Origin of the sequence: Mycobacterium malmoense (assembly GCF_019645855.1) — a bacterium.
Taxonomy (GTDB): Bacteria; Actinomycetota; Actinomycetes; order Mycobacteriales; family Mycobacteriaceae; genus Mycobacterium; species Mycobacterium malmoense.
In genome coordinates, this window is sequence record NZ_CP080999.1 from 4405371 (window position 1) to 4461709 (window position 56339).

The 56339-nt window shown below is 66.8% G+C and carries 55 protein-coding genes, 4 pseudogenes and 1 riboswitch (2 of these 60 cut by a window edge); of the genes and pseudogenes, 28 read left to right on the forward strand and 31 right to left on the reverse strand.

Features of this window, described 5'->3' with window-relative positions; all coding sequences use genetic code 11:
- Both K3U93_RS20195 and K3U93_RS20200 read left to right on the forward strand, forming a co-directional pair.
- Nucleotides 1-980 carry the 3' portion of a citrate synthase 2 gene (locus K3U93_RS20195; protein WP_083012717.1) on the forward strand. The gene continues 142 nt to the left of window position 1, outside the view, so 980 of the gene's 1122 nt are visible here — the last part of the coding sequence; its start codon lies off the left edge, out of view; its stop codon occupies nt 978-980.
- 146 nt (nt 981-1126) lie between these two features.
- Nucleotides 1127-1585, forward strand: coding sequence for a VOC family protein (locus K3U93_RS20200; protein WP_071508950.1), 459 nt, complete (start codon nt 1127-1129; stop codon nt 1583-1585).
- Here the strand turns inward: K3U93_RS20200 and K3U93_RS20205 are convergent.
- On the reverse strand, nt 1582-3270 hold the full coding sequence (locus K3U93_RS20205; protein ID WP_083012714.1) for an FAD-dependent oxidoreductase: 1689 nt from the start codon (nt 3268-3270) through the stop codon (nt 1582-1584). The two genes, K3U93_RS20200 and K3U93_RS20205, sit on opposite strands and share 4 nt — an antisense overlap.
- 21 nt (nt 3271-3291) lie before the next feature.
- Nucleotides 3292-4317 carry an AurF N-oxygenase family protein gene (locus tag K3U93_RS20210; protein WP_071508952.1) on the reverse strand — a complete coding sequence of 342 codons (1026 nt, stop codon included), beginning with the start codon at nt 4315-4317 and terminating at the stop codon, nt 3292-3294.
- 242 nt (nt 4318-4559) lie between these two features.
- Here K3U93_RS20210 and serC point away from each other — a divergent pair, with 242 nt between their 5' ends.
- Both serC and sepH read left to right on the forward strand, forming a co-directional pair.
- On the forward strand, nt 4560-5690 hold the full coding sequence (gene serC, locus K3U93_RS20215; RefSeq protein WP_083012712.1) for a phosphoserine transaminase: 1131 nt from the start codon (nt 4560-4562) through the stop codon (nt 5688-5690).
- A gap of 121 nt (nt 5691-5811) precedes the next feature.
- Complete coding sequence (gene sepH / locus K3U93_RS20220) at nt 5812-6591, forward strand: septation protein SepH (RefSeq protein WP_071508954.1); 780 nt, start codon at nt 5812-5814, stop codon at nt 6589-6591.
- Here sepH and K3U93_RS20225 read toward each other — a convergent pair.
- From K3U93_RS20225 to K3U93_RS20235, 3 genes are read right to left on the reverse strand one after another with little or no spacing between them, the layout of a single operon-like run.
- Nucleotides 6588-6866 (reverse strand): DUF2537 domain-containing protein, encoded by a 279-nt coding sequence (locus K3U93_RS20225; protein ID WP_071508955.1) that lies wholly within the window; start codon nt 6864-6866, stop codon nt 6588-6590. The genes sepH and K3U93_RS20225 overlap by 4 nt on opposite strands.
- Nucleotides 6863-7675, reverse strand: a complete 813-nt coding sequence (locus K3U93_RS20230; protein ID WP_230981489.1) for a TrmH family RNA methyltransferase — start codon at nt 7673-7675, stop codon at nt 6863-6865. Before K3U93_RS20230 ends, K3U93_RS20225 begins: the two co-directional genes overlap by 4 nt.
- Nucleotides 7676-7683: 8 nt before the next feature.
- The gene (locus tag K3U93_RS20235) at nt 7684-8115 is read right to left on the reverse strand and encodes an Rv0880 family HTH-type transcriptional regulator (RefSeq protein WP_071508957.1); all 432 of its coding nucleotides are present in this window, start codon (nt 8113-8115) and stop codon (nt 7684-7686) included.
- A gap of 155 nt (nt 8116-8270) precedes the next feature.
- Here K3U93_RS20235 and K3U93_RS20240 point away from each other — a divergent pair, with 155 nt between their 5' ends.
- Nucleotides 8271-8546, forward strand: coding sequence for a DUF2530 domain-containing protein (locus K3U93_RS20240; RefSeq protein WP_071508968.1), 276 nt, complete (start codon nt 8271-8273; stop codon nt 8544-8546).
- Nucleotides 8547-8574: 28 nt separating this feature from the next.
- Here K3U93_RS20240 and K3U93_RS20245 read toward each other — a convergent pair whose 3' ends face one another.
- Nucleotides 8575-9417, reverse strand: a complete 843-nt coding sequence (locus tag K3U93_RS20245; protein ID WP_139797218.1) for a DUF3027 domain-containing protein — start codon at nt 9415-9417, stop codon at nt 8575-8577.
- 117 nt (nt 9418-9534) lie between these two features.
- On the opposite strand from K3U93_RS20245, the gene K3U93_RS20250 reads away from it, so the two are divergent.
- Complete coding sequence (locus tag K3U93_RS20250; protein WP_139797220.1) at nt 9535-11193, forward strand: MFS transporter; 1659 nt, start codon at nt 9535-9537, stop codon at nt 11191-11193.
- Nucleotides 11190-11705, forward strand: coding sequence for a DUF2771 domain-containing protein (locus tag K3U93_RS20255; RefSeq protein ID WP_083012703.1), 516 nt, complete (start codon nt 11190-11192; stop codon nt 11703-11705). Before K3U93_RS20250 ends, K3U93_RS20255 begins: the two co-directional genes overlap by 4 nt.
- Nucleotides 11706-11722: 17 nt before the next feature.
- Here the strand turns inward: K3U93_RS20255 and K3U93_RS20260 are convergent, their stop codons facing one another.
- The 3 genes from K3U93_RS20260 to K3U93_RS20270 form a co-directional block, all read right to left on the reverse strand.
- Nucleotides 11723-12727 (reverse strand): glutathione S-transferase family protein, encoded by a 1005-nt coding sequence (locus K3U93_RS20260; protein ID WP_083012701.1) that lies wholly within the window; start codon nt 12725-12727, stop codon nt 11723-11725.
- A gap of 65 nt (nt 12728-12792) precedes the next feature.
- Nucleotides 12793-14745 carry an acyl-CoA dehydrogenase family protein gene (locus tag K3U93_RS20265; RefSeq protein ID WP_083012698.1) on the reverse strand — a complete coding sequence of 651 codons (1953 nt, stop codon included), beginning with the start codon at nt 14743-14745 and terminating at the stop codon, nt 12793-12795.
- Nucleotides 14746-14861: 116 nt separating this feature from the next.
- Nucleotides 14862-15269 (reverse strand): cold-shock protein, encoded by a 408-nt coding sequence (locus K3U93_RS20270; protein WP_071508961.1) that lies wholly within the window; start codon nt 15267-15269, stop codon nt 14862-14864.
- A gap of 155 nt (nt 15270-15424) precedes the next feature.
- On the opposite strand from K3U93_RS20270, the gene K3U93_RS20275 reads away from it, so the two are divergent.
- The 4 genes from K3U93_RS20275 (at nt 15425) to K3U93_RS20290 (ending at nt 18577) form a co-directional block, all read left to right on the forward strand.
- Nucleotides 15425-15829 (forward strand): YccF domain-containing protein, encoded by a 405-nt coding sequence (locus K3U93_RS20275; RefSeq protein WP_071508962.1) that lies wholly within the window; start codon nt 15425-15427, stop codon nt 15827-15829.
- Nucleotides 15826-16908 (forward strand): GTP 3',8-cyclase MoaA, encoded by a 1083-nt coding sequence (gene moaA, locus K3U93_RS20280; protein ID WP_071508963.1) that lies wholly within the window; start codon nt 15826-15828, stop codon nt 16906-16908. The genes K3U93_RS20275 and moaA overlap by 4 nt, the downstream gene beginning before the upstream one ends.
- Nucleotides 16901-17179, forward strand: a complete 279-nt coding sequence (locus K3U93_RS20285) for a MoaD/ThiS family protein (protein WP_071508964.1) — start codon at nt 16901-16903, stop codon at nt 17177-17179. Before moaA ends, K3U93_RS20285 begins: the two co-directional genes overlap by 8 nt.
- Nucleotides 17180-17387: 208 nt before the next feature.
- A riboswitch (cyclic di-AMP (ydaO/yuaA leader) is annotated at nt 17388-17601 on the forward strand.
- Between the two features lie 13 nt (nt 17602-17614).
- Nucleotides 17615-18577, forward strand: a complete 963-nt coding sequence (locus K3U93_RS20290; RefSeq protein ID WP_220688558.1) for a transglycosylase family protein — start codon at nt 17615-17617, stop codon at nt 18575-18577.
- 136 nt (nt 18578-18713) lie between these two features.
- Here K3U93_RS20290 and K3U93_RS20295 read toward each other — a convergent pair whose 3' ends face one another.
- Genes K3U93_RS20295 through K3U93_RS20310 form a run of 4 tightly spaced genes read right to left on the reverse strand, consistent with a single transcriptional unit; the run spans nt 18714 to nt 20352 of the window.
- Entirely contained in the window at nt 18714-19139 is a 426-nt protein-coding gene (locus K3U93_RS20295; protein WP_083011989.1) for a molybdenum cofactor biosynthesis protein MoaE, read from the reverse strand.
- Nucleotides 19136-19618 (reverse strand): MogA/MoaB family molybdenum cofactor biosynthesis protein, encoded by a 483-nt coding sequence (locus K3U93_RS20300; protein WP_083011987.1) that lies wholly within the window; start codon nt 19616-19618, stop codon nt 19136-19138. Before K3U93_RS20300 ends, K3U93_RS20295 begins: the two co-directional genes overlap by 4 nt.
- Entirely contained in the window at nt 19615-20142 is a 528-nt protein-coding gene (gene moaC, locus K3U93_RS20305) for a cyclic pyranopterin monophosphate synthase MoaC (RefSeq protein WP_071509153.1), read from the reverse strand. The genes K3U93_RS20300 and moaC overlap by 4 nt, the downstream gene beginning before the upstream one ends.
- Nucleotides 20143-20151: 9 nt before the next feature.
- Entirely contained in the window at nt 20152-20352 is a 201-nt protein-coding gene (locus tag K3U93_RS20310) for a hypothetical protein (RefSeq protein ID WP_176220054.1), read from the reverse strand.
- A 101-nt stretch (nt 20353-20453) separates the two neighbouring features.
- Here K3U93_RS20310 and K3U93_RS20315 point away from each other — a divergent pair, with 101 nt between their 5' ends.
- Together K3U93_RS20315 and K3U93_RS20320 are read left to right on the forward strand one after the other, a co-directional pair.
- On the forward strand, nt 20454-22703 hold the full coding sequence (locus K3U93_RS20315) for a helicase-associated domain-containing protein (protein ID WP_083011982.1): 2250 nt from the start codon (nt 20454-20456) through the stop codon (nt 22701-22703).
- Nucleotides 22704-22813: 110 nt separating this feature from the next.
- Entirely contained in the window at nt 22814-24463 is a 1650-nt protein-coding gene (locus K3U93_RS20320) for a DNA repair helicase XPB (protein ID WP_083011980.1), read from the forward strand.
- A 126-nt stretch (nt 24464-24589) separates the two neighbouring features.
- On the opposite strand, the gene K3U93_RS20325 is transcribed toward K3U93_RS20320, so the two are convergent.
- The 4 genes from K3U93_RS20325 to mntA form a co-directional block, all read right to left on the reverse strand.
- Complete coding sequence (locus K3U93_RS20325; RefSeq protein WP_083011977.1) at nt 24590-25735, reverse strand: thiolase family protein; 1146 nt, start codon at nt 25733-25735, stop codon at nt 24590-24592.
- A 14-nt stretch (nt 25736-25749) separates the two neighbouring features.
- The gene (locus tag K3U93_RS20330) at nt 25750-26163 is read right to left on the reverse strand and encodes a Zn-ribbon domain-containing OB-fold protein (protein ID WP_071509148.1); all 414 of its coding nucleotides are present in this window, start codon (nt 26161-26163) and stop codon (nt 25750-25752) included.
- Nucleotides 26164-26574: 411 nt separating this feature from the next.
- A complete protein-coding gene (hepT, locus tag K3U93_RS20335) occupies nt 26575-26997 on the reverse strand; it encodes a type VII toxin-antitoxin system HepT family RNase toxin (RefSeq protein WP_083011975.1) in 423 nt (140 codons plus the stop codon).
- On the reverse strand, nt 26987-27370 hold the full coding sequence (gene mntA, locus K3U93_RS20340) for a type VII toxin-antitoxin system MntA family adenylyltransferase antitoxin (RefSeq protein ID WP_083011973.1): 384 nt from the start codon (nt 27368-27370) through the stop codon (nt 26987-26989). Before mntA ends, hepT begins: the two co-directional genes overlap by 11 nt.
- 549 nt (nt 27371-27919) lie before the next feature.
- Between mntA and K3U93_RS20345 the strand changes: the two genes are divergently transcribed.
- Both K3U93_RS20345 and K3U93_RS20350 read left to right on the forward strand, forming a co-directional pair.
- Nucleotides 27920-28657 carry a TVP38/TMEM64 family protein gene (locus K3U93_RS20345; RefSeq protein ID WP_083011970.1) on the forward strand — a complete coding sequence of 246 codons (738 nt, stop codon included), beginning with the start codon at nt 27920-27922 and terminating at the stop codon, nt 28655-28657.
- Between the two features lie 249 nt (nt 28658-28906).
- Nucleotides 28907-31426: an SEC-C metal-binding domain-containing protein gene (locus K3U93_RS20350; RefSeq protein ID WP_083012008.1), complete on the forward strand. Its 2520-nt coding sequence runs from the start codon at nt 28907-28909 to the stop codon at nt 31424-31426.
- 8 nt (nt 31427-31434) lie between these two features.
- Here K3U93_RS20350 and K3U93_RS20355 read toward each other — a convergent pair whose 3' ends face one another.
- Nucleotides 31435-31716, reverse strand: coding sequence for a hypothetical protein (locus K3U93_RS20355; RefSeq protein WP_139797163.1), 282 nt, complete (start codon nt 31714-31716; stop codon nt 31435-31437).
- A gap of 283 nt (nt 31717-31999) precedes the next feature.
- Here K3U93_RS20355 and K3U93_RS20360 point away from each other — a divergent pair, with 283 nt between their 5' ends.
- Both K3U93_RS20360 and K3U93_RS20365 read left to right on the forward strand, forming a co-directional pair.
- Nucleotides 32000-32539: a DUF6883 domain-containing protein gene (locus tag K3U93_RS20360; RefSeq protein WP_139797162.1), complete on the forward strand. Its 540-nt coding sequence runs from the start codon at nt 32000-32002 to the stop codon at nt 32537-32539.
- An 11-nt stretch (nt 32540-32550) separates the two neighbouring features.
- A complete protein-coding gene (locus K3U93_RS20365) occupies nt 32551-32772 on the forward strand; it encodes a DUF4926 domain-containing protein (RefSeq protein ID WP_071508759.1) in 222 nt (73 codons plus the stop codon).
- A gap of 105 nt (nt 32773-32877) precedes the next feature.
- Here the strand turns inward: K3U93_RS20365 and K3U93_RS20370 are convergent.
- Nucleotides 32878-33122 (reverse strand): annotated as a pseudogene (locus K3U93_RS20370) (SAM-dependent methyltransferase); the annotation flags it as partial.
- Here K3U93_RS20370 and K3U93_RS25760 point away from each other — a divergent pair.
- Nucleotides 33123-33317: pseudogene (locus K3U93_RS25760) on the forward strand (hypothetical protein); the annotation flags it as partial.
- A 541-nt stretch (nt 33318-33858) separates the two neighbouring features.
- On the opposite strand, the pseudogene K3U93_RS20375 reads toward K3U93_RS25760, so the two are convergent.
- Nucleotides 33859-34323 (reverse strand): annotated as a pseudogene (locus K3U93_RS20375) (hypothetical protein); the annotation flags it as partial.
- A gap of 365 nt (nt 34324-34688) precedes the next feature.
- Between K3U93_RS20375 and K3U93_RS20380 the strand changes: the two are divergent.
- The gene (locus tag K3U93_RS20380) at nt 34689-34976 is read left to right on the forward strand and encodes a type II toxin-antitoxin system TacA family antitoxin (protein WP_176220053.1); all 288 of its coding nucleotides are present in this window, start codon (nt 34689-34691) and stop codon (nt 34974-34976) included.
- Between the two features lie 252 nt (nt 34977-35228).
- Nucleotides 35229-35549 carry a GNAT family N-acetyltransferase gene (locus K3U93_RS20385; protein ID WP_083011963.1) on the forward strand — a complete coding sequence of 107 codons (321 nt, stop codon included), beginning with the start codon at nt 35229-35231 and terminating at the stop codon, nt 35547-35549.
- Here the strand turns inward: K3U93_RS20385 and K3U93_RS20390 are convergent.
- Nucleotides 35536-35925 carry a type II toxin-antitoxin system VapC family toxin gene (locus K3U93_RS20390; protein WP_071509157.1) on the reverse strand — a complete coding sequence of 130 codons (390 nt, stop codon included), beginning with the start codon at nt 35923-35925 and terminating at the stop codon, nt 35536-35538. The two genes, K3U93_RS20385 and K3U93_RS20390, sit on opposite strands and share 14 nt — an antisense overlap.
- The gene (locus tag K3U93_RS20395) at nt 35922-36179 is read right to left on the reverse strand and encodes a type II toxin-antitoxin system Phd/YefM family antitoxin (RefSeq protein ID WP_083011961.1); all 258 of its coding nucleotides are present in this window, start codon (nt 36177-36179) and stop codon (nt 35922-35924) included. Before K3U93_RS20395 ends, K3U93_RS20390 begins: the two co-directional genes overlap by 4 nt.
- A 149-nt stretch (nt 36180-36328) precedes the next feature.
- Between K3U93_RS20395 and K3U93_RS20400 the strand changes: the two genes are divergently transcribed.
- Nucleotides 36329-37051, forward strand: a complete 723-nt coding sequence (locus tag K3U93_RS20400; RefSeq protein ID WP_139797161.1) for a hypothetical protein — start codon at nt 36329-36331, stop codon at nt 37049-37051.
- Nucleotides 37044-37823, forward strand: a complete 780-nt coding sequence (locus tag K3U93_RS20405; RefSeq protein ID WP_083011956.1) for a nucleotidyl transferase AbiEii/AbiGii toxin family protein — start codon at nt 37044-37046, stop codon at nt 37821-37823. The genes K3U93_RS20400 and K3U93_RS20405 overlap by 8 nt, the downstream gene beginning before the upstream one ends.
- Before the next feature lie 21 nt (nt 37824-37844).
- Here the strand turns inward: K3U93_RS20405 and K3U93_RS20410 are convergent.
- The 3 genes and pseudogenes from K3U93_RS20410 to K3U93_RS20420 all read right to left on the reverse strand — a co-directional run.
- Nucleotides 37845-38073 (reverse strand): annotated as a pseudogene (locus tag K3U93_RS20410) (SAM-dependent methyltransferase); the annotation flags it as partial.
- Nucleotides 38074-38416: 343 nt separating this feature from the next.
- Entirely contained in the window at nt 38417-39358 is a 942-nt protein-coding gene (locus K3U93_RS20415; RefSeq protein WP_083011953.1) for a class I SAM-dependent methyltransferase, read from the reverse strand.
- A gap of 2 nt (nt 39359-39360) precedes the next feature.
- Nucleotides 39361-40302: a class I SAM-dependent methyltransferase gene (locus K3U93_RS20420; protein WP_083012006.1), complete on the reverse strand. Its 942-nt coding sequence runs from the start codon at nt 40300-40302 to the stop codon at nt 39361-39363.
- Nucleotides 40303-40459: 157 nt separating this feature from the next.
- Here K3U93_RS20420 and K3U93_RS20425 point away from each other — a divergent pair, with 157 nt between their 5' ends.
- Nucleotides 40460-42835 carry a lysylphosphatidylglycerol synthase transmembrane domain-containing protein gene (locus K3U93_RS20425; protein WP_071509139.1) on the forward strand — a complete coding sequence of 792 codons (2376 nt, stop codon included), beginning with the start codon at nt 40460-40462 and terminating at the stop codon, nt 42833-42835.
- Here the strand turns inward: K3U93_RS20425 and K3U93_RS20430 are convergent.
- The 4 genes from K3U93_RS20430 to K3U93_RS20445 all read right to left on the reverse strand — a co-directional run bounded on the left by K3U93_RS20430 (nt 42832) and on the right by K3U93_RS20445 (nt 49518).
- Nucleotides 42832-45471, reverse strand: a complete 2640-nt coding sequence (locus K3U93_RS20430; RefSeq protein WP_083011951.1) for a GH92 family glycosyl hydrolase — start codon at nt 45469-45471, stop codon at nt 42832-42834. The two genes, K3U93_RS20425 and K3U93_RS20430, sit on opposite strands and share 4 nt — an antisense overlap.
- Before the next feature lie 298 nt (nt 45472-45769).
- Nucleotides 45770-46771 (reverse strand): AAA family ATPase, encoded by a 1002-nt coding sequence (locus tag K3U93_RS20435; RefSeq protein ID WP_083012004.1) that lies wholly within the window; start codon nt 46769-46771, stop codon nt 45770-45772.
- 236 nt (nt 46772-47007) lie between these two features.
- Nucleotides 47008-48183, reverse strand: coding sequence for a hypothetical protein (locus K3U93_RS20440; protein ID WP_083011948.1), 1176 nt, complete (start codon nt 48181-48183; stop codon nt 47008-47010).
- Between the two features lie 162 nt (nt 48184-48345).
- Nucleotides 48346-49518: a PGRS repeat-containing protein gene (locus K3U93_RS20445; protein WP_176220052.1), complete on the reverse strand. Its 1173-nt coding sequence runs from the start codon at nt 49516-49518 to the stop codon at nt 48346-48348.
- Between the two features lie 388 nt (nt 49519-49906).
- Between K3U93_RS20445 and K3U93_RS20450 the strand changes: the two genes are divergently transcribed.
- From K3U93_RS20450 to K3U93_RS20470, 5 genes are all read left to right on the forward strand, one after another.
- Nucleotides 49907-50143, forward strand: coding sequence for a hypothetical protein (locus tag K3U93_RS20450; protein WP_139797159.1), 237 nt, complete (start codon nt 49907-49909; stop codon nt 50141-50143).
- Between the two features lie 512 nt (nt 50144-50655).
- Entirely contained in the window at nt 50656-50835 is a 180-nt protein-coding gene (locus K3U93_RS25065; protein ID WP_230981702.1) for an LpqN/LpqT family lipoprotein, read from the forward strand.
- A 106-nt stretch (nt 50836-50941) separates the two neighbouring features.
- Nucleotides 50942-51427 carry a hypothetical protein gene (locus tag K3U93_RS20460; RefSeq protein WP_083011943.1) on the forward strand — a complete coding sequence of 162 codons (486 nt, stop codon included), beginning with the start codon at nt 50942-50944 and terminating at the stop codon, nt 51425-51427.
- Nucleotides 51428-51793: 366 nt separating this feature from the next.
- Nucleotides 51794-53473, forward strand: coding sequence for a PPE domain-containing protein (locus tag K3U93_RS20465; RefSeq protein ID WP_083011940.1), 1680 nt, complete (start codon nt 51794-51796; stop codon nt 53471-53473).
- 88 nt (nt 53474-53561) lie between these two features.
- Complete coding sequence (locus K3U93_RS20470; protein ID WP_254893623.1) at nt 53562-54785, forward strand: FAD-dependent oxidoreductase; 1224 nt, start codon at nt 53562-53564, stop codon at nt 54783-54785.
- Between the two features lie 36 nt (nt 54786-54821).
- Here K3U93_RS20470 and K3U93_RS20475 read toward each other — a convergent pair whose 3' ends face one another.
- Complete coding sequence (locus K3U93_RS20475; RefSeq protein ID WP_230981492.1) at nt 54822-55583, reverse strand: Mut7-C RNAse domain-containing protein; 762 nt, start codon at nt 55581-55583, stop codon at nt 54822-54824.
- Nucleotides 55574-56339 carry the 3' portion of a galactokinase gene (locus tag K3U93_RS20480; protein ID WP_083011932.1) on the reverse strand. The gene runs 326 nt beyond the window's last position, so the window shows 766 of its 1092 coding nt (coding positions 327-1092); the start codon falls outside the window, past its right edge — the gene reads right to left on this strand; its stop codon occupies nt 55574-55576. The genes K3U93_RS20475 and K3U93_RS20480 overlap by 10 nt, the downstream gene beginning before the upstream one ends.

A 56339-nucleotide genomic window follows, 5' to 3' on the forward strand; every position in this document is an offset into this window, starting at 1 on the left:
CGTTCGGTGACGTGTGGGCGCTGCTGGTCGACGGGAGGTTCGGCCACGGGCTGCCGCCCGCCGAGCCGTTCCCGCTGCCGATACACACCGGCGACGTGCGGGTCGACGTGCAGGCGGGCCTGGCGATGCTGGCACCCATCTGGGGGTACAAGCCCCTGCTCGACACCGACGACGCCACCGCCCGCAATCAGCTGGCCCGCGCATCGGTGATGGCCCTGTCCTATGTCGCACAGTCCGCGCGCGGCATCTACCAGCCGGCCGTCCCGCAGCGGATTATCGACGAATGCCCAACGGTCACAGCACGATTCATGACTCGCTGGCAGGGCGAACCGGACCCCAGGCACGTCGAGGCCATCGACGCCTACTGGGTGTCGGCCGCCGAGCACGGCATGAATGCGTCGACGTTCACCGCGCGCGTGATCGCCTCGACCGGCGCGGATGTGGCCGCCGCCCTGTCCGGTGCGATCGGGGCGATGAGCGGCCCGCTGCACGGCGGGGCTCCGGCCCGGGTGCTGCCGATGCTCGAAGAGGTCGAGCGCACCGGCGACGCCCGCGGCCTGGTCAAGGGCATCCTGGATCGCGGCGACAAGCTGATGGGATTCGGGCACCGCGTATACCGCGCGGAGGACCCGCGGGCGCGGGTGCTGCGGGCGGCCGCCGAGCGGCTGGGCGCGCCGCGCCACGAGGTCGCGGTGGCGGTCGAGCAGGCCGCGCTGGCCGAGCTGCGGGAGCGGCGTCCGGACCGGGCCATCGAGACCAACGTCGAGTTCTGGGCCGCGGTCATCTTGGACTTCGCCCGGGTGCCGGCCAACATGATGCCGGCGATGTTCACCTGCGGCCGCACCGCGGGGTGGTGCGCCCACATCCTCGAGCAGAAGCGCCTGGGCAAGCTGGTCCGCCCGTCGGCCATCTATGTGGGACCGGGCCCGCGCAGCCCGGAATCCGTCGACGGCTGGGACCGGGTCCTCACCAACGCCTGACCCCGCCTGCCGTCTGCCGCGAGCGTGCGTGTTTGCACACGACACGCCGCGCGCGGGCGTACAACTGCGCACCCTCGCGATGAGATTTCCCGCCGCGCGGAGTCAATATGGGGGTAGACCAAACCCAACGACAAGGAGACCACCTTATGGCGATCAATATCGAACCCGCGCTGTCCCCACACCTCGTGGTTGACGACGCCGCCGCGGCGATCGACTTCTACGTCAAGGCATTTGGTGCCGAGGAACTGGGGCGCGTGCCCCGTCCCGACGGCAAGCTGATCCACGCCGCGGTGCGCATCAACGGCTTCACGGTCATGCTCAACGACGACTTCCCGGAGGTGTGCGGCGGCAAGTCCATGACACCCAAGTCGCTGGGCGGCACTCCGGTGACCATTCATCTGACGGTCACCGACGTCGACGCCAAGTTCCAGCGGGCGCTGGACGCGGGCGCCACCGTGATCGCCCCGTTGCAGGACCAGTTCTGGGGCGACCGCTACGGCATGGTCGCCGACCCGTTCGGCCACCACTGGTCGCTGGGACAGCCGGTGCGTGAGGTCAGCATGGACGAGATCGAAGCCGCCATGTCCGGGCAGGCCGGCAACTAGAGATCACGCAGCCGCGCCACCACCCGGCGTCGCAGCGGCGGCGCCGGCGCGGTGGCAGCCGCCGCGAGCATGTCACCGACATCGGTGAACTTGCTGCGCGGCCGCCCGTCCTGGCCGCCGCGCGCGATCTCCGCGGCGTCGATCGCGCGCCATCCCGCGGAGTCCACGGCGTCGGGCTGGCGGGCGCGCACCAGCTTGGCCAGCGCCTCCGGCTTGGCCACCGGGCCGGTCAACCTGTCGGCGTTGAAATCGGCCACCAGGGCCTGGACGGTTTGACACGAGCAGGTCTTGTTGGTTCCGATGAACCCCGTCGGTCCGCGCTTGATCCACCCTGCGACGTAGGCGCCGGGCACCGGCCGGCCGGAGGGGTCGAGGACACGACCACCGTCGTTGGGAACCACACCCGCCGATTCGTCAAACGGAAGGTCGCGAATCCGCTTGCCGCGGTAGCCAATTGACGTCAGCACCAGGCCGGCCTCGAGCCGACGCACCTCGTCGGTGCCGGTGACCGTAAACTCCACGCCGGTGGCGCGCCGCTGACCCAGCACGCGTTCGGGCGTGAGTCGATAGGCCAGCCGGATGCGCGGGCGCCCGCCAAGCGGCGCCGAACCGTCCCCGAGCTTGCTCAAAATCTCCAGCTTGTTCCGGGTCAGCGTGTCAGAGACGGTCGCGAGGTCGGCGGACACCCGCTGGTGGTCACCGGCATCCAGCACGACCTCGGAAGTGCCTGTCAGCCCGATCAATTCGGGCAACGTGAACGCCGACTGGGCGGGCCCGCGCCGCGCGGCGATCACCACTTCACGCACCGCTGAGTGACGCAGCCCTTCCAGCGCATGATCGGAGATGTCGGTGCGGGCCAGATCATCGGGATCCGCCGTGAGCACCCGGGCCACATCGAGGGCGACATTGCCGTTGCCGATGATCACCACCCGCTCGTGGCCGAGATCGACCGGCAGATCAGCGAAGTCGGGATGTCCGTTGATCCACGCGACTAACTCCGTGGCGGTTCCGGTGCCCGGGAGGCCCATGCCGTCGATGTCCAGCCGACGGTCGTCGGGCGCACCGACCGCGTACAGCACGGCATGATGGTGGGCCAACAGCTCGGCGTGGCTCAGGTGCTTGCCGATCTCGACGTTGAGGTAGAACCGGAAGCGGCGATCACGGGCGACTCGGTCGAAGAGCTGAGTGACGCGCTTGGTGTTCTGGTGATCGGGCGCCACCCCGGCGCGCACCAACCCGTAGGGCGTCGGCAGCTTCTCAAAGACGTTGACCCGCACGCCATGCTGGGTGAGCAGTTCGTCGGCGGCATACATCGCCGCCGGCCCGGACCCGACGATGGCCACGGTCAGCGGCTGACGGCGCGCAAACACCTTGGCGGCCGGGATCACCGGGGCCAGCTTCGATGTCGGCGGCAGCTTCACACCCGCGGGTCGCTCCGGATAGAACGATGCATTGATCTCGATGAACGGCAGCTGCTTGGGCTCCAGCCGGGTATCGGGCGCGATCGCGCCGACCGGGCAGGCGCTCACACACGCGCCGCAATCCACGCAGGCCACCGGATCGATGTAGAGCATCTCCGACGTGGCAAAGCCCGGCTCGTCCGGCGTCGGGTGAATGCAATTCACCGGGCAGGCGAAAACACAGGACCCGTCGTTGCAGCACGACTGGGTAATAACGTGCGGCATAAAGGCCGAACCCGCGCAGTCCTATGCGGCCGGTACCGCGGCCAGGTGCTGGCGTTGCGGCTCGCTGCGGTAGCGCGACGGCTTGCCGTTGATCTTGCAGATCCGCCACATCAGCCGCGCGGAACGCGTTTCCATCAGGCCGGTGTCGTAGGCGAGCATCCGGACGTCGGCGAACATGTCGCTCAACCACTTTCGCGAATCCGGCGACCGGAAGAAGAGTTCCTTCTTGACCTCACGCGGGATGTCGAACTCCCGCCAGAACGCCCTGGGCGGCACCGTGATCGCCTGGCACAACACCCGCATCGTCAGCGGGTAATACAACGAGACCCAGAACCGCTGCCGCTTGGTCAAATGCGGCAACCGCCTACGCAAGAACTCGTGCGCAAACGAGATGTGGCGCGCTTCCTCGGCCACGTGAATGGCCATCACCCGCTCCATGATGGGGTGCAGCGACTTGCCTTCGCGCAGCACGTTTTTCTGCGTGTGGTCGATGGGCTCCTCGCCGGCCAGCACGCCGATGAAGAACGCGACCGGCAACGGTCCGGCCACCAGCGGAACCAACGGCGAAATCCAGCGCAGCATCCGCGGCATGCCCGGGACGTCGGTGCCGACGCGGTTGACCATCTCCTGGAACATCATGGTGTGGTTGCACTCTTCGACCGATTCGTGCAGGCAGTACCGATACTCCGGTGACCCGTTGGGCACCCAGAACGTGTAGTTCATCAGGCCGCGGATCAGGATCGACTCAAAGTGCAGCCCCACCTTGGCGACGTTCGCCTGGCGCCACATGCCGATCTTGATCTTGCGGTCCTCGGGCTGGGCCTGATACCAGGGATGACGCCCCAGCGGGTCGGTCAACGGCAAGATCCACCGGGGATCGTTCTCCGTGACCGCGAATTCCGGTGAGTCCCAGTCGATGTCGGTGTAGGGGTTGAAGTTTCGCCGCACAGACCCCTCGGACAGTGTGGCAAGCATGTTCACGTACTCGGCGTCGTCGCGCACCTCCATATTGCGGCGCCAACGCCGGACCATTCGTGTCCTGGCCATTTCAAGCCTCCCCAACGAGGTTTACATTTGAACGTGCTGTGTCTAGACAGTACCGCAGGTACCGGATATTTTCCAGAGCCCTTCGACGCGCTGTGGCCTGACCAGTGGTCACACACTGGGTGTGGTCTGACTCACACCACGCGGGCGTTGCGAGTGGCCAGCCAGGCGTTATCCGATCGCCGCAACTACCGCGGTCGGCCCGCGACGCCGCCGCGTCGGTGGCCCTCACTACGCTGGCTGATATGGCTGACCAGCTCGAGATTCCCCTTGACATTCCCAGCGACATCAAACCCCGCGACGGCCGCTTCGGGTGCGGCCCGTCGAAGGTTCGACCCGAACAATTGAAGGCGCTGACCACCACCGCGGCCGCGTTGTTCGGCACGTCGCACCGGCAGGCGCCCGTCAAGGATCTCGTCGGTCGGGTTCGGTCCGGAGTCGCCGAGCTGTTCTCCGTGCCGGACGGCTACGAGGTCATTCTGGGCAACGGCGGTGCGACGGCGTTCTGGGATGCCGCGGCGTTCGGGCTGATCGATAAGCGCTCGCTGCACCTGGCCTACGGCGAATTCAGCTCGAAGTTCACCTCCGCGGTCACCAAGAACCCGTTCGTCGGCGATCCCATCGTCATCAAGGCGGATCCCGGCAGCGCGCCGGAGCCGCAGTCCGACCCGTCGGTCGACGTGATCGCGTGGGCACACAACGAGACGTCGACCGGGGTCGCGGTGCCGGTCCGCCGGCCCGCCGGCTCGGGCGACGCCCTGGTCGTCATCGACGCGACCTCCGGCGCCGGCGGTCTACCGGTCGACATCACCGAGGCCGACGCGTACTACTTCTCGCCCCAGAAGAACTTCGCCAGCGACGGCGGGTTGTGGCTGGCCGTGATGAGCCCGGCCGCGCTGGCCCGCGTCGAGTCCGTCTCCGCGTCCGGCCGCTGGGTTCCCGACTTCTTGTCGCTGCCGATCGCGGTGGAGAACAGCCTGAAGAACCAGACGTATAACACCCCGGCGATCGGCACGCTGGCGCTGATGGCCGAACAGCTCGACTGGCTGCTGGGCAACGGCGGGCTGGACTGGGCGGTCAAGCGCACGGCGGACTCGTCGCAGCGGCTCTACTCCTGGGCGCAAGAGCGGCCCTACACCACGCCGTTCGTCGCCGACCCCGCCTTGCGGTCGCAGGTGGTCGGCACCGTCGACTTCGTCGACGACGTCGACGCTGCAACAGTCGCGAAGACCCTACGGGCTAACGGCATCGTTGACACCGAGCCGTACCGCAAACTCGGCCGCAACCAGTTGCGGGTCGGGATGTTCCCCGCGGTCGACCCCGACGACGTCAGCGCCCTCACCCGGTGCATCGACTGGGTGGTCGAGCGGCTTTAACCTGGCCGTCATTAGCCTGCAACCCGCCAGCGTGTCAGAGCGGGTTGCCGGCGTGAGCTGCACTAGAGTGCGCACCTGATGGGTCCGTTGCCGACCTGCACGGAGCCTGCGAGGAGAAGCCATGCGGGAACTCAAACTGGTTGGGCTCGACGACGACGGCAAATACATCATCTGCGAGACCGACGACTCCGCGGAGCAGTTCAAGCTGGTTGCCGACGACAAACTGGCCACCGCCGTGCGCGGCGAACCGAAGCCGCCGGAGCAACCACAGCTCGACATCGAAGTCACCAACATGCTGAGCCCCAAAGAGATTCAGGCCAAGATCCGCGCCGGCGCGTCCGTCGAGCAGTTGGCCACGGCGTCGGGCTCCGACGTCGCGCGGATCCGCCGGTTTGCCCACCCGGTGTTGCTGGAGCGTTTTCGCGCCGCCGAACTGGCAACGGCCGCGCATCCGGTGCTCGCCGACGGCCCCGCGGTGCTGACCCTGCTGGAAACCGTCAGCTCCGCGTTCGTGGCGCGCGGCCTCGAACCCGACAAACTCAGCTGGGATGCCTGGCGCAACGAAGACAATCGCTGGACCGTGCAGCTCGCCTGGAAGGTCGGCCGTTCCGACAACATCGCACATTTCTGCTTCACCCCGGGTGCCCACGGCGGAACGGTCACGGCGCTCGACGATGCGGCCAGCGAGCTGATCGACCCCAACTTCGAGCGGCCGCTGCGCCCGCTCGCGCGGGTGGCCCACCTCGACTTCGACGCGGCGGTAGCGCCCGCCTGCGGGGGAGACGCGCAGCCGGCGGTCACCGCGCCGGCCGAACGGCCGGTGCATACCCGGCGTGGCAAGCCGGTCATTCCGGCGTGGGAGGACGTGTTGCTCGGGGTGCGCTCAGGCGGGCACCGCTAGCCGGTCCCCGACACCGCCAGCGCAAGCACCGTCAGCCACGCGCCCACCACGCCCACGGCCGCGCCCAGCACAAACCAGCGCAACACCGGGGTGCGCCGCCAGCCCCATAGCGTCGGCGCCAGCCCACCCGCCGCCACGACGTTGAGGCCGACCGCCAACAGCGGATGCACGCGGATCAGCCCGAGGCTCAGCACCACCACGGCGACTCCGGTCACCGCGGCGACGAACCCGGCGACCGTCAAACCCGTTGCCCAGGGCACAGACTCGTCGCTCACGGACCGACCCTAGCCCGCTCGTAAAAAGCCAAAGCGGCCGCGGTCGCGACGTTGAGCGAGTCTGTGCCGCGCGACATCGGGATGCGCACCCGCGCGTCGCTGCGCCGCAGGGTGGCCGCCGTCAGCCCCGGGCCCTCGGCGCCAACGAGCACCGCGACCCGTTGGTGACGCGCCGCCGCCATTTCCTCCGGCAGCGGGCACGCTTCGCTGTTCGGAGTCATTGCCAGCAGCCGAAATCCGCTTCCTTTCAACAACGCAAGGTCGGAGGGCCAGTCAGTCGCTCGCGCGTACGGCACCAGCAACGCGTGGCCCATGGACACCCGGACGGCGCGGCGGTATAGCGGGTCGGCGCAGCCGCCGCCGAACACCACCGCGTCCACGCCCAGGCCCGCCGCGTTGCGAAAGATCGAACCCAGGTTCTCGTGGTCGTTGACGCCTTCGAGGACGGCGACGGTACGGGCGCCGTCGACGACCTGTGCGATGCTCGGTTCCGGCACCCTCCTGGCGGCCGCCAGCACGCCGCGATTGAGGTGGAAGCCGACCACCCGCGCCATCACGTCGGCGGACGCCCGGTAGAACGGCGCGGCGACACCGGCCAGGTCGCCCTCGAGCTCGGCCAGCCTGCGGTCGGTCCCCAGCAGGGCGTGCGGGGTGAACCGGGACGCAAGCATGCGCTGCACGACCAGCACACCCTCGGCGATCACCAGCCCTTTGCCGGTGGGCAGATCGGGACGACGGTCGACGCTGTTCAGATCGCGGAAATCGTCGAGCCGCGGATCGTCAGGATCGTTGACGTCCTGAACATCCACGCGTCCCCTCACGGGCCTTCGTCGACCAGCGCCAGCATCAGGTCGGCCGCGCTGCGCAGGATCTCGAGTTTGTCGGCGTCCAGCGTCGCGAGTCTCTTGGCCAGCCACTCCTGGCGAGCGCGACGAGCCGCCTTGACCAGCTCGGCGCCGGACTCGGACACCGAGACGAGCACCTGCCGGCCGTCGACGGGGTGCGGCGTGCGGTCTACGAGACCCATCTCGGCCAGCGAGGCGATCACCCGGGTCATCGACGGCGGCCGTACGCGCTCGCGAATCGCCAGTGCGCCGGGAGTCATCGCGCCCTCGTTGGCCAGGGTCGCTAACGCCGACAGCTGCGACAGCGTGACCGGCGAGGACGGGTTCCGAAACCGCAATTGGCGGGCCAGCCGCATGACGGCCAGCGACAAGTCGCTCGCCAGCCGCGCATCGCTGTCAGGCATGGCGCGAGGTTACACGGAACCCAAGAAACTCGGGATACGAAACGGCGAACGACAGACTTTGGTCCTTCCCATCGCTGCGGCAAATTCGGCAAAACTTCCACGGACGCCTCACGCCACACAGCGGCCCGCATCGCCGCCGGGCTATGTTGGTCGCGATGCCCGCTGAACCTGGCCAGAGCCCCGAGGCGCCGCCGCTGCCGCCCGCGCTACTCGAGGTGTGGCCCGTCGTCGTGGTCGGCTTCCTGGGCTGGCTGGTCGCCGCGGCCGTGGCGTTCGTCGTGCCAGCGCTTCAGAGTTGGCGCCCGGTGACACTGGGTGGACTGGGAACCGGGTTGCTCGGCACGGGAATCTTCGTGTGGCAGCTCGCCGCCGCCCGCCGCGGTGCGCGTGGCGCACAAGCCGGGCTCGAAACCTATCTCGACCAGCAATAGCAAACATCAAAGCCGCGGCCGAGAAGGGCTAATCCGGCGGTTCCGTCGCTTCCGGAGTCTCCGGCAGCTCGGCCTGAGGCTCAGGCATCGTCTCCATGACATCGAGCACGCCGTCGTCGTAGGGCTCGTATATCGGCGAGCCGCTGCCCGCCGGAGCAGGTGTGTCGGAATGGGCGCCGCAGCCGTATTGCTTGTCGACGACGTGGCCGTCGGCGGAGAGTTCGTTGCCGCATACCCCGAACATCGCGCCGAACGATCCGACCAGCGGCAGAAAAAATCCGCAGTCGCGGCACACGCGTTTGGTGGAGCGCGCCATCGCCGAGTCGGGACCGTAGTCGCCGGTGTGCCAGCGCTCGGCAGCCTCGGAGCGGCCCCAGGCGCCCATCACCCAGCGCCGGCCCAGCCCGATCTCGGCGGCGGTCTCGTCGACCTGGGGGTCGCCGCTGGCGGTGTAGCCGGGAACCAACCGTGGGTCGTTAGCTGCAGGAGCCAGCAGGTCTCCGGGACTCAGATCGCCCGGTCGCACGCGCCGTTCCCAGGGCACCCATTCGGGAGCAAGCAGCGCCGTCGGCCCGGGGATCAGCACCACTTCGCTGATGGTGGCGTGCTCGGCGCCGGGGTAAGCGGCGACGACGGCCGCCCACTGCCAGCCCTGGTAACCGGGCAGGTGCGCCAGGAACCGATGGGTGGCGGCGTTCGGGTCTTCGTAGCTGACGCCCAGGTAGTCCCCGACCGCCTCGGGACCGGCGAACTCTTCGACGGCGGACCTGGCCTGGTCGACCGCGCCCGTGAGCACCGCCGCCAACCCTTCGGGCCATTCGGCCACGGTCGTGGCGGCGGGTCCCACCGACCCTTCAGTGGGTCCGGTCACGCTGTCCCCTCTCTGCATTGCGCCTCCAATACTAGGTTGGCGAGCCACACCCGGTCGCCTGCCGGCATGGGAGAGAATTGGTTCGTGTCTGGACGGCGGCGTGATGATCCGGGCCGTGTGGTCCCCAACCCGGGCCGCCGGACCCGTAACGGATCGACCAATCAGCATCCGGGCATGGCCAACTACCCGGCCGACGACGCCGACTATCGCCGGGCGCGGCGCCCGCCGCCGATGCCGAGCGCCAACCGCTACCTCCCACCGCTGGGCCAGCGGCCACAAGCCGAGCGCAGTGGCGGCGCGCCGCCACGTGGTCCCGCCCCCGGCGAACGCATCACCGTCACTCGCGCCGCGGCGCAGCGAAGCCGTGAAATGGGTTCGCGGATGTACTGGATGGTGCAGCGGGCCGCCACCGCCGACGGCGCCGACAAGTCCGGTCTGACCGCGCTGACGTGGCCGGTCGTCGCGAACTTCGCGGTGGACGCCGCGATGGCCGTGGCGTTGGCCAACACGCTGTTCTTCGCCGCGGCGACCGGCGAGAGCAAGGGCCGGGTCGCGCTGTACCTGTTGATCACCATCGCGCCCTTCGCGGTGATCGCGCCGCTCATCGGCCCTGCGCTGGACCGGCTGCAGCACGGCCGCCGCGTCGCGCTCGCCACGTCGTTCGCGCTTCGCACCGCGTTGGCATTGGTGCTGATCATGAACTACGACGGCGCCACGGGGAGCTACCCGTCGATGGTGCTGTATCCGTGCGCCCTGGCCATGATGGTGTTCTCGAAGTCGTTCAGCGTGCTACGCAGCGCGGTGACACCGAGGGTGATGCCGCCGACCATCGACCTGGTGCGGGTGAACTCTCGGCTGACGGTGTTCGGCCTACTCGGCGGCACCATAGCCGGCGGCGCCATCGCCGCCGGCGTCGAGTTCACCTGCACCCACCTGTTCAAGCTGCCCGGCGCGCTGTTCGTGGTCGTCGCAATCACGATCGTGGGCGCCTTGCTCTCGATGCGGATTCCGCGCTGGGTCGAGGTGACGGCGGGCGAGGTCCCGGCCACCTTGAGCTATCGCCGGGACAGCGGCGCGCCGAAGCGAAGTTGGCCCGAAGAGGTCAAAAAGGTCGGCGGTACGCTTCGACAACCCTTGGGCCGCAACATTATTACCTCACTGTGGGGCAATTGCACCATCAAGGTGATGGTGGGCTTTTTGTTCCTGTACCCGGCGTTTGTCGCCAAGGCGCACCAAGCCAACGGCTGGGTTCAATTGGGCATGCTGGGCGTGATCGGCGCCGCGGCCGGGATCGGCAATTTCGCCGGCAATTTCACCAGCGCACGCCTGCGGCTGGGCAGGCCCGCCGTGCTGGTGGTGCGCTGCACGGTGGCGGTGTGCACGGTCGCGGTGGCGGCCTCGGTGGCGGGCAACCTGGTGGTGGCGGTGATCGCCACGCTTGTCACGTCGGGGTCCAGCGCCATTGCGAAGGCCTCGCTGGACGCCTCGTTGCAAAACGACCTGCCCGAGGAGTCGCGGGCATCGGGGTTCGGCCGCTCGGAGTCGACGCTGCAGCTGGCCTGGGTGTTGGGTGGGGCGCTGGGCGTGTTGGTGTACACCGAATTGTGGGTCGGCTTCACCGCGGTCAGCGCGCTGCTCATCCTTGGGCTGGCGCAGACCCTTGTCAGCTTCCGCGGCGACTCGTTGATCCCCGGTCTCGGAGGCAACCGCCCCGTCATGGTCGAGCAGGAGGGGTCGCGCCAGCCCGCCGGTAGGCCGGCGGTGGTGCCCGAGTGAAACCCAGAAACAAGCGGGTCGTGGTCGTGTTGCTGGCGGCCTCGGTGACGCTGCTGACCGTGGCGGCCGGGATCGGAACGTGGCTGCTCGTGCGGCGGCCCGGTCCGCAGCCACCCGAGATCAGCGCGTATTCGCACGGGCACCTGACCCGGGTGGGACCCTATCTGTACTGCAATGTGCTCAACCTCAACGACTGCCAGACGCCGCAGGCCCAGGGCGAGCTTCCGGCCAACGAGCACTATCCGGTGCAACTGTCGGTCCCCGAAGCCATTTCCCGGGCGCCCTGGCGGCTACTGCAGGTGTATGAGGACCCCGCCAACACCGCCACCACCATGTTTCGGCCGGGCACCCGGCTCGCGGTCACCATTCCGTCGGTCGACCCTCACCGCGGGCGGCTGACCGGGATAGTCGTGCAGTTGCTGACGTTGGTGATCGACGCTGGCCAACCGAACGACACCACCACGGTGCGCGCCGTGCCACACGCGGAATGGTCTGTGCGGCTTATCTTTTGACGTTCGGAATGGGAAACTCAGGCGCCGTGGCCGGCCGGTACCCGCTCGCCGCCGACCGGCGGACCGGGGGGCGTTCCTCCTCCGAAAGGCCTGCCCACCAACGCTTCCCGTCCATGTGGCGTCAACCAGCCGGTCAGGTCCGGGCCCTTGGGCACGATGCCGGTGGGGTTGATGTCGGCGTGCACGATGTAGTAGTGCTGCTTGATCTGGACGAAGTCGACGGTATCGCCGAAACCTGGTGTCTGGAATAGGTCACGCGCATATGCCCACAACACCGGCATTTCGCTGAGTTTGCTTCGATTGCATTTGAAATGGCCGTGGTAAACCGGGTCGAAGCGGGCCAGGGTGGTGAAGAGCCGTACGTCGGCCTCGGTGATGGTGTCGCCCACCAGGTATCGCTGGTTGGCGAGGCGATCGCTCACCCAATCCAGGGCGGTGAACAGCCGGTCGTAGGCCGCTTCGTAGGCCTGCTGCGTACCGGCGAAGCCGCAGCGGTACACGCCGTTGTTGATCTCCGTGTAGACCCTCTTGTTCACCTCGTCGATCTCACCCCGCAGCGGTTCGGGGTATAGCTCGGGTGCGCCGTCGCGGTGGTAGGCGGTCCACTCCGTCGAGAAGTCCAGGGTCATCTGGGCGAAATCGTTGGTGACCACCGCGCCGGTAGGTATGTCGACGATTGCCGGGACGGTGATGCCCTTGGGGTAGTCGGGGAAGCGCTTGAAGTAGGCGTCCTGCAGTCGTGGGATCTTCAGCACCGGGTCGACGCCCCCCGGGTCGAGGTCGAAGGTCCAACTGCGCTCGTCGTGGGTGGGACCGCAAAACCCAATGGACAGAACGCCTTCCAGGCCCAGCAACCGCCTAACGATGATCGCGCGGTTGGCCCACGGGCAGGCGCGGGCCACGACGAGCCGGTAACGGCCGGGCTCGACCGGATAGCCGTCGCGTCCGTCGGCGGTGATGCGGGTGGTGATGTAGTTGGTATCGCGGGTGAATTCGCCCACCCCGGCGACGTAGGTGGCCATGGCGACAATTCTGCCCCAGCACCGAACGTCGAGCTGTTGGGCCGACACGCCGGGACTTCGCGTCATCACGTCGACGTTCGGTGCAAAAGGGACACCGTCAGAAACCGCCGAGCCAGATTGGGCTCGGTCGATGCCCCTGGTTCCCAAGGCGCGATCCACGGTCCGGTGCCCTCGGACTGATCGACGATCCCATCCTCCAGCCAGGTGTAGCGGCCCTCCAGCACGTCGTGGGTCAGTCGAACGTCGGTGCTGTCGGTGTTGGTCCACAACGCGTGGAACAGGGCGTCCACCCGCAACGTCGCTTGCTCGCAAAACGTTTCGGCCAGCTCGTATGCCTGACGACCGACGTCCGGATCCGCGGCCCGCTGCCCCTCGGCCCGGACACATACGGCGGACATCGCGAAGAGCTCGGCACCGATGTCGACGATGCGCCCGAGGAATCCCTGCCGTTGCTCCAGTTTGGCCTGCCAACGCGCCATCCCGTAGAAGGTGTTGCGGGCCAGCTTGCGGGTGCAGCGTTCGACAAACCGCAGATGCGACGCCAGTGGGCCGAACTCGCTGTAGGCCCTGGGCCGCTGCCCCTCACCAAAAACCAGCTGTGGCAACCACTTTGCGTAAAATCCGCTAGCACCGGCGGCCGCGGCGGCCTTCTGCCGCAGACCGGCGTCGGGCTTCGCGAGGTCACCGGCCGCACTCAGGTGGGCATCGACCGCTTCGCGCGCGATGAGCAGCCTCATGATCTCGCTCGACCCTTCGAAGATGCGGTTGATCCGCAGGTCCCGCAACACCTGCTCGACCGGGACCGCGCGCTCCCCACGCGCGGCCAGGGACTCCGCGGTCTCATAGCCCCGCCCGCCCCGGATCTGCAGGAGCTTGTCGGCGATGAGGCAGGCCATCTCGCTGGACCACAATTTGGCCAGCGCCGCCTCGATCCGGATGTCGTTGCGGCCTTCGTCGGCCATCTGGGCGGACAGCTCCAGCACCGCATCGAGCGCATAGGTGGTGGCGGCGATGAACGAGATCTTGCGGGCCACCGCTTCGTGTTTGGCCAGCGGCTTGCCCCACTGCACGCGCTCGCCGGACCATTCGCGCGCTATCTTCAGCGCCCACTTCGACGAGCCCGTCGCGCTCGCCGGCACCGACAGCCGCCCGGCGTTCAGTGTGGTCAGCGCGATCCGAAGCCCGTCGCCTTCGCGACCGATCAGGTTTTCGGCCGGCACGCGCACGCGATGAAGCCTGGTCACGCCGTTCTCGATGCCGCGCAGACCCATGAACGTGTTGCGCCGCTCCACGGTGATCCCGGGTGAATCGGCCTCGACCACGAATGCGCTGATGCCGCCGCGGTGCCCGTCGCTCTTGGGTACCCGGGCCATGACCACCAGCAGTTCGGCGACCACCCCGTTGGTGGTCCACAGCTTCACGCCCTCGATTTCGTAGGCCTTCCCGTCGTCGACCGGTGTCGCGGTCGACGCCAGGCGCGCCGGGTCGGATCCCACGTCGAGTTCGGTGAGCAGGAATGCCGATATCGCGCCAGCTGCGCAGCGCGGCAAGAACTTTCGCTTCTGTTCGGGGGTCCCGGCGAGCTTGAGCGGTTCGGGCACGCCGATCGACTGATGGGCCGACAGCAACGCGCCGAGGCTGGGATGGACCGACGCAATCAACACCAGGGCCCTGTTGTAGGCGACCTGCGACATGCCCAGACCGCCGTATTCCGACGGTATCTTCATGCCGAAACAACCCAGTTCGGCCAAGCCCTTCACGTATTCGTCGGGAATCCGCGCATCGCGTTCGATGACGCTGCCCTCGACGGTGCCGAGAAACTCCCGCAGCTTGTCGAGGAATGCGCGGGTGCGTTCCTCGTCGGCGTCGGACGGTTTGGGAAACGGGTGTATGAGCTCCAACGGAAAACGACCGAGAAACAGTTCTTTGGCGAATGATGGTTTATCCCAACCAATTTCGCGGGATTCCTCGGCGAGGGCCCTCGCTTGTTCCTCCGTGACCTGCGCTTGCTGTGGCATCGCCACCTCCTTGCCAACGACTCGAGGCTTGAATACCCGGTTCCTTCACCACGTAACTACGGCGAGCCGTAACAAAAAAGACCCCTCGCGCCGTTCCGGCGCTCGCCGTCGTCGGGCTAGGCGTCGAGTTCCCGGGCCACCGCTTTGACCACCTCGGAGACCCGGCGAGCGGTCTTGCGGTCCGGGTAGCGACCTTTGCGCAACTCGGGCTGCACGGTGCTCTCCAGCAGCGTGATCATGTCCTCGACCATGCCGTGCAGCTCATCCGGGCTGTGCTTGTGCTCGACGGACGGCTCGCGGCGTACCTTGGCAAGGCTGGGCGGCGGATCGATCAGCTTGAGACTCAACGCCTGCGGGCCCCGTCGGCCGGAAGCCACACCGAATTCCACCCGCTGTCCCGCTTTGAGCCCCTCGACCCCGGCGGGCAACGCCGACGAGCGGACGTAGACGTCTTCGCCGTCCTCCTGCGACAGGAAGCCAAACCCCTTCTCGGCGTCGTACCACTTAACCTTGCCGGTCGGCACTGGTCTCACCTGCTTGTCTGACGGAATGAGCGACATAAGAAGCGCCCCGCCTGCGCAGGACGCGATGTGAATTGTGATCCTACTCGGATGCTTGCCTGACGAGCACCCCCCGTTGCGCCTCACTCGGTAGGCTGGCATTACCCGCTGGAGGAGAAATGCGCCTGGTCCTGAACGTCATCTGGCTCGTATTCGGCGGCCTGTGGATGGCCGTCGGATACCTGCTCGCGGCGCTCATCAGCTTCGTGCTCATCATCACCATCCCGTCCGGCTTCGCGTCGCTGCGCATCGCCTCGTACGCGTTATGGCCGTTCGGCCGGACGATCGTCGACAAGCCGACCGCGGGGACCGGCGCCCTGATCGGAAATGTCATCTGGGTGCTGCTGTTTGGGTTGTGGCTGGCGATCGGCCACTTGGTGAGCGCGGTGGCGATGGCGATCACGATCGTCGGCATTCCGCTGGCGCTGGCCAATCTCAAACTGATCCCGGTGTCCTTGATGCCGCTGGGCAAAGACATCGTTCCCGTCGGCTCGCCGACCCGATTCGCGCGGGTGCCCGCATGACGCTGACCGCATTGGGTCTACCCACGGTGCCTAGCCTCAACGGGCACCGTGCCGTCGCGGCCGGGGCACCGACCGCCGGCCCGCTGTTGGACACATACGGGCGGGTCGCCACCGATCTGCGGGTGTCACTGACCGATCGCTGCAACCTGCGGTGCAGTTATTGCATGCCGGCCGACGGTTTGGACTGGCTACCCGGAGAACAACTGCTGCGGCCCAACGAGCTGGCCAGGCTGATGCGTATCGCCGTCACCCGGCTGGGCATCACCGGCATCAGGTTCACCGGTGGCGAGCCCTTGTTGTCTCGGCACCTCGAAGAGGTGATCGCGGCGGCGGCCGGCCTGCGGCCCCGTCCCGAGATCTCGCTGACCACCAACGGTGTCGGATTGGCCCGACGGGCTGCTGGTTTAGCCCACGCAGGCCTGGACCGGGTCAACGTGTCGATGGACAGCGTTGACCGCGACCACTTCGCGGCCATCACCCGCCGGGACCGGCTTCCTGAGGTGCTGGCCGGCTTGGCGGCCGCCAAAGACGCGGGCCTGACGCCGGTCAAGGTGAACGCCGTGCTCGATCCCGCCACCGGACGCGAGGATGCCGTCGAACTGTTGCGGTTCTGCCTCGACCATGGCTATCAGTTGCGGGTCATCGAGCAGATGCCGCTGGATGCCGGGCATCAGTGGCGCCGCGGGGTGGCGCTGACCGCCGACGACGTGCTGGCCGCGCTGCGCCCGCACTTCCGGCTGCGGCCGGACCCGGCCCCCCGCGGTTCGGCCCCGGCCGAACTCTGGCTGGTCGACACCGGCCCGAACACGCCGAGCGGAAAGTTCGGCGTCATCGCGTCGGTCTCGCACGCGTTCTGCTCGACGTGCGACCGCACCCGGCTGACGGCCGACGGCCAAATCCGCAGCTGCCTGTTCTCCGCCGAGGAGACCGACCTTCGAGGCCTGCTGCGCCGCGGCGCGGACGACGACACGATCGAGGCGGCGTGGCGCGCCGCGATGTGGGCCAAGCCCGCCGGCCACGGCATCAACGACCCCGACTTCATCCAGCCCGACCGCCCGATGAGCGCAATCGGTGGCTGAACTCCCTGTCGAGCCAGACGGCATCCGGGTGACGGTGCGCTACTTCGCCGCCGCACGCGCGGCCGCGGGAACCGAATCGGAAATGGTGATGCTGCGGCCAGGCACCACGGTGGCCGAGCTGGTCGGGAGGCTCGCCGACCCCGGAAGCCGCCTCGCCGCCGTGTTGACCCGCTGCTCCTATCTGTGCGACGGAACCGCCGTTCGCGACCAGGCCACAGCGCTGCGTTCGGGCGACACCATCGACGTGCTGCCGCCCTTCGCCGGCGGCTAAAACTGTGAAATATCTCACGTAACGGAACGATAACGACGCGGACACGCTCCGGTCTCGGGCCCTGTGAACTGCACAAACCCGCGGCATTCCTGGGCTTTTGCAAGATGGCCGTGCGGGAAACGCCGGGTTTCCTTAAAACATGACGACGCCAACAGAAACCGCTAGCGTCTCCGAAGGCTCGCCAAGCTGACCGATTGGCGGTCCTCCCTCGTCTATCGCGCCGAGCTCCATCCAATAGGCGGGGGACACCGTAAGTGGATGGAGGCGGGGGACCCACCGGTCCACCGCGATCGGACTTGGGGCCGCTTGCGGCTCCTTGGGGTGAAGCCGACGTCGCGCCCACGTGAAGGACGATGCCGGCCGGGTGGCCTCTCCGACCCGAACCCGACAGCTGACCTCGTAGGCGCGTTACGAGAGAGGAATGTTCCGGCGCCTATGAGTGGACGTCATCGTAAGCCCACCACATCGAGCATCAGCGTCGCCAAGGTCGCCTTCACAGGGGTGGTGCTTGGTGGCGGCAGCATCGCCCTCGCCGGCCAGGCGGCCGCGGCCACCGACGGCGAATGGGACCAGGTAGCCCGCTGCGAGTCCGGCGGCAACTGGGGAATCAACACCGGCAACGGCTACCAGGGTGGCCTGCAGTTCAGCGCCGGCACCTGGGCCGCGCACGGCGGTGGCCAGTACGCCCCGTCGGCCCAGCTGGCCACCAGGGAACAGCAGATCGCGGTCGCCGAGCGGGTGCTGGCGACCCAGGGTCGCGGCGCTTGGCCGGTCTGCGGTCACGGGCTGTCGGGCCCGACGCCGCGCGACGTCCCTCCCCCCGCACCGGCGGGTATGGACGCGCCGCTGGATGCACCCGGGATCAACGGCGAGCCGGCACCGCTGGCCCCACCGCCCGCCGACGCGCCCCCGCCGCCTCCCCCACCTCCTGCGCCGCCCGCCGATGCGCCTCCGCCGGTGCAGCTGGCCTCCTTTGACCAACCGGCGCCACCCGCGGAGATACCGCCCGTGGAGGTACCGCCCGCACCGCCTGCCGACCTCGCACCGCCGGTACCTCCCGCCGACGCGCCGCCGCCCGCGGACGTGCCACCCGCACCCCCTGCGGACATGCCACCGGCCCCGCCCGCAGACCTGGCACCGCCAGCGGACGCACCACCCCCCGCGGACGTGGCGCCACCGGTCCCGCCCGCCGACGCGCCGCCCGCTCCCCCGGCCGATCCGGCACCGCCGGCTGACGTGCCGCCGCCTCCCGCCGATGTCAACAACGGCGCAACGGCCGAGCCGCAGCACGCTTCGAAAGTCGGCTACACCAAGCAGCTGTGGGAAGCGATCCAAGGCGCCGACATCCACGGAAACGATGCGCTGGACGCCCTTGCGCAGCCGTCCGTCATCAACTGACGCCTTTACCTAGTCGGATTGCTCGGCGCCCTTGAGGCGCTGAGACTGCAACGGCAGCGACTCCAAGTGGCCAATCCACGCGGTGGCCGCAGTTTCGGCGCCGTGACCGCAGACTCGATGCCGGCGGTCGAGGCGTTTAGGCCGAGCCCACCCATTCGTCGGTTCCGTCGTCGAAGAACTGGTGCTTCCACACCGGTAGCCGCGCCTTGATCGTGTCGACCAGCCAGGCGCAGGTGTCGAATGCCGCCCGTCGATGGTCGGCGGCGACCGCGGCCACCAGTGCCGCCTCACCGACGTGCAGCGCACCGATGCGGTGGCTGGCCGCGAGGGCGCGCACCCCACTGGACTCCTCGGCGACCTCGGCCACCACGTGGGCAATGACCTGCGCGGCCGACGGGTGCGCGGAATACTCCAACCGCACCACGCGACGCCCGCCGTCGTGATCGCGAATCATGCCGACGAACCCAACGATGGCGCCCGCCGATTGATGGCTCACCAGCTCTTCGTGCTCGGCCAGAAAAATCGGCTCTTCGGTCATGGCGGCGCGCAAGACGAGCGTCATCGCTCGTGATCCCCACCAGCGAGTTGGTCGAGCGCGTGGTCGAGCACGCCGGCGAGCACTCCCAGGCCGTCGCGCACCCCGCCCGGCGAGCCCGGCAGATTGACAATCAGGGTCTGGCCAACCACACCGCACACACCGCGCGACAGCACAGACGTCGGCACGTGTGGCAGCCCGGAACGGCGGATGGCGTCGGCCAGCCCGGGGATCATGTAGTCGAGCACCGCCACGGTCTGGTCCGGGGTGGTGTCGCTGGGCGAGATGCCGGTGCCGCCGGAGGTGAGGATGAGGTCGACTCCGGCATCAAGCGCCCTGCGCAGCGCTTCGCCGACCGGCTGCCCGTCAGCGACGACCTCGGGTTGTGCGGACGAAAATCCCTGCTGCGCAAGCCATTCCGTGATGATCGGCCCGCATCGATCGTCGTACACACCGGCAGACGCGCGAGTTGAGGCGATGATGACTCGTGCGGATCGGGCGCTCATCGCCGTGCCCAATTTCCGGTTTTGCCACCCTCCTTGCGGAGCACCCGGATGTCGTCGATGCGGGCGGCCGGGTCGACCGCTTTGACCATGTCGTAGAGCGTGAGCCCGGCCACGCTGACGGCGGTCAGCGCCTCCATCTCCACACCCGTACGGTCGGTGCTGCGCACGGTCGCGGTGATCTCGATGTCCGACTCGCCGACGGTGAAATCGACGTCGACTCCGGTGAGCGCGAGCTGGTGGCACAGCGGGATCAGGTCGCTGGTGCGCTTTGCCGCCAGGATGCCCGCCACCCGCGCGGTGGCCAACGCATCGCCCTTGGGCAGACCGCCCGTCGAGATCAGCGCCACCACCTCCGGGGACGTACGCAAGGCTCCGGCGGCAACGGCCGCGCGCTTGGTCGCTCCCTTTTCGGTGACGTCGACCATGTGCGCCGCCCCACGCTCATCCAGGTGTGACAGCGTGCCGGAGCCGGATTCCCTCGACTCCCGGGTCGCGGGGGCCTTGGATGCGGATGCCTCGGCCATCCGGGCGACCTACCGGTTGACGACCGTGACCGGGTGGACGTAGGGCAGGTCGGTCGAGGGCAGCGGGAACACCAGTTCACCGAAGGGTGATAGCGCACCGGTCCGATCGGTCACCAGTTCACTTACCGCGTGGTCGTCCGGGTCCGTCGTCGGCCAGCCGTTGTCGACGTACTTGGTTTTGCGCGCCCTGTCCTCAGCGATGTCAGCCACGGGGTCCATTCTGACAGGTCGCGCCCGCGCAGGTAACGCAAGGGGACTCCGCATCCTCGGCGCGGCCTCGGGGTCGGCGGGCTGCTTTACGCTGGTCGGCAATGACCGACAACACCCCGGACATCCCGCTGGGGTCCTGGCTGGCCGACTTGCCCGACGAGCGGCTGATCCGACTGCTGGAACTACGGCCAGACCTCGCCCAGCCGCCGCCTGGCAGCATCGCGGCGCTGGCCGCGCGGGCACAGGCCCGTCAGTCGGTCAAGGCCGCCACCGACGAGCTCGACTTCCTACGGCTGGCGGTGCTCGACGCGCTGCTGGTGCTGCAAGCCGATTCGGCGCCGGTGCCGACCGCAAAGCTGCTGGCCCTCATCGGTGACCGCGCTCCCGAGGCCGACGTGATCGGCGCGCTCGACGACCTCAGGCGGCGCGCCCTGGTGTGGGGCGAGGCCGCGGTCCGGGTGGCCGCCGACGCCGGCACGGCATTGCCGTGGCATCCGGGGCAAGTCACGCTCGAGGACGCCTCACGCACCGGCGAGCAGATCGCCGACCTCATCGACGGGCTCGACGAGGCACAGCGCGACGTGGTGGACAAACTGCTCGAAGGGTCCCCGATGGGACGCACGCGCGACGCCGCGCCCGGCGCCCGGACGGACCGGCCGGTGCCCCAGCTGCTAGCGATGGGCCTGCTGCGGCGCATCGACGCCGAGACGGTGATCCTGCCGCGCCACGTGGCGCAGGTGCTGCGTGGCGAGCAGCCCGGCCCGATGCAGCTGACCGCACCCGACCCGGTGGTATCGACCACCACCGCCCACGATGTCGACGCCACGGCCGCCGGGGCCGTCATCGACCTGCTGCGCGAGCTCGACGTACTGCTTCAAACCCTCGGCGCCGCACCGGTTTCCGAACTGCGCAGCGGTGGACTGGGAGTTCGCGACGTCAAGCGGCTGGCCAAGGCGACCGGGCTGGACGAACCGCGGCTGGGCCTGATCCTCGAGGTTGCGGTCGCGGCCGGATTGATCGCCAGCGGCATGCCCGATCCGGAGCCCGCACGCGGTGACGGACCGTACTGGGCGCCGACGGTGGCCACCGAACGGTTCACCTCGATGTCGCCCGCCGAGCGTTGGCACCTGTTGGCCAGCACGTGGCTTGACTTGCCGAGCCGGCCGGCCTTGATCGGCAGCCGCGGCCCCGACGGCAAACCTTATGGCGCCCTTACGGATTCGTTGTACTCAACGGCGGCGCCGCTGGATCGCCGACTGCTGCTGGGCATGCTCTCCGAGCTGCCCGCCGGTGCCGGCGTGGATGCGGCCTCGGCGTCGGCCGCCCTGATCTGGCGGCGTCCGCGCTGGGCCAGGCGGCTGCAGCCGCCACCCGTGGCCGACCTGCTGACCGAGAGCCACGCCCTGGGCCTGGTGGGTCGCGGGGCGATCAGCACGCCCGGTCGCGCGCTGCTGCAGGAATCCGCAGATCCCGAGATCGCGGTCCACGCGATGAGCCGGGCGATGCCCGCGCCCATCGACCACTTTCTGGTGCAGGCCGACCTGACCGTCGTCGTACCCGGGCCGCTGCAACGCGACCTTGCCGAGGACCTGGCCACGGTCGCCACCGTCGAATCGGCCGGCACGGCGATGGTGTACCGCGTGAGCGAGCAGTCGATCCGGCACGCGCTCGACATCGGCAAGACCCGGGACTGGATGCACGAGCTATTCAGGAAGCATTCCAAAACACCTGTGCCGCAAGGACTCACGTACCTTATCGACGACGTCGCGCGCCGGCACGGCCAGCTGCGAATCGGCATGGCCGCCTCGTTCGTGCGCTGCGAGGACCCGGCTCTGCTGGCCCAGGCGGTCGCGGTCGCCGAAGAGCTGCAGCTGCGTGCCCTGGCGCCGACGGTGGCGGTGTCGCCCGCGCCGATCGCCGAGGTGCTTGTCGCGTTGCGCGGCGCCGGCTTCGCCCCGGCCGCCGAAGACTCCACCGGCTCCATCGTCGACGTCCGGCCGCGCGGAGCCAGGGTGCCCACGCCGCAGCGCCGCCGCCCGTATCGCCCCCCGCCGCGCCCAAGCACCGAGACGCTCAACGCCGTCGTCTCGGTGCTGCGCAGGGTGACCGCCGCACCGTTCGGCAACATCCGCGTCGACCCCGCGGTCACCATGTCGCTGCTGCAGCGCGCGGCCAAGGACCAGGACACGTTGGTGATCGGCTACCTCGACGCCGCCGGCGTGGCCACCCAGCGGGTGGTGTCGCCGATCACCATCCGGGGTGGGCAGCTGGTGGCGTTCGATTCGGCGTCCGGGCGGCTGCGCGACTTCGCCATTCACCGCATCACGTCGGTGGTGTCGGCCGACGACTGAATAATGGACGATATGCGCGCCGGCGACATTGAAAAGAGTAGCGATGGGGTGGGGGTATGGCCCCACAAGTGGGAGGTACCCCCACCCGCTTGCGGGGGAGGGCGGCGCCATTGACTGACGGGCCGTTGATCGTGCAGTCCGACAAGACGGTGCTGCTGGAAGTGGACCATGAGCTGGCGGGCGCCGCGCGCGCCGCCATCGCGCCGTTCGCCGAGCTGGAACGCGCACCCGAACACGTGCACACCTACCGCATCACGCCGCTGGCGCTGTGGAACGCGCGCGCCGCGGGCCATGACGCCGAACAGGTCGTCGACGCGCTGGTGAGCTATTCGCGCTACGCGGTGCCGCAGCCGCTGCTGGTCGACATCGTCGACACCATGGCCCGCTACGGCCGGCTGCAACTGGTCAAGCACCCGGCGCACGGCCTGACGCTGGTGAGTCTGGATCGCGCGGTGCTCGAGGAAGTGCTGCGCAACAAGAAGATCGCACCGATGCTGGGCGCACGGATCGACGACGACACCGTCGTCGTCCACCCCAGCGAGCGCGGCCGGATCAAGCAGATGCTGCTCAAGATCGGTTGGCCCGCAGATGATCTCGCTGGCTACGTCGACGGCGAGGCGCACCCGATCAGCCTGCGGCAGGACGGCTGGCAGCTGCGCGATTACCAGCAGTTGGCCACGGATTCGTTCTGGTCCGGCGGCTCCGGGGTGGTGGTCCTTCCCTGCGGTGCCGGCAAGACGCTGGTCGGCGCGGCCGCAATGGCGAAAGCCGGTGCGACGACGCTCATTCTGGTCACCAACATCGTCGCCGCCCGGCAATGGAAACGCGAACTGATTGCCCGCACCTCGCTGACCGAGGAGGAGATCGGCGAATACTCCGGAGAGCGCAAGGAAATTCGGCCCGTCACCATCTCGACATACCAGATGATCACCCGCCGAACCAAGGGCGAGTACCGGCACCTGGAGCTTTTCGACAGCCGCGACTGGGGGCTGATCATCTACGACGAGGTGCACTTGTTGCCGGCACCGGTGTTCCGGATGACCGCCGACCTGCAGTCCAAGCGGCGGCTCGGCCTGACCGCCACGCTGATCCGCGAAGACGGCCGCGAGGGCGACGTGTTTTCCCTGATCGGCCCGAAGCGCTACGACGCGCCGTGGAAGGACATCGAGGCGCAGGGCTGGATCGCGCCGGCGGAGTGCGTCGAGGTCCGGGTCACCATGACCGACAACGAACGGATGATGTATGCCACCGCCGAACCCGAAGAGCGCTACCGGGTTTGCTCGACGGCGCATTCAAAAATCGCCGTGGTCAAGTCGGTGTTGGGTCGGCATCCCGGCGAGCAGACCCTGGTGATCGGCGCCTACCTCGATCAGCTCGACGAGCTCGGCGCCGAGTTGGATGCTCCGGTGATCCAGGGGTCGACCCGGACCACGGAGCGGGAAGCGCTTTTCGACGCCTTCCGCCGCGGCGAGGTGCCCACCCTGGTGGTGTCTAAGGTCGCCAACTTCTCCATCGACTTGCCGGAAGCGTCTGTGGCGGTGCAGGTTTCGGGAACATTCGGCTCACGCCAGGAGGAGGCGCAACGGCTGGGCCGGCTGCTGCGGCCCAAGGCCGATGGCGGCGGCGCGGTCTTCTATTCCGTGGTGGCCCGCGACAGCCTGGACGCCGAGTATGCCGCCCACCGGCAGCGATTCCTCGCCGAGCAGGGCTACGGCTATATCATCCGCGACGCCGACGACCTTCTCGGCCCGGCCATTTAGTGTGGCCGCGTGGCGTCGTGCCGCGTGGCGTAGCGCCGAGTGGTGTAGTGCCGCGAGCAGACGCAGAGTCGCACGAATCGCCTTGCGTGAGTGCGACTCTGCGTCTGCTCGCGCGGGGGACTCGCGCTAGGTCGACAGGATCGTCGCCGAGGCCGTGCCGGGCGCGCCATACACCTGCGCCAGGCCGACGCGGGGGTTGCCGGGCACCTGACGCTCGCCCGCCTCGCCGCGCAGCTGGCGCACCAGCTCGTGCATCTGCCGCAGACCCGACGCGCCGATCGGCTCACCGTTGGCGATCAACCCGCCGTCGGTGTTGACGGGCATCGAACCGTGGATCTCGGTGGCCCCGTCGGCGATCAGCTTCTCTTGTTCGCCGTCGGCGCACAGGCCGGTTTCGGCCATGTGGATGACCTCGGCGCCGGCGTCGGTGTCCTGTAGCTGGGCGGCGTCGACGTCCTCGGGGCCGATGCCCGCGGCTTCGTAGGCGGCCTGAGCCGCGTACACCGTCGGCGAGGCGTCCTCGTCCAATGGAGCCGAGGTCGCATGCACCTCGTAGGCGCCGTAACGCCGGGTCCGGATCTCGCAGGCCCGCACATATACCGGCGTGTCGGTGAACTTGTGCGCCAGGTCGGCGCGGCACATGATGACGGCGGCGGCACCCTCGTCGGGCGCACAGAACATGTACTGCGTCAGCGGGTAATTCAGCACCGTCGAATGCAGGATTTCATCCTCGGGAATCGCCTTGCGGCGGAACGCATTCGGGTTCAACGCACCGTTGCGGAAGTTCTTGGCGGCGACCTTCGCCAGGGTAGCCTGGGAGATGTTGTGGTCGTGGATGTACTTGTTGGCCTTCATGCCGAAGAACTTGGTGGTGACGAACTGCCCGTTCTGCGCGTACCACTGCGGCAGCGCCAGCTTGGCGGGGTCGTCGGTGAACGCACCACGCGGGTGCTTGTCCAGGCCGATGGCGATGCCGATGTCGTACTTGCCCAACCGGATGGTGTCAGCGGTCTGCTGAATGGCGCTGGCCGCGGTGGCACAGGCGTTGAACACGTCGGTGAACGGGATGCCGGTCAGCCCGATCAGCCGAGTCACCGCGTCGGGGTTGGACACCTCGTAACTACCACCGAAGCCGAACTGAATGTCCTTCCAGTCCAGGCCGGCATCGCCCAGCGCGGAGTGGATGGCCTCGGCACCCATCTGCATCGCGGTCTTGTCGAACCTGCCGAAAGGATGCAGGCCCACGCCGATGATGGCCACATCGCTCGTCATCTCAGGCTCCTTCCTCAGACCGGCTGGAAAGCGAACGTCATGACCTCGGCGCCGTCGGCGTCGGTGGTAAGCGGCACCATGGTCAGCTCGACCTCCTGACCGAATTCCAGGTTGGCCGGATCGTTTTCGGTCAGCCGGCCCTCGACCCGGATGACGTCGTCGAGCTGGACCAGGCCCACCCCGAACGGTATGAAGTCCTTGCCGGTCGGACCGGCATAAGGAGCTCCGGGCGGGAAACCCTGGGTGGTCCACGCCACCAGGGTTCCGCGGCGCGGCAGCAACAGCTCGGTCATCTCGCCGCCGCTGCACCGCGGGCACCACTGCTGCACCGGGAACGTGGTGGCACCACAGTTGCCGCATCGACTGCCGATCAGCTGCGGGTTCTCGTCGGGCCAGGTCGAAATGTCGGGAGCCAGGGCCTTCTGCATCACACGGTCCTCCGTACTACGACAAGAGAGAATAATCCTGACTAAACGGTACAACAACGTTCAACAAATACAGAAATGCCGTTCTCATTGCCGAGTATGCGGGAAGCGCTGCACCACGTAAACGCCCGGTAAGCCTGGTCAGCTTTACGGTTGTTACTTGACGCGGTTGACGCGCACCGGGAGGAAACCACCGGGCCTCGTTCGAGCGGCAGGATCATGCGATTGGTCTCCCCCGAAGATCCACGATCGGTACAGGAAAGCCAGCGAAACGCGGCTGGATCCGGATGCGTTCGGCGACCCGGAGAACATCGCGGAAGCGATGGCGGCGGCGCTTCCGTTGGGCCGATTCCTTGTGTGATTCCTTGTGTCGAAATCGCCGCGCTGCGATCGCGCCATCAACTTGTCGTCGCATCAAGCCGAGTTTGCCGACAGGAACGCGGTCACCTGCTCGACGAATCGATCCAGATCGCCCAGATCGCCGAGCCTGCGCACCACGATCTCGTCCGACACCTCGACGTACTCGTGCACCAGGACGTTACGGAATCCGACGGCCTTGCGCATGGCGTCCGACACGTCGTCGCTCAATGCGCCATGGCGCCCAAGTACTTTCATAGCGTCGCCGTTGTCGGATGGAGGCCCCCAACCCTGCGCCGCACAGATGTGCTGGGCGATATCCACGCAGGCTTCGATGGCCGTGACGAAACCGTATTTCACCCCCCGCAGCCACATCGGGTCGGCGCGACGCTCTTCACTGGCTGTGGATTCCTGACGCAAAACCCCGAGATCGTCGGTGATCGCCCGCAGCAGCCGGAAAACTCGGATGTCATCGACCACGGCGCAACACCGCTTCGGCGAATTCCCGATGAGCGCGATTCATGCGTGGCAGCTCGTCGAAATAGATCTTGCGTGTCGTCGCCTCCCACACCACACGAACGGCGGCGTCGCGCTCGAAGAGAAGTTTGCCGTGCAGCGCCACACGCCCCGCGAGTTCCAGCGGAGCCCGATTCAACACCACAAGGTCGATGCCGGAAGGCAGGAGAACCTCGAATGACTCCGGGGGCTTTCCGTCAAAATAGGCCGCAATGTCGATATCGGAATCGGGACCGGCCCTACCAGCGGCCCGGCTGCCGTGCAGGTAGGCAAATACCGCGCCGTGACGCTGCAGCACCTGAATTGCTTCCGCGATGCGACGGTCATATTCGTCCACCGGCCGATTGTCGCATCACAACGCTATAGCGGATGCTCCATCGTCGGGTTTGGCCATGCCGCCAGAGTGCGGTTGGCGACGGCCTTACTCGAGAAACGCGTCGGTAGTTGCACTCTCGCGGCTAGCGGCGTTTCGTGCCGCTACGGGGGCTCGCCCCGACACGCGTCATGCCTCGCAGCGAGAGGTGTGACAGGCGCTCAGTCGAGTGCGCACACGACTTGGAATGGCACCCGCCGTTGATCGGGGCGAATTGAAAAGGCATCTCACCGGAGAGGGTACCGACGAACAACCGTGGTTGGTGTCCGTCTCGACTTGACCAAACACGATCGTCCGGTTGCACACTCGCTACGCGACGATGACGCTCTAATCGACTGCGCCGGCCGGCACAACCCACCGGCAGGGTTGACCAGTCGCCGTGGAAATGAGGTCGAAGTCCGCGTCATAGGGCAGGACTGTAAGTCCGTGTTCTTCGCCGCCGCCGACGGGTATTTTTCGACCGCGCCGGCTCCGCTCAGCGGTCCACGGCGGTGCGGAAGAATCGCGGTCAGCATGGTCGACAGCGACGGTTCTCCACCAACATCCCGACGGCGCCACGTCGTGCGGCTCGCCGTGTTCGCCTGCTTCCTGCTCGTGCTGTTCTACCTGGTAGCCGTCGCCCAAGTCATCGATGTCGAGGAGGTGCGGCGAACAGTCTCGGCGACGGGACCGGCGGCGCCGCTGGCCTACGTCGTGGTGTCGGCCGTCCTCGGCGCGTTGTTCGTGCCGGGCCCGATCCTGGCCGCGGGCAGCGGGCTGCTGTTCGGTCCGTTATTCGGCATCTTCGTGACGCTGGGTGCGACGGTGGGCACCGCGATCGTCGCGAGCTTCATCGGCCGTCGGGCCGGCCGGGACAGCGCGCGGGCTCTGCTCGGGACGACACGCGCGAAGCGCATCGACGCACTGATCGAACGACGCGGACTGTGGGCGGTTGTGGGTCAGCGCTTCGTCCCGGGCATATCGGACGCGCTGGCATCTTATGCATTCGGCGCCTTCGGAGTTCCGTTGTGGCAGATGGCCATTGGTGCGTTCATCGGTTCGGTGCCGCGGGCGTTCGTCTATACCGCGCTGGGCGCTTCGATCGGGAATCGGTCATCGCTGTTGGCGTACGCGGCGATCGCGGTGTGGTGCGTCACCGCCATCGTCGGTGCGTTCGCCGCGCGGCGTGGATACCGGAAATGGCGCGGGCATGCAGGCCGTGGCGGGGACGGCGACGTCCCGGATTCACATCACCAAACCAACGCGCGCTGAGGCGGAACGAACTGATTCGGCGACAAGCCAGCCGTCGTCCTCTGCCTACCGGCGACTTCCTTCGTTCGCATGTCGAGTCCGGCGGATCCGCAACAACTATGCCGACAAATCCGCAGCAGATCTTCGGACGGATCACCAGCATGGGTATGGACAAATCGTGGCTCTGGTCAAGGGCTCCGTGTCGGGACCCGACCGGTCGGCTGATGGCGGACCTCGCGACTCGGCTCGCGGCCGCATAGGGTGGTCGCCGTGGCTGAAGCTTTCGACGCGACGGAGACCCTTGCGAGGGTCCTGGTCGAACACGGCCCACTGCACGAAGACGACATCGCGCAACGACTGCGGGAGACCGGTGTGGTCGACCCGGATGACGTACTGGACGAGATACTCGACGAAATGGTTTGTCCGGCAAGGCAGTTGGTTGACGATCGGTGGGTGTGGCTGCCGGCCGTGCTGGCCGGGCGGGTGTTCACGCACCAACTCAGCGCAGACGACGCCGCCCACGACGCGCTTACCGTGACCCCGGATCTGGACCCGATCACCGCACTCTGCGAGTACGAGCAGTACCAGCTACTCGCCGATGGGTCGCCGGTACGGGCGGTGCTGGCCGGGTTCGACGATGAACTGCTCGAGCAACGGGGCATCCCGCCCGAGGCGATCGACCCGCTCGGGGCGCTGCTCCTCGAACCGGGCACCCTGGAAGCGTTGGGCACGGCCGAGGGGGATCTCGTCGGGGTGCGGCTGACCGAGCAAGGACTCGTGGTCGAGCGGGTAACAGCCCTGGCGCATCCCGCCGCGGGTGCCCGGCTGGCCGCGACGCTCGATGCCGACGAGCCCGTATACATCGACGCGGCCGTGTGGACGGCGTGCGCCGAGGACCCGGAGCTGTTCACCGAGCCGCTGCCGCCCCTGGGCGAGATCATCGACGACTACGGTCTGGCACGTCGCGGCGAATGGCTCGCACCCGCCGGATTCGACTTCGACCGTTGGCATTTCGAGAGCCGGTGCGCAACGCTGGCCGAGCAATACGACCTCGACCCCGACGACGCGTTCGTGCTGTACACGCTGATCAAGCTCTACGACCAGGTGTCCCTGCTGGTCGAGGCCGTCGACGCGGACGAGGCGCCCGGGGATGCGTTGGCCGCGGACGTGCTCGATCTCTTCGGTGAGCTCGGGGCCGCGCTCGCCGACCCGCGACTGGCTGAGCTGCTCGTGGCCGAGACGGTCGGCGGCGGCCGAGACGGTGCCGCCGCGCTGAGCCTGTTCACCGAGGTGCTGGAGCCGAAGGTGCCGCGCGCGGCGCAGGTGGCGTGCCGCTGGCTGCGCGCGGTGGCGCTGGAACGGATCGGCGACATCGACGCGGCCGAACGCGAGTTCCTCGCGGCCGAGTCGATGGATCCGGATTGGCCGTTGCCGTTGTTGGACCTGGCCCGTATCGCCTCCGATCGCGGCGACGCCGAGCGCGGGTTGGCGTTGCTGCGCCGCGCCGACGTCGAGCCGGACCACCCGCTGGTGGAGCTGCTGGAGCGGTATCGGACCGCGCCGCGCCGTGACCTTGGCCGAAATCAGCTGTGCTGGTGTGGATCTGGCCGGAAGTACAAGAAATGTCATCTGGGGCGAGAGCAGCCGCCGCTGGCCGAGCGGGCAAGCTGGCTGTACGCGAAGGCCATCCAGCACGTGCTGCTGGACGGATGGAACGACCAGCTGTTCGAGGTGGGCTACGAACGCTGCCGCTACGTCGACGCTACTTCCGATGCGCTGGCGGCGGCGCTGGACGATCCGCTGGTGTTGGACGCGGTGCTATTCGAGGGCGGTGCGTTCGAGGAGTTCCTGCAGATGCGCGGGTCGCTGCTGCCCGACGACGAACGGCTGCTGGCCGAACAATGGCTGCTGGTGCAGCGGTCGGTGTTCGAGGTCGAACAGGTGCAGCCCGGTCAGGGCATCACCGTGCGCGACCTGCGCACCGGCGACACCCATGAGGTGCGGGAGCGGACGGCCAGCCGTCAGCTGAAGCCCGGGCATCTGGTCTGCGCACGCGTGGTGTCCGCGGGGGACACGATGCAATTTTTCGGCGGACTGGAACCGGTCGCGCTGCACGAGCGCGATCCGTTGATCGACCTGCTCGACGCGGAACCCGACCCCGTGGCGCTGGTGACGCAGTTGAGCCGCCGGCTCGCGCCGCCGGCGCCGGTCAACACCGAGGGCGACCCGCTCGCGATCTGCGAGGCCACCGTGTGCGTCGGCGACCCGGCGGGGATTGAGGCCGCGCTCGATGACGCCTACGACCGGGTCGACGGCGAGGAGCCGCCGCGCTGGCTCGAATACATCACCACCCAGGGCATGCGGCGGATTCGCGCCACCCTGGTTCTCGACGGCGACACCCTGCGGGCGGAAGCCAACAGCGAGGAGCGCATGGACCGCGTGCTGGCCACGCTGGAGCGGCTCGACCCCGCGATGGAGGTGCTCGACGACGTCCGCCAACCGATGCGCGATGCCCGCGAAGCCGCCGAGCAGCTGCCTATCACCGACGAGGACGCGCTCGAGCCCGACGACCCCGAACTGGCCGCGTTTCTCGAGGAATTCATCCGCGACTACGAAACCAAGTGGCTCGACAAACCCCTCCCCGCGCTCGACGGCCGCACCCCACGCCAGGCCGCCGGCGACCCAACCCGCCGCGGCGACCTGGTCAAGCTCCTGGACAGCTTCCCCATCGGTGCGGCCGCGCGCGGCGGCATGGACGTCGACCGGCTGCGCGTCGCGCTCGGGCTGTAGCGCCACGCTCACGTCGGGGCCGTCGCGCCGATCTCGGCCGCGAACTCGCGAAAGCCGTTGTGGCCGAGTAGCTTTCGCAGGCACTGCGGAAGGCAGTCGCTGCCGGGGAGGTCGCTGCGGCACGCCTTGTCGTGGTCAACACTGTCGACGACGAAGCGGCGGCGTTTTACGATCGATACGGTTTCGTCCGAGTTCCCGAGCATCCGCTTCGGCTCTATAGGCGTATCAAAGACGTTCGCGCCAGCCTTGATTCGTCCGCCGACGGGTGAGCAGCGAACCCGCCCGGCCATACCGGCCGATCAGCTCTTGCAGCTGACAGTGCCCGACCATGGGCCGCGCAAATCGCCGCAGTGCTAAACGTTGCGCCACTCAGCCACGGGTCGGGCGTCGGAGTATCATGGGAGCGCAGCGTGCTCATCGTTATTGATCACTCCAGCGGTTCGCGCCAGATGGTGCGCTGAGCGTCGGCTTCCTGGTTGTCGGACTGGTGGTCTTGCCCGGGAGTTCGTCGGGCGCTGTTCGCTGGGGCGCCGAGACTGCGGTGGTTGCGGCCGCCAAGGCGAAAAGCCCGCCGTGACCGCAGGCTCGATGCCACCAGCGCAGACTCGACGCCAGCGGCGTCTGGTAACAACCCCCGACGAACGTACGGACCAGACCACCAGCGCCGAACATCCGATCATTGTCGAACGTCGAAGATCCACGTATCGGTGTGTCTTCTGCTTCGTCAATGGCGGTCGTTCTAGTTTGGCGGTGAATGGTTCCCATCCCGAAGGCCGTAGGTGCATCGTGATCCGATGGAGCGAAGCTCGCATCGACGAGCGCAAGATTATCGACTACCTGCTCGCGATGGCCCATCCCGTGGGAGGTGCAAAGGCCGTGTTGTTCATGTCCCTTGGATATCGGAGCCACGAATGGACTCGCCTCCGCGATGATCTGGCACATATCGCCCAGAATGGTGAGCTCGTCGAGGTCGGCGCGACAGCCTATGGTTCCAAAATGATTGTCGACGGCGTCGTGGAATCACCATGCGGCCGGATGGTGGCGTTGCGTACCGTATGGATCAGCGATGAACCCGATGGCGTGCCGCGACTGGTGACAGCCTACCCAAGCTGAGGAGTAGACCGATGTATGCAGAACACGATGTAGTCGTACTGACGCGCGACCTTCCCGAGGAAGGCCTTGTCGCTGGAGATGTCGGTGCCGTTGTGGGCCGCTACGCGGCGGGCGGCTACGAAGTCGAATTCACTGCCGCAGACGGAAGCACGATTGCCGTGGTCACTTTAGCCAGCGACGATATACGGCCACGGCGGCGGCGTGAGATCCTGCACGTGCGCGAAGTCGCATAGCAACCCATGCTCGCAGCATTCGACCTCGCCGAACTCTTGACATCCGGGAGCGCTAGGTCAGCCTGAATTTCCCTGACAACAGGCGAAAGCGGCACAAATTCCTCGCTACGACCCCGCCCGCTGGGCGGCCACGAACAAGTTCCCCGGCACGGTGTCCTCGACCTCTTTGGCCGCGCTGCGGCCATAGCCGGCCATCAGCTCGAGTGACGGCGTCACCGTCATGTCCCAGCCGTGGCGACGGAACCAATCACCGAGTCTTCGCGCTCCTCGAAATACCACAGCTCGTCGGTCCTGGGAACCTCTCGGTCCGGGTCCAATTCGGCCGTCAGCGTGCGAATCCGATCCATCCGGAATTCGTCCGCGATTACGAAACCAAGTGGCTCGACAAACCCCTCCCCGCGCTCGACGGCCGCACCCCACGCCAGGCCGCCGGCGACCCAACCCGCCGCGGCGACCTGGTCAAGCTCCTGGACAGCTTCCCCATCGGTGCGGCCGCGCGCGGCGGCATGGACGTCGACCGGCTGCGCGTCGCGCTCGGTCTGTAGCGTCGCGGGGCGTTCACTCCGGGGCCGTCGCGCCGATCTCGGCCGCAAACTCGCGGAATCCGTTGTGGCCTGGTAGCTTTCGCAGATACTGCGCGGTGAGGTCGCGAGCGGCGTCGGTGTTGCCGCGTCGGTGCGCGACCCGCGCGGAAAGCAATGTCTGCTCCGGACCGCCCAGTGCGGAGTGGTTGGTGATCCTGTCGAGCAGACCGCCCTCGGTGTCCGCGAGGTTTTCCAGCAGCAGACCGTGCCATTCCGCCAGCGCGCCGGCTCGCTCCTGCCCGGTATCGCGGTAACGCCGTACGCGGCGTGTCGACGCGCCGGATTCGTCCAGCGCCCGCACGTACTGCTCGGCGAAACCTTCCCACGTGTCCGCAACGCGCAGCATCCGCGCCAGTACCACGGCGAGCGAAGTCTCCTTCGCCGCGATCGAGCCCTCGCCGTAGCGCGTCCAGCCGTACCTGGACTCCCACCGGATCAGTTGCGGCGCAGCGGTTTCGGCGAACACCTGAAAACCGTGGCGCTGCCATGTCCACGCCCACAAGGCGGCGGCCGCATCGGACACGACGAAGCCCGCCGCCGCCACCGGATCTTCGGAGCGGAAGTAGTTATAACCGCCGACTTCGCACGCGAGGTCGATCAGTAGCTCCAGGGCGGACGCCGCCGGTCCGGCGTCCTCGGCACGCAGCGCGTCCTGGGCTCCGATGGCAAGGCGCTTGAAGGTGAAGCGCCAGCGCGACCGCTCGCGTGGCGACACCCTCCGGTCGCCGCCCAGGTACGCGCCGGATCGCGCCAGCGCCACGAAGTCGTCGACCTCGTCGCGCACCGTCTCCGGGTCCGGCGGCGCCTTCGCCGAACGCTTGGAGCGTGCATGCCCGTCGCCCGCAAGCTCGACCTCGATGCGCTCCCGCACGTTCGCCGTGCCGCGCCAGTACAGGTTCCAGAGCACCTTGCGCAGCCGATCGTCGTCGAGCCCCGACATCGCGCGGAAGAACTGCTCGCGGTCCATTCGCTTTGCCGCCACGAAGGCGATTATCTCCCGCTCTCATCGGATTTCAGCATCGGATCCGCATCCCCATTGTGGGATTGTGGGCATAACCCCACGCGTTCCTGAAGCGATCACCCAAAACCCTTCGAAAGTCCCATGGGTCTAAGTTCTTCAGAGTTATGTCCAGCTCGCCAGCCGTCTGACGTCGACACGAAACTACGGTCACATTCCATGCCAGCTGGGCAAGATCATCACCTCGCCGCCCTGGCCAGAAGGGCCTACCACACCCACACGCCATCCACGCAGCTGTACCGCGACAGTCACCGTGCGCCCACGGTGGATGCTGGCATCAGTATCACCGTCCGAACAGTCACTATGCTCGACTGGTGAGCGATCGTGCTATCAAACCCCGACGTCATCGGCTGGAGGTCCGCGTTACCCCAGAGCAGGACACGCTCATCCGTCATGCGGCCGACCTCGAGGACACCACAGTGACGGCATTCGTGCTCGACACCGTCACCTCGCGGGCGAAGCGGGTAGTGAAGCAACACCACGATTTGGTGTTATCTGACCGGGCGTTCGACCGATTCATCGCCGAGCTCGACAAGCCGGCCCAGCCCGTGCCAGAGCTGGTCGACCTGTTCAAGAACAACCCGAAGCTTCGCGAGGTGTGAGCCGCGCCCCGCGACGCCGGCTCGAAAGGCTCAATGCCCACCACGATGTCAGCACCTTCGACTGGGGAAACGAGGTGCTCGACCAGTGGCTTCGCCGCCACGCACTGGCAGCACAACGCATGGACTCGGTGCGGACGTTCGTCGTCACTCGAAGTGGACGCGTCGTCGGCTACTTCAGCCTGACCATGGGCTCAGTACTTCGAGCCGAGGCTCCTGCAAAGCTCGTTCGCGGCATGCCGGCGTATCCGGTGCATGGTGTTGCTGACCGGGCTGGCAGTCGACCGGTCAGAGCAGGGAAAGGGCGTTGGCGCAACCCTTCTCGCCGAGGCACTGCGGAAGGCAGTCGCGGCCGGGGAGGTCGCTGCGGCACGCCTTGTCGTGGTCGACGCTGTCGACGAAGAAGCGGCGGCGTTTTACGAGCGATACGGTTTGATCCGAGTTCCCGAGCATCCGCTCCGGCTCTATAGGCGTATCAAAGACGTTCGTGCCAGCTTTGATTCGTCCGACGTCGACGTGCCGACCAAGGAAGTGGGCGCCGGGCTGGGGCTCACCTGTCGCATCAGATTGTTATGACCTCAACGCCTGGCATCGCAGAGTAGTCGCTGCCCTGGGTCACGATCGGAATGCCATGCGCCATGGCAGTTGCCGCAATCCAACTGTCGTTGATCGGTGCTCGCAGGTTGGCGGCGCGCTTGGATACCAGCAATGCCCACGCTTCGGAGACCGTCTCGTCGATGCTCAGTGGTTCGAACCGCTGAGCAAGCTGGTATGTGGAGAGCCGGCGTGCGGCGGTGTCCGGGTCACTGGCTTGCAGGACACCCAGCCGCAGCTCACCCAGTGTGATCACCGAGACGCCCCACTCGTGTTCGGTAAATCGGTCGTCGTCGAATCGTGCCGCCTCGATCCCGATGAAGATGGACGTGTCGGCGAGGGCCCGCCGAACCATCACCACGACACGTCGTCCGTGGTCCGTGTCAGCGTCTCCCGTAGTTCCTCGCTGAGGTTGGTGGTATCGGGACCCAGGCGCATGAGTTCGCCGATTACCTCCGCTGCCGGTAGCCATTGGCGGCGCCGTGTGAGTGGGACTATGCGCGCCACAGGACGGTTGTCCTTGAGCACCTCGATCTCCTCGCCTGCCGCAACTCGCCGCAGCACCTCAGCGGTGCGGTTACGGAGATCGCGGGCGGGTATCGTAGCAGCCATGCTACGAGTGTAGCGGATACTGGGCGTTATTTGACGAGGACGGCAGCCCATCGCCAGTCGGCGCTGGCGGCAGCCAGTCGCCGCCGGATCGGCTGCAGTGTTGCAGAAAAAGCATCGCCGTCATCGAGCGCACGACCGACCCTACTTATATGCCTGCGCGTCCCCGCGTGTTGACAGACAACTTCGTGATTGCGAATATGTCTGTTATGGAATTCGTTGCGGCGATGGATGCCGCACGACGGCTCGGCGTGACGACGCGGCAGGTGCAATACCTCGTGGCACGTGGCGACCTATGCCCTGTGGCGCGCGGCTTGATCGACCGCACTTCGCTGGATCGGTTTATCGCCATCCGGCAAGGGGCTCGGCACCGCGCCTGGTCGGAAGGCACCGCGTGGGCTGCTGTGGCGATGCTGTCAGATTTGCCCGCGCCTTGGCTTGGCCCCACGCAACGCTCGAGGCTGAGGGGCGCGATCCGGCAGTTGACCGGGACCGAACTGGTCGGCCGCACTCGCGGACGCGCCCGGGTGCACCGATATCGAGGCCATTCGCGGGCGGCTGAACGACTACGACATGAAGTGGTCGATACCTCCGGCTCGGCCACCACGCTTGGGTTGGTCGAGGCGCCGGACCGGGTAGACGGTTATGTCCCCGCCCACGAGCTCACCGAGATCGTCACCCGCCACGCTCTCATCGAGGATGTCGACGGTCAATACACTTTGCGGGCGACCGAAATGGACCTGGCGACGGTGCGTGCTCTCGCTGACGACGCACCGGTGCTCTCAGCGCTCGACCTCGCCGAATCACTTGACATCCGGGAGAGTCAGACCGGCCTGAATTTCCTCGACCACAGGCTGCAGCGGCTCAATGCGTGAACGGACCACGATTGACGTCGTCGCAGCGCCGGGTGGCTGGCCAAAACCATGGCCGAACGTCGCTGAACTCACCGAGCACCTACACAGCGATCGATGGTCGCTCGTCGGGGGCCTCATGGTCCAGCTGCACGCCGTACATCGTGGCGTCGGAATCATCCGCCCTACCAACGACGTCGACATCATGTTGCACGTCGAGACCTCCCGAGGCGTGCCGGCCGCGGCCGCGACCGCGCTCGAATCCCTCGGATACCGCCTAACAACTCCGGTCGATCCACGAAATGAATTCGCGCATCGATTCATCCGCGGTGACACCCGCGTTGACGTAGTGGCCAGTGCCGCAGACACAGTTGACGTGCTCCTCGCCGACCACGCCGCGCCACGGGTAGTGGAGAAATTACGAGGACGCACAATGGTGAAGGTAGAAGGCGGAACCCAAGCGTTGCGTCGCACCATCAACGCTCGCCTGCAAATTGGCACGGGCCAGACAACCACCATCAGCGTTCCCGACGCGTTCGGCGCGCTAGTTCTCAAAGTCGCTGCCTACCAAACCGACACCCGCGACCGAGGCCGGCATCTGTACGACGCCGCCGTCTTGCTGTGCTGCATCGAAGACCCGTACGTCGAAAGAGAGCGATTCGCGGGATCTGATAGAAAAAGACTGAGGTTACTTGCAAACTCTCTTTCGGCGGATCATCCTGCATGGCAACGTATCCCGCCCGGGATCCGTGCTGAAGGCCAAGCCGCACTGCGGCTGCTTTCAACGCCAGCGTGACAATCGAGGGGCTATGCCTCGCTACGCCCGCTGCGCGGCCACAACAAGTTCCCCGGCACGGCGTCCTCGACCTCTTTGGCAGCGCGGCGGCCATAGCCGGCCATCAGCTCGGATGACGGCGTCACCGTCACGTCCCAGCCGTGGCGACGAAACCAGTCGCCGACGTCTTCGCGCTCCTCGAAGTACCACAGCTCGTCGGTCTCCTGGGAATCTCACGCTGCGGGTCCAATTCGGCCGGCACGGCGGCGAGCCAAAGTCGGGCGTCAATCCCCGTGTGTCACATCGGTCACTGGCTGGGCCGGCATACGACAATGTGCCCACCTCCGCGCGACAGCCACCATGTTTGTCGCTCGGAAGTGGGCAGAAGAGTATGTGCCCGCCACGCCGAGACGCACGTGACATATGTGACCACCACGAGGTGTCCGACGTGGCCGCCCTGCCTTGCGGGCCACGATATAGCAGCGACGGTTGCTGCGGTTTAATTCCTCTGAATGAGGTGGCACACCAGCCTATTTCGCGGCCCGTACCCTGGTCAGCGATGCTCAGCGCCAAGATTGGATCATGCCGAGCGACTCGGAAAACTTGCGGTCTCGCTACGCCCGCTGTGCGGCCACGAACAAGTTCCCCGGCACGGCGTCCTCCACCTCTTTGGCGGCGCCGCGGCCATAGCCGGCCATCAGCTCGAGTGACGGCGTCACCGTCACGCCCCAGCCGTGCCGGCGGAACCAGTCGCCGACGTCTTCGCGCTCCTCGAAATACCACAGCTCGTCGGTCCTGGGAACCTCTCGGTCCGGGTCCAGGTCGGCCATCAACGCACGAATCCGCTCCATCCGCTCGCGACGCCTGGCGCGAAACTCGGGGTCGAGAAACTTTGGTCCCAGCGCCTCCACGGCAACCCGGCTGCCGGCGATGGTGAGACCCTGAACACGCTCGAACAGCAAATCTTGGGCCGCAGCCGGCAGATACGGCATCAGCCCTTCGGCCGACCAGACGCTGGGCGCCGAGGCGTCAAAACCCGCCCGCCGCAACGCCGTTGGCCAGTCCTGGCGCAGGTCTACCGGGACGGCGACCCGATTGCAGGCGGGCTGCGCCCCGTGCTCGGCCAACGTCGACGATTTGAACTCCAGCACCCTGGGTTGGTCGAGCTCGTAGACGGTGACGCCGTCGGGCCAGGGCAGCCGCCACGCCCGCGAGTCCAGGCCCGCCGCCAGGATCACCGCCTGGCGAATGCCCGCGCCGGTCGCGTCGAGGAAGAACTGGTCGAAAAACGCTGTGCGCGAAGCCATATAGCCGACCATCGCCTTCATCTGCAGCGCCACCTCGGGTTCGGCCTCGAGTAACTCGGGGGCCAGCGTCGAAGCCGAATACCAGTTCCACACTCCGTCGCCGGCGGCGTCAAGGAAGACCTGCGCGAACGGGTCACTGATCAAAGGATTTTCGCTTCGGGTCTCCGCCGCCCGGGCCGACGCCACCCCCAGCGCCGTCGCCCCCACACTCTCGGTGATCTCCCAGCTGTCGTTGTCGGTTCTGGCCACGCTCAGTTCCTCTCGGCTGCCACGAACAAGGTCTGGGGGGCGGCGTCGTCGATGCCCTGCGGGGGCCTGCGGTCGTAGCTGGCCATCAACTCCTCCGCCGGGGTCACCGCCACGTCCCAACCATGGCGTCGCAACCAGTCGCCGACGTCTTCCCGCTCCTCGAAATACCACAGGTCTTGGACATCGGGGATGTCGCGTTGCGGCTCCAGTTTGGCCATCAGGTCGCGCACCCGCTGCATCGTCTCGCGCTGCTTGGCGCGGGCGGCCTCGTCGAGAAAGTCGGGACCGGGCGCCTCCACGGCGATCCGGCTACCGGAGGCGCTCAGCGCTTGGACGCGCTCGAAGAGCAGGTCCTGGGCGGCCGCCGGCAAGAACGGCAACAGCCCCTCGGCCGACCAGGCGCTGCGCGCCGAGGCGTCAAAACCGGCCTGCCGCAACGCCGCCGGCCAGTCGTGGCGCAGGTCGACCGGAACGTGCACCAGGTTGCACGTCGGCCGCGCGCCGGCTTCCCGCAACGTCGAGGACTTGAACTCCAGCACCCGCGGCTGGTCGAGCTCGTAGACCGTGGTGCCATCGGGCCAGGGCAGCCGCCACGCCCGCGAGTCCAAACCCGCCGCCAGGATCACCACCTGATGTGCGCCCGCGCGGGCCGCGTCGAGGAAGAACCGGTCGAAAAACGACGTCCTCGCGGCCATGTAGTCGACCATTCCCTGCATCCGCGGCTTCAGGTCGGGTTCGGCCTCGGCGATCTCGGCGGGCAGGTCGGGCGCGGCGAACCAATTCCACATGCCATCGCCGGCCGCGTCGAGAAACACCCGCGCAAAAGGATCGCTGATTAGTGGGTTTTCGCTCTCGGTCTCCGCCGCTCGGGCCGCAGCGACGCCCAGCGCCGTCGCACCCACGCTCTCGGTGATCTCCCACGTGTCGTTGTCGGTTCTGGCCACCCTCATGTCCTCCATTCGCTAGCACGTCTAGGTACCGACCCTACGCGCGCCGCATGTGAAGAAGCTGTCCTGGAATCAGGTATCCGGTTAACTTGTCGGCGAACCAGCAAGCAGAATTAGCCAGCGGTGCCGGGCCGATCCGAAGGATCGTAAGAACATGCGAGTTGACGGGCGCGACATCAGCGTTTCGGGTAGCTTGCTGCAACCGCTAACCCGGCGGACCAACGACATCATCCGGCTCGTGCTGGCGGCGGTTGTCCTCGCGGCGGTGATCACCAGCTCCCTGATCACCCGGCCCCGGTGGGTCGCGCTGGAGAAGTCCGTCTCCGAGATCGTCGGGGTCTTGTCCCCCACGCAATCCGACGTGGTGTACCTGGTCTACGGATTCGCGATCCTGGCGTTGCCGTTCATGATCCTGATCGGCCTGATCGTCGCCCGGCAATGGAAACTGCTGGGCGCCTACGCGGCCGCCGCCCTCGTCGCGGTCCTGCCGTTGTCGATCAGCAGCAACCGCATCGCGGCACCCCGATGGCACTTCGACGTCTCCGACCGGCTCTCCACGCTGCCGGCCCAGTTTCTCGACGACCCGCGGTGGATCGCGATGCTGGCCGCGGTGCTCACCGTGTCCGGCCCCTGGCTGCCCGCGCGCTGGCGGCACTGGTGGTGGGCGCTGCTGCTGGCCTTCGTGCCGATCCACCTCGTCATCAGCGCCATCGTCCCGGCGCGCTCGCTGGTGGGGCTGGCGGTTGGCTGGTTCGTCGGCGCGTTGGTGGTCCTGGTCGTCGGGACTCCCGCCCTGGAAGTGCCGCTGGACGGCGCGGTTCGCGCGCTGGCCAAACGCGGATTCGTGGTGACCGCGCTTCGGGTGGTGCGACCCGCCGGGCCCGGGCCGCTCGTTCTTGCGGCCACGGCCTCGGATCCCGATGCCGAGGGTCTGATCGAGTTGTATGGTCCACACCAGCGCAGCGGCGGCGCGCTGCTTCAGCTCTGGCGGAAGCTGCGGCTGCGGGACAGCGAGACCGCACCCCTGGTGGCGTCGATGCGCCGGGCCGTCGAGCACCGCGCGTTGATGGCCATCGCGATCGGCGACGTGGGCGTCGCCAACACGTCGACGATCGCCGTCGCCACCCTCGATCGGGGCTGGATGTTGTACTCGCACAACCCCGTTCGGGGAATTCCGCTCGGCGAATGCGCAAAGACGACACCGGTTGCCCGCGCCTGGGAATCGCTGCGAATCCTCAACGACCACCAGATCTCGCACGGCGACCTGCGCGGCGCCGAGATCACGGTCGACGACGGCACCGTGCTGTTCGGCGGATTCGGCAGCGCCGAATACGGCGCCACCGACACCCAACTCCAATCTGACATCGCTCAGCTCCTGGTGACGACGTCGGCGCTGTATGACGCGAAGTCCGCCGTGGGCGCGGCGATCGACGTATTCGGCAAGGACACCGTTTTGACCGCATCGCGCCGGCTCACGAAATCCGCTGTGCCAAAACGAATCCGACAATCCATGGCCGACGCTAGCGCCGTCATCTCCGCCGCGCGCGGGGAGGTGAAGCGGCAAACGGGTGCCGATCAGATCAAAACCGAAACGATCACCCGGTTCACCCGCAGCCAGGTCATTCGACTGGTCCTGCTCGTCGCGCTGGTCTATGTCGCGTATCCGTTCATCAGCACGGTGCCGACGTTCTTTTCCGAGTTGAGGACCGCGAACTGGTGGTGGGCGCTGCTGGGCTTGCTGGTGTCCGCGCTGACGTATCTCGGCGCGGCGGCCGCGTTGTGGGCCTGCACCGACGGGACGGTAAACTTCTGGAAACTGTCAATCGCGCAGGTGGCCAACACTTTTGCCGCTACCACCACCCCGGCCGGCGTCGGCGGGCTGGCGCTTAGCACCCGGTTCCTGCAAAAGAGCGGCCTGTCCGCGGTGCGGGCCACCGCGGCGGTGGCGCTGCAGCAGGCGGTGCAGGTGATCGCCCACCTGGTGTTGCTGGTCTTGTTCAGCACCGTCGCGGGCGTGTCCATGGACCTCTCGCATTTCGTGCCGAACGCCACGGTGCTGTACCTGATCGCGGGTGTGGCGCTGGGCATCGTCGGCGCATTCCTGTTGGTGCCCAGGCTGCGGCGCTGGTTGGCGACGGCGGTGCGCCCGAGGCTGCAGGAGGTCACCGACGACCTCATCGCGCTTGTCCGCGAACCGAAACGCTTGGCGCTGATCGTACTCGGTTGCGCCGGAACGACTCTCGGCGCGGCGTTGGCACTGTGGGCCAGTGTCGAGGCGTTCGGCGGCGGCGCGACGTTCGTGACCTGCACCGTGGTGACGATGGTCGGCGGAACGCTCGCCTCCGCCGCGCCGACGCCCGGCGGTGTCGGCGCCGTCGAAGCGGCGCTGATCGGTGGTCTCGCCGCCTTCGGCGTGCCCGCGGCCATCGGTGTTCCGTCGGTCCTGCTGTATCGGGTGCTCACCTGCTGGCTACCCGTATTCATCGGCTGGCCGGTGATGCGGTGGCTAACCGAGAACGACATGGTCTAACCCGTCTCGGCCTGGGCGTCTACCAGGACGATCGACCGGCGGACGCTCTGGCCAACCGTGGTGGTGAGAAGGACCAGGTAGTACTCGTCGGGCACCGGCTTCGCCACGGCGATCGCGACGTCGATGGCGGCCGACCCGTCGGAGCCGAACCCCCCGGACACGGGTGGCGCCGTAATCCCATCATCGGAGGACGTGGCGGTGATGGTGTAACCCCCGGCGCCGTCGACCATCCGTTGCGCGTCGAGTCTCACGGTGCCGGTGTGTCCCGGCGCGATCGTGATGGTGGGTTGGGAAACGTTGACGGTCACCGCCGAACCGCCCACCCCGAACGACGGCGGCGCGGAGGATTCTGCTGTGCCCCAGGTCTTGTTGGGGTAGGCGGCGAGCGAGAACGTGACGTCGCCGCCGGTCTGGATGATGTCCTCGGGAAGCGACGTGTGGTCGGTGGGCCGGCCGTCGATGCTCAGGCCGCTGATGTACTTCAGGTGATACGGTCCCGACGCACCCGGGGCGGAGATCCGAATGGATTTGCCTGCCGGAAGCGCGATTACGACGCGATCAAACAGCGGTGCGCTCACGGTGAGGATCGGCGTGCCCGGGGCGCTCGGGTAGAGGCCGAGGGCGGCCCACACGTACCAGCTCGCCATCGCCCCGAGATCGTCGTTGCCCGGCTCGCCGTCGGGCGTCGGACCGAATAGACCGCGCACCCGGTCGACCGTGAGCTGGGTCTTCCATGGTTGACCGATGTAGTTGTACAGCCACGGCACCCCGAAGCCCGGCTCGTTACCGGCCCAGAGGTACGGCTCGTTGGGGCCCACGTTGAGCTTTTTCGTGAACCGGTCGAGCCGGCCGGCCACCGCCGCGCGCCCGCCGAGAGCGGTCACCAGTCCGGCGACGTTGTGCGGCGTCCACCAGACGTACTGCTCGGCGTTGCCCTCGTCGAACCCGTCCTGGCCGAAACCCGAAGCGGATTCGACGAACCCGGGCCCGTCGGCGAAGAATCCCAGCGCGCCGCGGGGCGAGACGTAACGGGTGCTGGGATTGAACAGGTTTTGCCAGTACTGCGCGCGGTTCTGGAATTCGGCGGCGGTCGCGGTGTCGCCAAGTGATTCGGCGAATCGGGAAATGGCAAAGTCGTCGACCGACCATTCGAGCGTGATCGAGGCGTCGACGATCTTGTCATCGGCGCGGAACTCCAAGGTGTGCGGCGCGTAGCCCAGCCCCAGGTAGGTGGCGATGCCCGGCCGCTCGACGTAACCATTAAGCCCGACACCGCCTTTGGTCGCCCCGTCGATCATGTAGCGCAGGGCCGTCTTCAGGTCGAAATCCTTGGCGCCGTACGTGTAAAGGTTCACGATGAGCGGTACCACGCTGTCGCCGCTCATCTCGCCGGTCGCCGAATTCGCAAGGGCCCAGCGCGGATACGATCCGCTCTGCTCCGCGTCGTTGACGAGCGACTGGACCATGTCGCTGGCTTGCTTCGGGAACAGCAGTCCCTGTAGGGCCGCCAAGCTGCGGTAGGTGTCCCAGTCGGAGAAGTTGGCGTATTGGGTGCGCCCCTTGGCGACGGCGTGGATGACGCCGTCGAATCCGATGTAGCGCCCGTCCGCGTCGTTAAAGGTGTTGGGGTGCAGCAGGGACCGGTACAGGGAGGTGTAGAAGGTTTCCAGATTGTCGGCGTTGCGGCCCGCCACCGTGATGCAGGACAGCGTGGCGTTCCATTGGGATACCGCGGCGGCGCGGACGTCGTCGAAGCTCGCCGCGCCCTCCGCCTCGAGGTTTGCCCGCGCCCCGTCGATACCGACGTAGGAGATCGCGGTCCGCACCTCGACCACCGAGCCGGCCGGGAACGTTACGTAGCCCCCGCTGTAGGGCGAAGCCGCGCCGCGGGCGCCGGGGTAGACGGAATAGCCGTCCCAGGCGCCGTAGGAGGCGAACGGCTGGCTGAACTTCATGGCGAAATACACCGTGTAGGTGTTGTTCTTGCCGCAGAACCCGCCGCTGGTCGCCCACCCGGTGATCGTGGTGTTGTCCTCGCCAATCTGGATGGTCGCGCGGGAGTTGCCCGCCAGCGACGCGCCCGAGCGCACGTGGAACAGGGCCGGCCGGCCGTTGTGTGGATAGCTGAACCGGCCGACGCCGGCGCGGGTGGTGGCGGTGAGCTCCGCGGTCACTCCGGTGTCGGGGAACCGCACCGTGTAATAGCCTGGCGCGCCCTGCTCGGTGTCGTCGTGGGCGATCGTTTCCCAGGCGTTCCATGGCTGCGTGCCGATTCCGGTGGTGGTCGGCAGCATCGAGATGTCGCCGAACGCGGCACAGCCCACCGAGGCGTGGGTCATGCTGAACCCGGTGGAGCGGGGGTTGCCGTAGTTGTAGCCGGCGTAGTTGCCGACGGTGTCCGGCGAGTACTGCACCATTCCGAATGGCACCGCGGCGCCGGGGAAGTTGTTGATCTCCCCCACCGTCGCACCGCCCGTCCCGGTGCCGATGAGCGTGTCGACGTGGTCGACGGGGGTGGTGACGAGCTGCGGCTCACCGTCGTAGGCGATCGGCGGGGCCGCCGCGATGAAGGCCACGAAGACGACTACGAGCGCGATGACCGCGACAAACCCGACGAGGACCCTTCGTGACCGCATAGCTGTCTCTTACTGCATCGTCGCCCCTTCGTGTGGTATTTCGAGAGGGATTTTCTGACAGCGATGGTCGGTCCTGTGGACGACGGGGCGAGACGGTGTCGTAACCTTCCCGGCCGACTTCGGCCGAAATCCGCAACCGGATCGCCGAAAAGTATTGAGTTAAAACAGATTTCAATTTGGCATCGGCGTTATGGGGGTTGCCGATCAACAACCCGATGTTGGTCGCCAGCCCAAATCGACAACAATCGGCCCCCGCCGCCAGATAACTCGCGGGGGTAGGCGTCGACGGTACGCCGATTCAGGTTGTCACGGCTGGGTGTGATGCGGTGATCGCGCGTTTCATGTCGGTGGTGCTGACGTGCAGGACGCAGGGGTCGGCGCACACCAGTTGCTCGAGATCGCGGCGATTGGGCGCTAGTCGGTGCAGTTTGCGGAGCCGTGCGCGCTGGCAGGTGCGGATCACGTCGTGTGCGTAGTGGGCGTTGCCGGCGACGTCGAGCAGCGTGCCACTGCCATACGGAATCGAGCACAGTCGGGTTGCCTCAGCGCGCAACAGCTCCCACACTGTGTCCTCGACGTGGAGGTTCTCCTTACCGGCTAAGCGACGCCCAATAGCGACCACTTCCTCAGGGGTATAGCTGGTGAAGGTCATGGTGGTGTGGAATTGACCGGCCAGCCCGACATGGGCTGTCAAGAAGTCCTGCATCGGGCCGGGGTAGCCGGCGACGATGACCACGAGTTCGTCGTGGTAGGCCGTCATGCATGCTTGCAAGGTGGTGATCGCGTCCACACCCAAAAAGTGGTCGTCGGTGTCTGGGACCAGCCGGTAGGCCTCATCGATAAACAGCACCCCGCCGCGTGCCTGGTCGCACACGTCTTTCATCCTGGCCGCGCTGCGCAACAGATCACCCACCGCGACGATGTCGTGGGCGGCGACCTCGGTGACACCTGGGCGCGTGGTCGTACCCACCCCGAACAACACCTCACCCACCACCCGGGCGAACGTCCTTTTCCCTGTACCCGGCGCACCCAAGAACACCATATGGTTTTCCGTACAGGACGTCACCGCGGCGCCATACTCGAGACGACGTTGGCCGATCTCAAGTGCGGTGCGCCACAACGCGAATCGTTCTTTAGCCTCGACCAAACCGATCAATTCATCAATACGTTCCTGCGCCCAATCAAAAACCTCCTGACACTCCCAGGCCAGCCCGGCGTCAGCGCCCGCGCGTGTGTCGCAACCACCCAACGCCTGAGCGGCGGCTTCCTCCTCACCCAATTCGCGACTGTGGACAGACATCGAGACCACACCCAAATTCAGGCCACGCTGCGTGCGGTAATACACACTGGCAGTGAGGAATTAGCGCCACAACACCACGCCAGCGCCGCCGACCCAATCCGCATCATCGAAATACCTCCAACACCCGGCCGTCTGCCGGCGGCACCGATCGGGCCGCCGGCAGACACCACACCGATAACGAAGGGAGCCAATTACCATTACCCGTCACCTGCAGTGACGGCAGGCCTTACCGAGACTCACAGCGCCGAGAGGATGTGCAGCGCCATCATTGAAAGGTCGACTGGCAGCGTTGTCGCCAACGATCCCGCAAGATTCGCACCCAACGACGAACCCAACGACCCCGCAACATCGGCCGCCAACGACGGACCAAGCGACGCAGCGATATTGGTCACCATCGCCGGATCAAACGCCTTGAACAGATCGGCCGAGTCGAAAGCCGCCGCGATGCTACTGGCTGCCGGCGAAATGGCAGCAGCCGCACCGCTAAAGCCACCCAAATAAGTTTGAATCGAGTTGACCAAGGTATCGAAGGTGGTCTGCGGGGTGGGGAAGCCCGTGGCCAGCACGTTCCCGAAATACCCCAACCCATACGAGAGACTGCCGCCACTCATGATGTCCTGGGCGTTGGGAGCGGCGATTTTGCCTGCCAGCCCTTGGGTGAGGTATATGGTGCTTTCGGCAATGCCGGCATTGTTGCTGAACAGGCCGCCATAGTACTGTCCGGGGGTTCGTGGCAGACCGTTGAGGAGCACGTTTGCCACTTCGCCGGGGACATCAATCGCGTTGATCACACCCCCCACTGGGTCTCCGGCGGTGAACGAGTTGTAGACATTTTGCAGGGCCTCACCGAGCACGCTCCCGAATTGTGAGGGCATGTAGATGACGAGAACTACCCCGTACTCCGTTATCGCGGTGGTCGTCAGGTAAGCAGTTGTGGTGGCGAAGTTCTGTGTGATGGGGTTAAGGATCTGCGGAATTGTTTCCATCGGCTGGCCGATCTGTTGGAGCGGCTCCTGAACCAGAGTCGACACCAGTTGCTCCGTCGCGCCCGCGATATTGCCGGACGCCGCATCACTGAACGCCGTTTGAAGACCCCCTGCCAAAGTGTCTGGACCAGTCCCGAGTAAGTAATTGACAGCGGCGTTTCCGGCCTCTTGGTACGGCTGCACATATTCCACTGCGTACTGCGCAAAGTTAGCGGCTACCTGCTGCGCCAGCGGGAAGGGATACTGCTGGAATTGCGAGCCGAGTTGCTGGAGGTTGTAGCCCAGCGTCTGGAACGTGTCGATCCAGGTTTGGATGGGGTTGGCGACGTAATCGGTCAGCCCCACCGCGCGTTGCTGGATGGTGGCCGTGCCGTGTTGGATATCGACTGCAAGATTGTTGGAGACCGCCGGTGCTAGGGCGATCATGCTGGCGCCTACCGCCGCAACACCCGCGGTGACGAGAGGCCGGAGGGCTGTTCGCTGTTGCATTTGTTGTAGTCCTTTGCTGTCTGTGATCTGGAAGTTCGTGGACTAGATGAAAGTGGCGGTCGGCGGTCATGAGAGACGGCCATTACGCCCAGTGAGGTATCAGTTGTTAGCCCCAGGTATGCCGGCTGCACCGATTTGGCCCAGGAGCCCGGCGAATCCGCCGGCACCGCCGGCACCGCCGTAGTAGCCGGGGTAACCGGGAGTGGCGGCACCGCCGTTCCCGCCGGCACCACCGTTGCCGGCCAGAATTCCGCCCAAACCACCGGCGCCACCGGCCTTGCCACTGTTGTAAGTATTTAAACCGGCGATGTTGTTGCCGGCGGAACCACCTACGCCTCCGTTGCCGACCAGCCAGGCACTGTTACCGCCGGCGCCAGCAATCCCGCCGTAGCCACCGGCGGGGTTGCTGGCGCCTCCGGCTCCACCAGCGCCACCGTTGCCGAACAAGAAACCAGCGGAGCCTCCGTGACCCCCAAATCCGCCGTGATAACCAGGGGCGGACATTCCGCCGACACCACCGGCGCCGCCGTTACCCATCAGGATGCCGCCGGGACCACCGATTCCACCAGCGAGATAGGCCCCGCTAGCGGCGTAGCCATTAAGGCCGGCGCCACCGGTCCCACCGTTGCCGATCAGCCCGGCGGAACCGCCGGTAAATCCGACCGGGTGAGCGGCGGTACCGGCCGCACCGGCCCCGCCGTTGCCGAATAAGAACCCGCCGTCTTGCAGGTTGCCGAAGAGCCCGGTTTGGCCAAGCAACGTGGTGTTAGGACCCTCGAAACCGTTGACGCCGTTGCCGATGAGGTCGCGCCCGAACAAATAGAGGAACGGCCCGTTGATCAACCCGTCCATTTGTTCACCGGCCGGGCTGGCGATCCAGTTTTGGCCGGCCGCGTAGACGGTGTTGTAGAAGGCGTCGAACGCGTTGTAAACGACGCTATTTAGCGCGGCACGAGGATCTAGGGCACTGGCGCTGACACCACTGATGTTGACGGCAGCGGCGCTGGCATTAAGGCTGTTGGTAATGCCTTCAAAGGCAGCAGTATGCATGCCATTGAAGGCAGCGGTGCTCGCATTGATGCTATTCGTAATGCCTTCGAGGGTGGCCGCGTGAATGCCTTCGAAGGCGGCGGTGCCGGCACTAAGGCCACCGAGAACACCATCGGCGCCCGCATTGATGCCCTCCAGGGCTGTGGTGCCCGCAGTAATGCCCTCGTTGGCAGCCGTGCTGACGGCCCCGATCACGGGTTGGACGATGGGATCGATAATCATGTCAAGCACCCCAGCCCGTGCCGGGGGCGCGGCGGCCATCGGGGCCATCGCGGCAGTCAGAAAAGCGCTGGCAGCCGTGCCCAAACCGACCACACGGCCACGGCTCGCCTTCAGTGACCGGCGATTCCGCCTGATTTTGTGCTGTTTACGCTTCATCTGAGCGCCTTCCTGTCATGACCGATGGAAACGATGTGCCCGAGCCGTACTTAAAGAAGTGCTGGCGACTTTCGATCTAGTTCACGTGCGTTTTGGATAACAACAGAAGTGAACATAACTAGGAATTATGTTGAGCGAATTTTGGCAACAAATCAGTAATTTAACTGTGGGGATATATGTTGTCAGCAAAGTCGCCCGAAATGCACAGAAAGCTATTACCTGAATTGGACGAATGGTGATGCGGGAAGGGTTTTCCTCGCGCGCCGACACCGGGCCGACACAGATCCGTTGGCCGAAGATCGAGGCACATTGTGTGATGGTCATGGTCGCGGTGCTTGCTGCAGTTGACCGCAGCACTTGGGCAATGGGCATGGCCGCGTCGGCGTCGGCAGCGAAGCACTATCTTTCTCAGCAAAAACAAGAGGGTTCTGTACGCCCTGACGAAAAATTTGCATTGTCGCGGCGATAGTTATCTTGAGCGTGGGGTGAATGCCGGGGGCAGTGTGCTACTGGATGGTATTTACATATTGAACTATCGCAGCAGTAGATGGGATTTGCTGTGATATGGGTGCGCGACGGGATTACCAGGAGTTTTTGAACTCCATGAAGATTGCGGAGCCGCATATTCCTGCGGTGATCGCTCAAAGCCCCTCGAAAGTGCCACGAGCACAAGTTCTTCCTAGTTATGTCCAGCTCGGCTGCCCGAAAGCTACCGACGTAGGAAACCGTCCCCGGAAACCTGTGAGAAGCGACAAACAAATAGGGAGATGTCGCGTTAGCTCGCAGCTCGCCCTCGCGTTACGGCTCGCGTTGCCCGGGCCGCCGTAACTATCATCGCCGCAGGTCCGGGGACCCAGCACCTTCCCACCACACCCGGACCGCTAGCTGACGTCGACCAAGCCAAGCTGCAGAACCCGCCGGGTCACCAGGGGCTCTGGCAACGGAAGCGCATCAACGCTCAGCGGCTTCCAGACGTGGCAGATCAGTGGCTCCCACGTTCCGGACGGCAAGAAGGGCGCCGTGGCACAGAAGACGGTCGCGATCCCCGGCCGGGGCGCCGTGTTCGTGCTTCAGCCCAACGCCAACCCCCTCGACAGCGGCCAGGCCGCGTCGATGGACGCTATGAACATCATCGACAGCCAAACGACCATCAGCTCCTGACGTCCGAGGCCGCGGGCGCCCGACCGGCAATGTCCTTCGGGCTCCCCTCCGACGAAACCGACCGGCGACGGCAACAAAGTGTCCATTTGGCCTTACGGTGTTTGGCATGGCAGAACAGTCGCCCGCGATAGACGTCAGTCACCCGCCGTCGGCCCTACTCCGGCTCGTCAACCCGGTGCTGGGCTTCCTGCTGCGCACGCCGCTCGCCGGGCCCGCACGCAAGCAGTTGATGGTGTTGAGCTTCACGGGGCGAAAGACGGGGCGGCCGTACTCAATCCCGGTGAGCGCCCACGTGATCGACAACGATCTCTATGCGCTGACCGGCGCCTCGTGGAAGCAGAACTTCCGCGATGGCGCACCCGCCCAGGTGGTCTACGACGGCAAGACCACCGCCATGCGCGGCGAGCTCATCCGCGACCGCGCCGTCGTCTCCGACCTGTACCACCGCTGCGCCGAGTCCTACGGCGTGCGGCGCGCCCAGCGGATGATCGGATTGAAATTCCGCGACCGGCGGATACCGACGCTCGACGAGTTCGCCGAAGCGGCGGACCGGCTCCACCTGGTGGCGATCCGGCTCACCCCAGCCGGGTAGGGCCCGATATCGCCGACCGCGCCACAACCCGCCATGGAGCGAATTAGACTGCGCGAAAAGGTGTTTCATGACGAGCAACACTTCACTGCCCGCGGCTCGAGGCTCCTAAGCTCTAAGAAAACCCGGGCCCACCCCAGCCCGCCACGCACCATCCTCACCCCCGCGCGGCGTCCCCTAGCCATGCCAATCGGTGCCTCTATTGAAAACGATTGTCATTAGGTCCGCTTCGCAGTAACATCTGGTCTACCGTTTAATGAAAATGATTTTCATTAAACGGGCAGGTTTCTGCGTAAGCACTGATGGGAGGCCTGTCATGAGACTGCGCACGAACGCGGCGGCCACGTCGTATCTCACCGGCGGCCGGCGATGACCGCCCCGGTCTGGATCGCTTCCCCACCGGAAGTGCATTCGGCGCTGCTGTCCAGCGGGCCCGGACCCGGTCCGTTGCTGGTGGCCTCGGCAACGTGGAACTCGTTGAGCGTCGAATACGCTTCAGTCGCTGAGGAACTCAGCGCGGTGTTGGCGTCTGTACGGGCCGGCGCGTGGGAAGGCCCGACCGCCGAGGCGTTTGAGGCCGCATATGTGCCGTATCTGACGTGGCTGATGCAGGCCAGCGCCAACAGCGCCGCGACGGCCGCCCAGCAGGGAACCGTGGCCACGACTTACACCGCCGCGCTAACGGCGATGCCGACCCTGGCCGAGTTGGCCGCCAACCACGCCACCCACGCGGTGTTGGTGGCGACCAATTTCTTTGGGATCAACGCCATCCCGATCGCGCTCAACGAGGCCGACTACGTGCGGATGTGGATTCAGGCCGCCACCGTAATGAACACCTATGAGGCGGTCTCGGAGGCGGCGGTGGCGTCGGCGCCGCACAGCACCGCGGCACCCGCGATCGTGAAAGCCAACGCGCCTGCGGCAGGAGGCCCGCCAATGCAGCCGCCGCCGGACCCTGGCGCGGGACCGTTCTACGCGTTTTTCACGGTGCTTGACGAGCTGATACAGCAAATTATCCCGGCTCAGGATGTCCCGCTGATCGGTCAGCTGTTCTCTCCGTTCACCAGCCCGGCGGCGTTAGCGCAACTGGTGGCGAGCATAGACACGCTTGAGGCACCGACGCTATCTGCTTCACTGCCCATCCAATCCGAATCCGTGTCCGTGATAGTTTCATTCGGCCAGGGGTTAATAGCCTCGGCTGGTCCCGAGTACATCGTTCCGGTCTCGCTGCTCGTCGCGTACCTGGTCGGCTTTCACGTAACCCTTTTTATACTTCAGGACCTGCATTTCCTGGTGTCGCTTCCGCTCATCCAGGCGCTGTTGGTGCCCTTGGCGACCGCGCCCCTGGCGGCGATCGCATCAGGCGGCTTTGCCGGCTGCGCGGGGCTGGCCGGTTTGGCCGCGATACCTACGGGTGTCGAAACGATCCCCATTGCGCCGATCGTCGTGCCGCAGCCGGTCGTCAGTGTCGCCCCGGTCTTGAGCCCTGCCCCGACCCCGGCGCCATCCCCGACTTTGGCGCCAGCCCCGGCGTCGGCCCCGGCTCCGGCTCCCGCGCCCACCGCGCCCACCGCGGCCGGTGCCGCGCCACCGCCGGCCGCGGGGCCGGGGCCGTTTCCCTACCTGGTGGGTGGCGGCCTGAGCATGGATTACGGGGCGAGCGACCAAGCCAGCACCAAAAAGAAGGCGCCGGAGCCCGATATCGCCGCAGCCGCGGCGGCGGCCACGCCTGGGGAACAGGCGCGGGCGCGTCGACGCCGGAAAGCGAAAGTGGAAATGCTCGGCCGCGGGTATGAGTACATGGACCTGGAACCGGAGCCCGAAGGCTCGGCGAACGGCGACCAGTTGAGCGCTGTGGCCTCCAATGTGGGCGGCGGACTTTTCGGGCTTGTCGGGACGGCGGGCAAAGGCATCGTCGAGGCGGCGGGGTTGACCACGCTGGCCGGCGAGGCCTTCGGCGACGGCCCAGGGATGCCGATGGTCCCCAGTAGCTGGGACTACGGCCTGGCCCAACCCGGCCCAGCCGGCAAAGGAGGAGACGACAGCTAGGGGTGCCACCTTGCAATTACTCGACAATGGGTCAATGGAATATCTGGTCACACGCATGACCGTTGCGTGCCGAAAGGGGTAGCGGAAGTTGGTTGAGCGTTCTCCGGATTCGACGACTTGCGTCATCGCCGGGGGCGGGCCGGCCGGAATAATGTTGGGGCTGTTGCTTGCCCGCGCCGGAGTGGCCGTCACGGTGATGGAAAAACACGCCGACTTCCTGGGCGACTTTCGCGGCGACACCATACACGCGAGCACCCGGCGGCTACTGGAGGAACTCGGCCTCGGCGAGCAGTTCGCGCGACTTCCCCACCAGGACATCGAGAGCGTGCGTGGTCCGGTTCGGGGCAATTCAGCCGGCGTCGAGCCGCGCCGGGGCCCGCGGCGGCGCATCGCCAAAGTGTCCCAGCGGGACTTCCTTCAACTGCTGGCCACCGCCGCGGCGGCCGAGCCGACTTTTCGGCTGCTGCGTAGCACCGAGGTGATGGGCCCGCTGCGCCAGGGCGGCCGAGTCGTCGGCGTCCGCTATCGCGGCCCCGACGGCACAACCCGGGAGTTGCGCGCCGATCTAACCGTGGCGTGCGACGGTCGCTGGTCCACGCTGCGTTCCGCGATGGGGTTGACACCGCGCAGCTTTCGCGTGCCGATGGATCTGTGGTTGTTCCAGTTGCCCCGCTACCCCGACGATCCGCCGGAACTATCGGGGATGTCCCACATCGGCCAGCGATGCACCACCACCAACAGGGGTGACTACTACCGGATCGGCTTTCGCATCCCCAAGGGTCAGGACGCGAATCTGCGGGCGCAAGGCATCGAGGCGCTCCAACGCGATGTGGCGTCGCTGGTGCCCAGCCTCGCTGACCGGGTCGGCGAACTCACCTCGTTCGAGGACGTGAAACTGCTTGACGTTCAAGTGAATCGGCTACGAAAATGGTACGCCGACGGAATCCTGTTCATCGGTGACGCGGCACACGCCATGTCGCCGGCCGGCGGTATCGGGGTCAACCTCGCAATCGCCGACGCCGTGGCCGCCGCGCGGATTCTGGCGGGCCCGTTGCGCGACGGCAGATTATCCACCCGTCACCTCGCGCGGGTACAAATCCGGCGGGTTATTCCCGCTGTCATGGTCCAGACGGTGCAACGCATCCTGCACGCGAGAACGGATGCGGCGCTGAGGTCAGGCGAAACCACCGGCCGCCGGCCACCCCGGCTGATGATGACCGTCAGCCAAAGTGCGCCGGTACGGGCGATCTTCGGCTATGTCATTGGGGTAGGCCCGTTTTCCGAGCACGCACCGACCTTCGCGCGCCGTTGACAGTGCAGCGGTCGGCCGTCGCGGCACGTTCATCCGTCAAAGCCGCCGGCAGATCCTGTCGACCAGGCCGAGCAACCTTACGTAATGCGAACCGGCCCAATAGATCCGCCCGCATTCCGTGCAGCGGCCGAACACCTCGTAGTACTGGCGGGTCAACGGCTCGAGCTGGTCGATCACGTCGTGTTTGGCAACCGCGGCCAATTTGCCGTTGCACCGCACGCACCAGCTCAACGGCGCCAGCCGTTGCCCCAGATCCAGCCGCCTCATCACCTCGACCGCCTGCTCCTCGGCATGCTGGGAGTGGACGAATAGGCCATGCGTGATGGCCCTGCGCTTCAACAGGCCCCGGTCGCGGGTGAGCAGGATCCGCTGCTCGTTCAGGCTGACGTCGGCCAGGGTCGCGTCGTCGGCGTCGCTCGACCACCACACGTCGACGCCGAGCACGCGAAGCAGCCGCGCGAGCCGCCCGAGGTTCACGTCAACGACGAACCGCGGATCGCGCAACGGCGCCGGCCGCAGCCTGGCCGTCGACCCGACGTCCAGCGACTCGAACATCGGGTAGGCGGCGATGCGGTCGCCGGCGCTCGGGCGGTAATCGAAGCCCCGCGATGATCCGTTCACCAGGATGAGGTCGACCTCGGTATGCGGAATGCCCATCGCCTCGAGCACGTCCTTGACCGTCTGATGGCTCCGGAACGGGCGGCGCACCGTCACACCGCGCGACTCGGCCGGCAAGAAGTCGTTGAGCTCGGCGTACGCCCGAACGTCCACGTGGCCGCCCGGGTCGCTTACCGACACGGCCCCGCGCCCGCGGCCGCGCGGGTTCGGGTGATCGCCGGCCGCTCGAATCCGGCGGCACATACCGCCCGGTGCACCGCCTCGCCGACCGCTTCCGCCCGGTCGGTCGGGACCAGGGCGATGACGCAGCCGCCGAAGCCGCCGCCGGTCATCCGGGCGCCCAGGGCGCCCGCGCGCACCGCGGTATCGGCGATCAGGTCGATGTGCTCGGTAGTGATTTCGAAGTCGTCGCGCATGGACGCGTGCGAGGAGGTCATGATGCGCCCGGCCTCGGCGAGGTCCGAATCACCCAGCGCGGCAACAAAATCGAGCACCCGACAGTTCTCGGTGAGCACGTGACGGGCGCGACGGGCGTCGAACCGGTCGGCCACGGAGGCCACAACCGAGGGCCCGCGATCCTGGACCTCACGCAGCGACGCGACCCCCAGATCCGCGGCCGCCCGTTCGCACGACGCGCGCCGGGCCGCATAGTCGCCGCCGGCGTGGCGATGGCGGGCCCGGGAGTCGATCAGCAGCAGCGCAACACCCTGAGCGTCCGGGTCGAAGGCCACCGGCGCGACGGTGAGATCACGGAAGTCGATCAGCAGCGCCGTCGACGGCTTGCCGAATAGCGCGGCCAGCTGGTCGAGCAAACCCGTTGGGGCGCGGACGTATTCGTTTTCGGCGCGCTGCGCCAGCCGTGCCCGTTCTTTGGCGTCGATGCGCACGCCGGCGGCCGACGCGATCGCGCCCAGCGCCGCGCATTCCAGCGCCGCC

Coding starts and splice junctions, on each gene's coding strand:
- K3U93_RS20435 (WP_083012004.1), bottom strand. CDS start 46,771: ATGTCTGTCCACAGTCGCGAATTGGGTGAGGAGGAAGCCGCCGCTCAG.
- K3U93_RS20315 (WP_083011982.1), top strand. CDS start 20,454: ATGACCGACAACACCCCGGACATCCCGCTGGGGTCCTGGCTGGCCGAC.
- K3U93_RS20330 (WP_071509148.1), bottom strand. CDS start 26,163: ATGCAGAAGGCCCTGGCTCCCGACATTTCGACCTGGCCCGACGAGAAC.
- K3U93_RS20295 (WP_083011989.1), bottom strand. CDS start 19,139: ATGACGCTCGTCTTGCGCGCCGCCATGACCGAAGAGCCGATTTTTCTG.
- K3U93_RS20445 (WP_176220052.1), bottom strand. CDS start 49,518: ATGATTATCGATCCCATCGTCCAACCCGTGATCGGGGCCGTCAGCACG.
- K3U93_RS20465 (WP_083011940.1), top strand. CDS start 51,794: ATGACCGCCCCGGTCTGGATCGCTTCCCCACCGGAAGTGCATTCGGCG.
- K3U93_RS20450 (WP_139797159.1), top strand. CDS start 49,907: ATGGTGATGCGGGAAGGGTTTTCCTCGCGCGCCGACACCGGGCCGACA.
- K3U93_RS20260 (WP_083012701.1), bottom strand. CDS start 12,727: ATGGCCACCTACGTCGCCGGGGTGGGCGAATTCACCCGCGATACCAAC.
- K3U93_RS20200 (WP_071508950.1), top strand. CDS start 1,127: ATGGCGATCAATATCGAACCCGCGCTGTCCCCACACCTCGTGGTTGAC.
- K3U93_RS20400 (WP_139797161.1), top strand. CDS start 36,329: ATGCCTGCGCGTCCCCGCGTGTTGACAGACAACTTCGTGATTGCGAAT.
- K3U93_RS20205 (WP_083012714.1), bottom strand. CDS start 3,270: ATGCCGCACGTTATTACCCAGTCGTGCTGCAACGACGGGTCCTGTGTT.
- K3U93_RS20385 (WP_083011963.1), top strand. CDS start 35,229: ATGGTGTTGCTGACCGGGCTGGCAGTCGACCGGTCAGAGCAGGGAAAG.
- K3U93_RS20265 (WP_083012698.1), bottom strand. CDS start 14,745: ATGCCACAGCAAGCGCAGGTCACGGAGGAACAAGCGAGGGCCCTCGCC.
- K3U93_RS20355 (WP_139797163.1), bottom strand. CDS start 31,716: ATGGCCGGGCGGGTTCGCTGCTCACCCGTCGGCGGACGAATCAAGGCT.
- K3U93_RS20345 (WP_083011970.1), top strand. CDS start 27,920: ATGGTCGACAGCGACGGTTCTCCACCAACATCCCGACGGCGCCACGTC.
- K3U93_RS20440 (WP_083011948.1), bottom strand. CDS start 48,183: ATGATCGCCCTAGCACCGGCGGTCTCCAACAATCTTGCAGTCGATATC.
- K3U93_RS20425 (WP_071509139.1), top strand. CDS start 40,460: ATGCGAGTTGACGGGCGCGACATCAGCGTTTCGGGTAGCTTGCTGCAA.
- K3U93_RS20405 (WP_083011956.1), top strand. CDS start 37,044: ATGCGTGAACGGACCACGATTGACGTCGTCGCAGCGCCGGGTGGCTGG.
- K3U93_RS20365 (WP_071508759.1), top strand. CDS start 32,551: ATGTATGCAGAACACGATGTAGTCGTACTGACGCGCGACCTTCCCGAG.
- K3U93_RS20275 (WP_071508962.1), top strand. CDS start 15,425: ATGCGCCTGGTCCTGAACGTCATCTGGCTCGTATTCGGCGGCCTGTGG.
- sepH (WP_071508954.1), top strand. CDS start 5,812: ATGCGGGAACTCAAACTGGTTGGGCTCGACGACGACGGCAAATACATC.
- K3U93_RS20210 (WP_071508952.1), bottom strand. CDS start 4,317: ATGGCCAGGACACGAATGGTCCGGCGTTGGCGCCGCAATATGGAGGTG.
- K3U93_RS20430 (WP_083011951.1), bottom strand. CDS start 45,471: ATGCGGTCACGAAGGGTCCTCGTCGGGTTTGTCGCGGTCATCGCGCTC.
- K3U93_RS20325 (WP_083011977.1), bottom strand. CDS start 25,735: ATGACGAGCGATGTGGCCATCATCGGCGTGGGCCTGCATCCTTTCGGC.
- K3U93_RS20290 (WP_220688558.1), top strand. CDS start 17,615: ATGAGTGGACGTCATCGTAAGCCCACCACATCGAGCATCAGCGTCGCC.
- K3U93_RS20240 (WP_071508968.1), top strand. CDS start 8,271: ATGCCCGCTGAACCTGGCCAGAGCCCCGAGGCGCCGCCGCTGCCGCCC.
- moaA (WP_071508963.1), top strand. CDS start 15,826: ATGACGCTGACCGCATTGGGTCTACCCACGGTGCCTAGCCTCAACGGG.
- K3U93_RS20460 (WP_083011943.1), top strand. CDS start 50,942: ATGGCAGAACAGTCGCCCGCGATAGACGTCAGTCACCCGCCGTCGGCC.
- K3U93_RS20235 (WP_071508957.1), bottom strand. CDS start 8,115: ATGCCTGACAGCGATGCGCGGCTGGCGAGCGACTTGTCGCTGGCCGTC.
- K3U93_RS20300 (WP_083011987.1), bottom strand. CDS start 19,618: ATGAGCGCCCGATCCGCACGAGTCATCATCGCCTCAACTCGCGCGTCT.
- K3U93_RS20395 (WP_083011961.1), bottom strand. CDS start 36,179: ATGGCTGCTACGATACCCGCCCGCGATCTCCGTAACCGCACCGCTGAG.
- moaC (WP_071509153.1), bottom strand. CDS start 20,142: ATGGCCGAGGCATCCGCATCCAAGGCCCCCGCGACCCGGGAGTCGAGG.
- serC (WP_083012712.1), top strand. CDS start 4,560: ATGGCTGACCAGCTCGAGATTCCCCTTGACATTCCCAGCGACATCAAA.